We start from the raw sequence: 57,671 nt of genomic DNA, 5'->3' as shown, positions 1-57,671 counted from the left end.
ATTAAACACCGCTTTCGGTTGGCCTACCATTGCCGTTGATACACACATATTTAGAGTAAGCAACCGTACAGGTTTTGCACCAGGTAAAACAGTAGAGGTTGTTGAAGAAAAATTGCTGAAAGTCGTACCCAAAGAATATAAAATAAATTGTCACCACTGGCTAATATTACATGGCCGTTATACCTGTATTGCCAGAAAGCCTAGATGTGGATCCTGTGTTATAGAAGATTTGTGCGAATTTAAAGAAAAAACTTATCCAGAGTAGAAATCAATGCCAAATAAATTTAATTTAGACCAAGATGATATAAACTTGTTTAAAAATAGTATTGGTAACATCACCAAAAAACTAAAACAAGATACTGTCGTTCATAAACCACAAAAACGTTCACAAAAAGTAATAGAAACCCAAAAACAGCAATATGAAAAAATTAATGCTGAATTTTATTTTTCTGATGATTATCAGCCGCTATTGCAAGAAGACCCTATTTGCTATAGCCGAGAAAATGCAGATTCCTACGAAGTAAAAAAATTGCGTCGTGGATTTTATGAACCAGAATTCTTTTTAGACCTACATGGGTTAATTCAACAAGAGGCTAAAAAAGAAATTGCCGCTCTTATCGCAGCATGTTTACGTGAAAGAACGCATTGTGCTTGTATCATGTATGGACATGGGAAAAACATCTTAAAAAAACAAACACCCATGTGGCTAGCTCAGCATCCTCATGTTATCTGTTTTCATCAAGCCCCTAAAGAATTTGGTGGCAACGCAGCACTTCTCATTTTATTTGATATTGAAAACAAACTAATAAATAGCTAGTTTTTGAAAACTTAACCAACCATCTGGGTAATCATAAAAATAATTTTTACTCTTCTTCCGTCAATTTATTTAAGCCTTTGTGACGACATTAGCATGTAGATAAAAACAACAATTAAAATAGTTTTAACTAGAGGTTAATGTTTAAAAATAATTGTTAATAACGCAAAACAAAAAAACCAGCTTAGCGATAACGTCAAGCTGGTAAACATTGGAAGCAATGTGAGCAATGTCATACTTTTTCAGAAGCCTCTAAAGCTCTAACAAAGTACGACAATAATGATAATGATTATCATTAACAAGATCAAGCATTTTTTTATTTTCTAAGCTAGATAAAAATAAATCCTTTATTCACTAATTTCATAATAAGAGGATTCATATTTAACAATATAAAAAATAAGCAGAATATTCCTATTCTGCTTTTATAAAAAATTCTATACAATGGCTAATTTAGGCGAAATAAAACAGAGTATAGTACTCATTATTTTTGATAAATAAATTCAACACCCTCTTCATCGCTTTCGTCCCAGTCATCAAAATCATCGTCATCATCAAAAGTCTCATCCATTGCTTGTTGATGGTAATCATCCCACATAAATTCCACTTTTTCAGGCGATGACTCTTCTTGTTCTGCTTCACGTGGATGCGCATTGATATATTCCATTAAGTCCCAACATAAGGTCTTTATACCTTCTTGATTAATGGCTGAAATAATATAATATTTATCTTTCCAATCAAGTGCCTTAGCTATTTCGGCTGCACGTTTAGCACTCTCTTCAGGACCTAATACATCCATTTTATTAAACACCAACCAACGTGGTTTATTAGCTAATTTTTCACTATATCGTTGAACCTCTTGGATTATCACTTTAGCATTTTCTACCGGATCTGATTCATCTACTGGTGCCATATCGATCAAGTGAACTAAAACACGACAACGTTCAAGATGTTTTAAGAAACGAATACCAAGTCCTGCACCGTCTGATGCCCCCTCTATTAAACCAGGAATATCAGCAACAACAAAACTCTGTTCATTATCCATTCTTACTACACCTAAACTAGGCACTAAAGTAGTAAATGGATAATCGGCAACCTTTGGTTTAGCAGCTGAAACTGAGCGAATAAAAGTTGATTTACCAGCATTAGGTAAGCCCAACATCCCCACATCAGCAAGTAACAATAATTCTAATAATACATCGCGCTTTTCACCTGGAGTACCATCCGTTTTTTGCCTTGGTGCACGATTTACCGATGATTTAAAACGCGCATTTCCAAGCCCATGAAAACCACCCTTGGCAACCAATACTTTTTGTTGGTGATGGGTTAAATCACCAATAATTTCACCTGTATACTTGTCAGTGATTCTTGTTCCAACAGGGACTTTAACAGTAATATCTTTTCCTCTTTTACCAGTACAATCTGAACCTTGTCCATTTTGTCCGCGTTCAGCCCGATAGTTTTTTTCAAACTGGAAATCAACCAATGTATTTAGATTCTCATCAGCAATAAAAAATACATCACCGCCATCACCACCGTCACCACCATCAGGACCGCCTTTTGGAATATACTTTTCCCGACGGAAACCAACGCAGCCATTACCTCCGTCACCTGCCTCGACTCGAATTGAAGCTTCATCTACAAATTTCATTATTCTTCCTCTTTCTTCTGGTTAATCAGCCAGCCTTTTCTTGGATGCCATAAATAATGCCCAATTGTTGCGAACATCGCACCAGCAACGACTGACACTGCGCCAATATAACCTAAAATATTTAAATACTGCATAGCAAATTTTTCTGGCCAAATTACAGCGAACATATCTGAAAAAATTAATGCAAACAATGGGGTTAGTGTTGTAATAGCACTAACTTGTGCAGCTTGCCAACGCTCCATTGCCATAACTAATGCGCCATAAGCAATAATGGTATTTAAGCCGCAAAAGACAATAGCAAACAATTGAGTTGCATCGGCATTAGCTATTTTCGTTGGCGATGCAAATGGCCATAAAAATACAGTGCAAATAAGATAAATTAACCAAAGTAGCTGTTCTGCAGCTAATTTCCGTAATAACACTTTTTGGGCTAATGCATAACATGCCCATGAAATTGAAGCAAGTAAAGCAAGCCAGACACCAATGCCATAAGTAGACATATTAGCAAAAAGAACAGTAATATTTTTATTAAAAAATAGTCCTAGACCAATTAACAATACAGAAATACCAATTATCTGTGTTGGCCTCAATCGCTCTTTAAAAACAAAAGCGCTTGAAATCATAAATATCACAATACCCATTTGGCCAACAACTTGAGAAGTTGTTGCTGAAAGGTACTGAACTGCATTTGCAAATAATGCAAAATTACCAAGTAAACCAAATCCGGCAATCATTAGTAAGATAAAACGTCGACGTTTTTTAAACATCGCTAAGTTAGGAAATTGTTTTTTATAAGCTAGCCATAACGTAATACCAACTGCAGAAATTGCTAGTCGTGACCACGCCAAAGTTAATGGATCAATAACCACTAATGCATATTTCATTGCAATCGGTACTAATCCCCACAAAATTGCGGTTAACATGGCTAACGCAAAACCTAATTTAACATTTTGCTGTTTTATCATAATAAATAATATAAATTCAAGAAATGAAAAAAGCCCCACAATAACTGTGAGGCTTCCATAACTATTAAACCGTTTTTAATTAGCTGTTAGCAATAACGCTAACATAACGACGATTTTTAGGTCCTTTAACTTCGAATTTTACTTGTCCATCAATTAAAGCAAATAATGTATGATCACGACCACAACCTACATTAGTGCCTGGGTGGAATTGAGTTCCACGTTGACGAACTAAAATATTACCAGCAAGAACTTCTTGAGAACCATAACGTTTAACACCTAAACGTTTACTCTGGGAATCACGACCATTACGTGATGAACCACCAGCCTTCTTATGTGCCATTGTTCGATACTCCTATTAAGCGATTGCAGTGATCTTCACATCAGTAAACCACTGACGGTGACCTTGTTGTTTACGATAGTGTTTACGACGACGGAATTTTACAATTTTCACTTTATCGCCACGACCGTGCTCAACAATTTCTGCTTTAACTGTTGCACCTTCAACAAACGGAGCACCAACTTTGATGTCTTCACCATTTGCTACCATTAAAACTTTATCGAAAACAATTTCTGAACCTGTTTCGACTTCAATTTTTTCCAAGCGAACGACTTGACCTTCGCTAACTCGGTGTTGTTTACCACCACTTTGGAAAACTGCGTACATACTTAACTCCGCAATAAAAAGCAGACGATTACTTGATTAAACATATATGTCTGCGAGATTAATCTTATAGGGCGTGAATTTTACGCAAAATTTATCCTTGTTGCAAGCGCTGTTTACTAAAAGATCGCAAAAAGTGACAAAAAAGATCAGATACATACTGTTTTCACGTTACAATAAACATAATTATTATTTATTGTCATAAATATTCATCATAAATAAAAATCTAAGCATCAATAATATGCCAAAAAGAAAAATTCACTACACAGCGTCAATTATTAATCAACTAACATTATTAATGTTTTTTTTGGGGATCACGGTTTTATTAGTACTATCGTTTTCAACTCAGGTAGCCAATGATACAAAAGGTGGGGCATACATGGTTAATCAGCTAGGTTTATTGAGAATGAAAAATTACCAACTACTTAGCATGATTCCCCTCAACAAAAAAGAGTATGACCGTTTAAATATTTTTATTGATATTTCTTCATCACAGCAACATTTAATGATTTTGAAACGCTACGAATTAATAAATGAATTTAATCAATTAAAAACTGACTGGCAAACTCAACTTGTACCTAAAATCCAACAGGCAAAAAAAATTGATGATATAAAAGCAGACATAGACAACTATGTAGTTCATATCAATCATCTAGTACAAAAGATTGATCAAAAAACCGAAAACAAAATTTATTATATTTCTCAGCTACAACAATTATTTATTGTTATCATCATATGCTTTTTGATTATTCAAATTTATTACTTACGTTACTATCTCCTTGCCCCGTGGAAAAAACTTGTTGAAATGGCTGAGGCAATTACTAATCACGATTTTAGCCAACGTTTTAATATTAAATTGAAAAAAAATGAGTTTGATCTATTAGGATATGCTTTCAATAAAATGTCAGCTCAAATTGAATCACAATATTTATTACTAGAAAAGCAGGTTGCAGAAAAAACAGCTAGATTACAACAAACCAATAAAATGATTTCGTTCCAATATCAAGCAACCAAGAAACTATATACTTCAGCACCATTATGTGAACGTTGTTTAAAAATCCTGCGAGAACTAGAAGAATTAGTCCCATTAACACAATTTCAAATACGCTTTTATGAATCAGAGGATCCTAAACATTATCAACAAATCAGTTACAATAATGAACAAAAATTACCTTATTGCCAAAACATCAAATGTAATGCTTGTTTGATCCCATCAAAAACTAATTCCCCAAATGGGGTTCAGCGTTATTGGTATCTTCAAGAAAACGAACAAAAATACGGGATATTATTTGCTTTTCAGCCAACTGAAATAATACTGACTGATGAACAAGAAAACTTAATTATGGGGCTTATTGAGCAAATCACTACCGCAATAAAACTAGATAAACAAATAGAACAACAAAAACAATATTTATTAATGAACGAACGCTCAGCAATGGCTAGAGAACTACATGATTCCATAGCTCAATCATTATCTTGCTTAAAAATACACCTTAGCTGTTTACAAATGCAATCTGACTTAACATCACAAAACAGTATTGAGTTACTCGCAATGATGCGCAAAGAGGTCAATATTACCTACTCTCAACTAAGAGAGCTGATCACTTCATTTCGTTTACGTTTAAGCCAAACAGGGTTTTATACCAATTTAATGGAATTAATTGAAGAATTTAATGAAAAATTACCATTCAATATTCAGTTTGAATACCAATTGCCTCTAAATATTATCAATAGTAAATATACCTTTCATTTACTACAAATTATTCGCGAAGCGCTTAATAATATATATAAACATGCTAAAGCTACACAGGCTATTGTCAGTTTAAAAATGGATGAAGATAACATTATTACTATTCACATAGAAGATAATGGCATTGGTTTACAAAATGATATTAAACAAGATAACCACTATGGGTTGATTATTATGCGAGACAGAGTTGAAATATTAAACGGTAATTTAACAATAAATAGCCTTCCTCACAAAGGAACACAAATTGTGGTAACATTTAAGGCTAATAAAACCATTCCATTTCAGATAATAGAGACAATAAAAAATGGAGCAAATACCTAGTTCAATACTTCTTATTGATGATCACCCTATGTTAAGAAATGGCGTGAAACAACTAATAAATACAGTAAACCATTTTCAAATCGTAGGAGAAACTGGCTCGGGAATAGAGGGCGTTAAATTAGCACTAGAGCTTGATCCTGATATCATTTTACTTGATATCAATATGCAAGATGTTAGTGGATTAGAAATATTACGTTATTTGCGAGAAAAGAACATATCTAGCCGCATCATTATGTTCACCGTATCAGATGCGAAAGAAGATATCATCACAGCACTAAAAACCGGTGCGGATGGCTATTTGCTAAAAGACATGGAACCAGAAGAGTTTCTCATTTCATTAAAAGAAATTTCGATTGGAAAAGTTATTATGGATAATGCGATTTCACATATTATCCTCAATTATTTACGTTATGGAGAAGAGCCAACCACCCCAAAAATCCATGATGTGAGCTTATTGACACCAAGAGAAAATGAAATTTTCAACTTATTAGTTCAAGGCTTATCAAACAAATTGATTGCCAAAGAGCTTGGCATCGTTGAAAGTACCGTAAAAGTACACATTAAAAGTATTTTTAAAAAACTTAATTTTAAATCACGAATGGAAATGACAGTATGGTATTTACAAAGTAAGGAATAAACTTACTCACCAAAAAATAAAAATAAACCTTCATGTATTACCAATAGGAAAACGCCGAATTGTTTACGCATCATGGTTAAAATGATCTGCTAAAAACTTATAAGGCGTTTTCCTCAAAATGGAATATAATTTCTATTACAAAATACTTTCTTTAGTAAATTTTATTTTTTTGCTTTCTTTTTTATGAATTTTTAACTTCGTTAAGTAGTTTTAACGCAATAATAATTAACACAATAGCCCCAATAACTAAACAAATCCAAATTAACCATTTTGGCAAATATGAGTTTGTCGTATTGCTATCTTTAATGGTTTGAGCCAATGCCTTTTTACCAGCTAATTTGATATTTTCACCAAGATAGGCTGCAGGCAAATCTTGTGCTGATAGCGAATCAGACAGAAGTGCTTTTTCACTTAATGCTGCTGATTTAGCTTTAGCCGAACCCCAAGCCAAAATAAATGGTCCATTATTGCCACTATTAAAAATCAAGCTCATACGGCTACGGTAAGCAACTACTTGTGGTGCTTGGTCAAAGCTAGCGTTGTTAGCTTTTATCTTGAGCTGTTTTATTTGTAAATCTGGATCGTTTATTTTAATGTTTGGGCTTTGATCGGTATTTGTAACGCGTCGAATAATGTAATCGTCAAGCTTATGCCAGATTTGATCTTTATCATTGCTTTTATAATAAACGCTAATTGGCAACACCGTTCGTGAGTTTTGCAGTGAGATGGATAATTCTTTAACTGGCTGTGGTGTTGGTAACTGATAAAATGCCTCTTGCTCATCAGAAGACGCAAGCTCAAAATTGATCGGGTAAAGTGCAATTTTTGGGGGGGCCTTTCTAGAAATAAACTTAACTTTTTTAATAGTTGGGATCGTTTGTTGTTCTGATTTTAATTGTAAAATCCAATATTTAGCTTTGTAATTGGTATTTGATGGGATATCAATTACATTGACTTTAAGCGATTGCTCATTATTGTTATCAACCAAAGACATCACTGGCACGTTATTTAGTGCGGTTTGCCAATTGCTTAAATCTTGGCTATAAAGTAGTTTAGCAGTAGCTTGCCAATTTTGACTTTCAGCGGTATCAAAATCGATTGATAAGCGACTAATTGCTTGCTCTAGTTTTATTCCGTTAGGAACTTGTAATAAATAAGTTGCATAGTATTGTTCTTGACTGTTGGTATTATCTAGGGAAATTTGAACATCTTTATTATTGATATTAATATTATATTGTTCAGTACCTTGTTTACTTTGTTTTTCTTGACGGTGTTCTTGGTTTTTATCTAAATCGTAAATAGTAACCTGAAATATTTGATTGACATCATCTCGTTGATAAACATTAACTAATGCATAAGGCACAGGTTGTCCTTTATGATTAAATACACGAATATCATCTAAACGACTTGAAAGCGCTTGTGTATACACATCGCTCGTTAGATCTATGCGGCTATACATATTTGAATCATTGCTAGTTTCAATCATTGCACCATAGGCATATTGGTTGGTTTTGTCTGTTGCTTGACAAAATCCACTGATTAGCATTAAAGCACTTAATATTAATTTTTTCATAATTCATTTATCCATAAAATTTAATAGCACTTAGGCTTTATTTCTATTTTTATACTGAAAACTGAAATTAATCATCTTCTCTAAATTACTCCAAAATTTGCTTATTATTATCTTGTTTTGGTGGTAATGGCGCTAAATAGGCGATTAATAACATTAATAATGCAACACCAATAAAGGCAAATGCTCGCAGTAATCCATCAAGTTCACGAATATCGACAAAAATTAATTTTATAATAACGATCACTTGAATAATTTCACCGCTGTACCATATTTTCCGAAGTGAATAACGATGCCCGATAGTGATTAATATTACCGATGTTAACATCCAAAGCAACGAAGCAGTCATTTGAACAATATTATTGTGCCACAAAGAATAAGCCATCCAAGATATATCAAACGTCTGGCTTAAGTAGCGTAATACTACACTATTTGCCCATAAAAAGGTTAGCGTGATTAATGGCACTAAAACCATATTTGGTAAGGGGATATTAAAATAAGAAGTATTGATAATTTTGTTGCCAATATGTGAATAACTGATGGCAAACTTTAACCAGACCGTTAACATAATTAAGGCAAAAATGGCACTTTCTTCTAGCGGGTTGATAATCGGAATATATTGCCAGTAAATAATTTGTCCACTCATACCAAGTCCAACAATTAAATAATAGCTAATATAAAGCACAATAGGCATTAGACCTATTATCCAATAGGATTTGATTAATGGCAACGAGGTCATTATTTGACGCTTAATTAAGAAGTAGAATAATAAAATAATACTGCTTGCTATGGTTGTAGCAATACTCCATTTTACTACTTCGTATCCCCACGGTAACGAATCAAACCAATGAACCGTTTCACGAATTAACCAGCAAAGAATCATCCAGAATAAACTAATATGTAACACAATAGGAAAAGTGTTGAACATTGTTTCTGCTGCTTTGCTTTCAATAAGATGATTGGCAACATGCAAATAATAATAACAACTAACAAACGCAAGCACCCAAACCAAGTTCCAAACGCCGAAGCTTGATAAATAATAATATCCAATATACGCTCTGAATAATGACAAAGGTATCACTAACCATAGTGCTAATACTGCATAACGGATTATATTCCACTTGATTTTTTGACCAACGCCATACCATAACCAAGTCGATACTGTAAAACCGAATAAAATTGGTGCAACATTAGGTGTGCTTTCATCAAGCATGAGTGGAATACATATTGAAATCCACAATATCCAAGCAATAGAGGCGATGACCATAAATAATATTTTAATCATTTTATCAATATCGTCATTGCGGTCATAACAGTGCCATAAACATCCATTGATAAATAAAATAATACTGGTGATACCTGAAAGTGATATAAATGACGCTGTGGTTAAGTGATCATATTCTAAAGATATACAGGTAGAAATCATCCCCAATACAGTAATGGCAACACCAAGTAATGCTACGCGATAATATTTTTGAGAAAGCATAATCCAACTTAATGCTGTTCCCTCAAATAACCAAAGTGCCGCAGTCAAATTAGCACTAAAGGCAAGCGGAATGGATAAGGTACTAAATGCTATACCAATAGCCAGTCCCAAAAGAGCAATTTTTTTAGCTGTTGTTGGCCACAAGCGTAAAATAATATAGGAACCAACCAGATAAAATAAACCAAAACCTAATGAAGAAAACGCAGGACCAAATTCCCATTGCTGAGTGATCGCATATTGCAGGCCAAATCCTGATAATGGCGTTCCAAATAGCAAAATGAGATCAATCACATTTTGATAAGGTTCTTGATTATCACTACGAATTGATAGCAGCACGGCCAAAATACCATAAATTAGCATATTAGCGATGATGAATATCTGACATTCAATATAAAATTCAGGTAGGAAATTACTCATTCCCCATAGTAGTGATACAACAAAGGTAAATAAAAATCCTAATAAATTAAGTACTCGCCAAGATTGTGAAATACTAATCATCAAAATAGCACTAGAAACCATTAAATAATAACTAAATAACGCAACATGGTTGCCCGAGTCATTAGATAATAAAATCGGTGTTAAATAGCCCCCAACACAAGCAATAATTGCCAAACTCATCGCCCTTTGCACAACGGCAAACACAACACTTGTTGAACAAATCACGAATAAAATAGCAAAAGCCAGTAACATAGGTACTAGTTCATACAGCCTATAAGCGGCAAAAATGGTTAGGTACAAAGTTGCAAATCCACCACCTTGCAAAATTAAGGCATAAATTTTGCGCTTGTCTTTTAATTTCCAACCTATAACCAATAAAGCAATGCCCAAGACTAATGCACCTAATACTCTCAACTCTGGCGAAATAACATCATGTTCAACACTATATTTAAACAAATATGTTAATCCTAAAAACAGTATTGCAATGGCAATTTTGGCAAGAACATTGCCTTTAATAAACCAATTAAAAGCAAGTAACAATAAATTAGGGTTTGTGCTCGTAGTAGTCGATTTTTTATATGCAGAATCAAATGGATCTAATGTTGGTGATGTTAAGGTTTCAGCGTTTGTTATTTCAGGCTCGGTAACCTCATCGGATACTGATTCACTGACACAAGTTTGTGCTTCTTGTTCTGTTACAACTTCTTCATATGACGTATTTGTCTGCGTTAACGTATCGAAATCAACGTTTTTATCGTCGAGTGGATTGTGAGCAAATTGTTCGGATTGAGTGAATAAGACAGGCTCGTTTTGATCATTGAGTTGCAAACAATCGGTGTTTAAATTGTAATTATTAGCAGCACAAGGCATTTGAGGTGGCGTTTCAATTTCGGTTACCGATAGATCAACTAGCTCGGCATCGTCGGATGCTTGAATAACGGCATGGGTTTGATAGTCAAATTGTTGATTGATATTTTCAGTATCACTATCATGTTGTTTGCTATGTATGGTTAACTCATTCAAAGTTTGGTCGGCAGTTTCTTGAACCGTATCAGAATCGGACGAACGACTTTTTTGCTGATAAAGATGCTCTGAAAGCGATAAAACACTTTTTTGTAACTCTGTTAATTGATGCCTCAAAGCAGAAATTTGATTTCCTAAGCTAGAAAAATTAATAAACACTGCTATTAGCATACCAATAATGAGTAAATAAAAAAGAAACTCCATGCTAATTTACCCTTACATTTTCATAAGATATCATTAATTATTTTTTGTTTCTATGCAGTAAATCAGTAATTAACTAATAAATCAATATTTTTTAAATACCCACCAAAGGTAACCACTTTTAAAGCCTCCCCTCCACAAATGTGATTTTCTATGTGAGCGATGTACTTACTATAGCAATAGGGTATTTATAAAGCTGTTCAGTTTTAGGTGATATTTTTTGTAAAAAATATTCAGGATTCTATACCTTTTTAAAATTAAAAAAGTCGAAAAAAGCGATACGTACTCTTAATTGAAATTTAACATAATTAATAAATATTCTAAGATTTAAAAGATAAAAATAAACTTTTTCGCCATCACTCGATTAACTGTATTTCATATAGCCACACCGCGCGCTTTCTTTTATAATATTGGTCTATTTTTCCTTATTTTTGGCTTAAAAAGAGTAATTTTTATGAAAATTTTAGCTGGCTGCTCTGCGTTATCTCCATTTCGTATTAGTAAAATCTTATCTGCTTGTTGTAAGAAATCTATCCCTGTTATCAATATTGAAACCCAATACCTGCATTTTGTTGATTTGGCAGGCGAATTGACGGCTGAACAACAGTTAACGTTAGATAAATTATTACAATACGGTCCAAAAAACGCACAAATCAATGTTAAACAAACGGCTAGCAAGCAACTCTTTTTAGTGGCGCCAAGAGTGGGAACGATTTCGCCTTGGTCATCAAAAGCAACTGATATTGTACATAATTGCGGTTTACCACAGATTCGCCGTATTGAGAGGGGGATTGCTTATTATGTGCAAGTAAGTTCAGAATTAACCGATTGTCAAAAAAACGATTTTATAGCATTAATTCATGATCGCATGATGGAAGCGGTCTTTAGCCATGTTGATCAAGCCGAGCAGTTATTTCATGTTGAATCACCTGCGCCAGTGACAACCATTGATTTATTAGGTCAAGGTCGTGCTGCATTAGATGAGGCTAATCTTAAATTAGGTTTGGCGTTAGCATCTGATGAGATTGATTATTTAGTTGAGAACTTTAAAAAACTAAATCGTAATCCTACTGATATTGAACTTTATATGTTTGCACAAGCCAATTCCGAGCATTGTCGTCACAAGATTTTTAATGCCGATTGGGTTATTGATGGGGTAAAGCAGCCTAAATCACTGTTTAAGATGATCAAAAATACTTTTGAACACACTCCTGATTATGTTTCGTCCGCTTATAAGGATAATGCCGCAGTGATGGACGGTTCAATCGTTGGGCGCTTTTTTGCGGATGATGAGAATAAAACATACTACTATCATCAAGAATATGCAGATATTTTAATGAAAGTTGAAACACATAATCATCCAACAGCTATATCACCTTGGCCGGGTGCGGCAACGGGGAGTGGTGGTGAAATTCGTGATGAAGGGGCAACTGGACGCGGTGCTAAACCTAAAGCGGGCTTAGTTGGGTTTTCAGTTTCTAATTTGCGTATTCCTAATTTTGAACAACCTTGGGAGCAAAATTTTGGTAAGCCAGATCGCATTGTGAGCGCTTTTGATATTATGATGGATGGTCCTTTAGGTGGTGCGGCGTTTAATAATGAATTTGGTCGTCCGGCTTTGTTAGGGTATTTCCGTACTTATGAAGAAAAGGTTAATAGCCATAATGGCGAGGAGCTTCGAGGTTATCATAAACCGATTATGTTAGCTGGTGGTATGGGTAATATTCGCCGTGAACATATCCAAAAAGGTGAGTTTCCAGCTGGCTCTAAACTGATTGTTTTAGGTGGCCCAGCGATGAATATTGGTTTAGGCGGTGGAGCGGCTTCGTCTATGGCATCGGGGCAGTCTGATGCCGATTTGGATTTTGCTTCTGTTCAGCGTGATAATCCTGAAATGGAGCGCCGTTGTCAGGAAGTTATCGATCGCTGTTGGCAACTTGGTGAAGATAATCCTATCTTATTTATTCATGATGTTGGTGCTGGCGGTTTGTCTAATGCAATGCCTGAACTTGTTAGCGATGGTGGGTGTGGTGGTCAGTTTGAGCTTCGTAAAATACTTAGCGATGAACCAGGTATGTCACCACTAGAAGTTTGGTGTAATGAATCACAAGAACGTTATGTGCTTGCGATTCATCCCGATAAATTGGCATTATTTGCTGAACTTTGTCAGCGTGAGCGTGCACCTTATGCGGTGATTGGTCAGGCAACCGCCAATAAGGCGGTTACCTTGCATGATGAGCATTTTAATAATCATCCCATCGATTTGCCATTAGATGTGCTACTTGGTAAAACGCCTAAAATGCAACGTGATGTTAAAACTCACCAAGCACATGGTGATAATTTTTCAACTTCTGAAATTAATTTATATGATGCGGTCAAACGCATTCTACATTTGCCAACCGTTGCCGAAAAGACCTTTTTAATTACCATTGGCGATCGTTCAGTGACGGGGATGGTTGCTCGTGATCAAATGGTCGGGCCTTGGCAAGTACCGGTTGCTGATTGTGCTGTGACTACTGCAAGTTTGGATAGTTATTATGGTGAAGCTATGTCAATTGGTGAACGTGCGCCAGTTGCGTTACTTAATTTTGCCGCATCAGCAAGGCTTGCAGTTGGTGAGGCAATTACTAATATTGCCGCAACCAATATCGGTAATATCAAACGGATTAAGCTTTCAGCTAACTGGATGGCGGCGGCAGGGCATCCGGGCGAAGATGCTGGGCTTTATGAGGCCGTTAAAGCTATTAGTGAAGAGTTATGCCCAACTTTAGGGCTTGCTATTCCTGTTGGTAAAGATTCGATGTCCATGAAAACGACATGGCAACAAGATGGTGAGCAAAAAACCATGACTTCACCATTATCATTGGTAATTTCGGCATTTGCACGTGTTGAAGATGTGCGTAAAACAGTGACACCACAATTGCGTACTGATCAGGATAATACATTATTGTTGGTTGATTTATCGAAAGGTCATCAAGCACTAGGAGCCACCGCACTTGCTCAAGTGTATCGTCATTTAGGCCAAAAAACAGCGGATGTTCATGATCCTAAAGAACTACTTGCTTTTTATAATGCGATTCAGGCTTTAGTAAACCAAAATGCTTTGCTTGCTTATCATGATCGTTCTGATGGTGGGCTGTTTGTGACATTGGCCGAAATGGCTTTTGCTGGACATTGTGGTGTTGATGTAGACATTACCTCGTTAGGTCATGATGTGATTGCTTCGTTATTTAATGAAGAATTAGGCGCGGTTATTCAAGTAGCTAGTAACCGTTTAGATGATGTGATGGCTTGCTTTAAGCAGTTTGGCTTATCCCATACGGTTCATGTGCTTGGTAATGCTAAAACTGGTCAACAAATTATTGTGCGTGATAACTCAGCTACGGTATACCGTGAATCACGCTTAACCTTGAGAACATGGTGGGCGCAAACGACATGGCAAATGCAACGCTTACGTGATAATCCTGAATGTGCAGATCAAGAACATCAAGCTAAACAAAATGAAGATGATCCAGGATTAAATGTGCACTTAACTTTTGATCTGCAAGCCGATATTGCAGCACCTTATATTGCTAAAGGAATAAGACCAAAAGTCGCTGTTTTACGTGAGCAAGGCGTTAATTCACACGTTGAAATGGCGGCAGCATTTGATAGAGCTGGCTTTGAAGCAATCGATGTACATATGACTGATTTACTTTCTGGTCGAATTACGCTTAGTCAATTTAGTACACTGGTTGCTTGTGGTGGCTTCTCTTATGGCGATGTTTTAGGAGCAGGTGAAGGTTGGGCCAAATCTATTTTATTTAATAAAAAAGTGCGTGATGAATTTGAACAATTCTTCCATCGCAAAGATACTTTATCGTTAGGGGTTTGTAACGGTTGTCAGATGATGTCGAATCTTAAAGATTTAATTCCGGGAGCGGATTTGTGGCCTCGTTTTGTTCGCAATTTGTCAGAACGTTTTGAAGCTCGCTTTAGTTTAGTGCAAATTCAATCAAGTCCTTCGTTGCTATTTACTGATATGGCTGGTTCGCATATGCCAATTGCTGTTTCACACGGGGAAGGACGTGTTGAAGTGGGTGATGATGTTCATCTAAGCCGTTTAGAAGCATCAGGATTAATTGCCGTACGTTATATTGACCATTTTGGCAAAGTAACACAGCAATACCCTGCTAATCCAAATGGTTCGCCAAACGGTATTACTGCAGTGACATCTCAAGATGGGCGGGCAACTATTATGATGCCACATCCAGAACGGGTATTTAGAACAGTAACTAATTCATGGCATCCTGATAACTGGGGTGAAGATAGCCCTTGGATGAGAATATTCCGTAATGCTCGTAAGCAGTTAGGTTAAATAAAACAAAGATCGCCGATAATGGTGTCGGCGATATGTTTATTTATTGAGTAGTTTAAGTAGTAACTGAGTGCTTTTGTCTTTCGATAAGTGGCTGCGCTAAAATGTGATCCATTTTTCGTAATAGTGCGTCTGTTTCTTCCCAGTTAATACATGCGTCAGTCACAGATACGCCATATTTAAAGTTTTCTGGTGGTTGCTCGGAAGGCTGATTTCCTTCAAATAAGTTACTTTCAATCATTACGCCAATAATCGAATTATTGCCTTTTTCTATTTGCTCGATAATGGAATAAGCAACAATAGGTTGATTTCGATAATCTTTATTTGAATTTGCATGGCTACAGTCAACCATTAAGTTAGGTAACAATCCTGCCTTTTTCATTTGTGTTTCGCACAATGCGACATTTTCAGCATCATAATTTGGTGTTTTACCGCCACGCAAAATAACATGGCCGTGTGGATTGCCTGTTGTTTGTAAAACGGTTACTTGTCCTTTTTGGTTAATTCCTACAAAACGATGAGGCATAGAGGCTGATTTCATCGCATTAATTGCAACATCTAAACTGCCATCAGTTCCATTTTTAAAACCAACAGGCATTGAAAGCCCCGAGGCCATTTCTCGATGCGTTTGTGATTCAGTAGTTCTTGCCCCGATTGCAGACCAACTAATTAAATCGCCAATGTATTGTGGTGTATTGGGATCTAGTGCTTCAGTTGCAATAGGCAAGCCAATTTGAGTAATATCAAGCAGTAATTTACGGGCTTTTTTTAGTCCATGCTCAATATCAAATGAGCTATCCATGTGAGGATCGTTAATCATACCTTTCCAACCAACAGTGGTTCTTGGTTTTTCAAAATAAACACGCATGACAATAAATAGGTGGTCTTTGACTTCGTCTGATAGTTTTTTTAATTTATGCGCATATTCAATTGCCGCAATAGGATCGTGAATAGAGCAAGGACCGCAAACAATTAGTAAACGGTGATCTCGACGTTCTAAAATATCGACAATAGTTTGTCTTGATGAGGCAATTTGGTTTTCAAGATCATGAGATAACGGATAAAGTTTTTTTATCTCTTCAGGGGTAATTAGCATGTGTTCATCTCTAATTCGAACATTATTTAGTGTATCTTTTAACATTTTTGCTTTCCTTGTTAAAATCATTTTATTATTTTATTATTTTATATGTAAAATATTAATTACATAAACGCATATAATGTAAACACAAAATTACATAATAGTAAATTAAATTTTCAATTATTAACCAGAATTTATTAGGGATGTTTTTGTTTTGTGGTTTTAGTAAATTTATATTTACATTTTAATCGTGTAGAACCTTATGTGTTGATTTAATCTGATAATAATGATTAAGCTAGGTTACCCTAGCTTAATAACAAGAAAGTGATTTATTGATACCTAGTATACTAAGAATTATGATGAATATTAAACGTTAGCAATCGACTCTAATACGATACTTTTATCAATGCCATCCATCACCTCAACATGCCCAATTTTAGTTGGCACAACAAGTCTTAGCTGTCCAGATAGTACTTTTTTGTCTCGTAACATATGTGGCAGATAAGATTCAATTGACATTTTTTTTGGTCTGTTAACAGGTAGTTTAGCACGAATTAATAAGTTCTTAATTCGTTCAATATCAGTTTGATCCAATTTACCAAGTAATTTAGCAGTTTGAGCCGCCATTAACATTCCGACACTGACAGCTTCGCCATGTAGCCAGTTTCCATAGCCTAATTCCGCTTCTATGGCATGACCATAAGTATGACCAAGATTTAAAATTGCGCGCATGTTTTGTTCTGTTTCGTCAGCGGCAACCACTTGTGCTTTGAGTTCACAACAATGGTAAATACAGTAGCTTAATGCATTAACATCTAGGTTTAGTAAATCGTTGATGTGTTCTTCTAACCAATCAAAAAATTTAGTATCTAAAATAATGCCATATTTTATAACTTCGGCAAGTCCAGCCGAAAGCTCTCTTTGAGGTAATGTTTTTAAACAACTGAGATCAATCACTACCGATTGTGGTTGATAAAATGCGCCAATCATATTTTTACCCAGTGGGTGATTAATCGCTGTTTTCCCCCCTACCGAGGAATCAACTTGTGATAGTAGCGTTGTCGGTACTTGAATAAACTTAATTCCACGTTGATAAGCTGAAGCGGCAAATCCTGCAACGTCACCAATCACACCACCACCAAGTGCGATAAGTATACTACTGCGAGTATGAGTGTTTGCCAGTAACGTTGTTAAAATGCTATTCCATGTTTCTATGGTCTTATATTTTTCTCCATCAGGAACAACAACTGAATCGGTTTTTACACCATGCTTTTCAAGCATATCAATTAGTGTCTGTAAATAAAGTGGGGCGATGGTTTCATTGGTAGCAATGAGTACGCGTTGGCCTGCTTGGAGTTTAAAATGTTGAAATTCGCTTAGTAGATTTTCACCAATTGTGATTGGATAACTGCGTTTAGCTAGTGCCACATTTAATATTTTTTGCATATTAATTTCCAGACAAGTCATAGTGGATTTATTGTTGCATGTTAGCGATAAAAAAGTGGCAGTGCAACCTAGAATCATTTAAACTTGTCGATAATTTCGATTTGTGATATTAAATTTTATATGTCTTTATCTATTGTTTTAGCACAAAAAAATTGGCGTGTGGGCGATATTGAAGGGAACGTTCAACAGATTATTGAATTGATAAATAGCCACTCCTTTGATGATCTCATTATTTTTTCAGAACTTGCTTTGTGTGGTTATCCACCTGAAGATTTAATTTTCCGTTCTGATTTTAAAGCTCGTTGCCAAAAAGCATTATCGTTGATTCAACAAGCCAGTCAGCACTGTGCAGTTATTGTTGGACATCCACATTGGCAAGATCAAAATATTTATAATGCCCTTTCACTTTTTTGTGATGGAAAATTGTTAGCTCGCTACCATAAACAGCGATTACCTAATTATGATGTATTTGATGAAAAGCGTTATTTTACAGCTGACAATCAAACTTGCGTAGTTGATTTTAAGGGTAAAAAGATTGGTTTACTAATTTGTGAAGATCTTTGGCAATTTGAGCCAGTTGATAATATCCATAAGGCTCAGGCTGATTTTGTTGTGGCTATTAACGCTTCGCCTTATGATTGCAACAAGCAGAAAAATCGCCGTGATTTAGTTAAACAGCATGTTAAACGAACAGGCTTACCTTTCATTTATGTTAATCAAGTGGGCGGTCAAGATGAGCTGGTGTTTGATGGCGGATCATTTGTTTGTAATGAGCTTGGTGAAATTGTTTGTCAGCTAAAATCATTTGAGGAGCAAGTTTCTTCTTTTGAATATGGTGTAAATCATCAGGCGATAATTGATAATAATGAAAATGATCAATTAGCTTCAGTTTATGATGCATTGGTACTTGCGACTCGTGATTATGTTACTAAAAATGGCTTTCAAGGTGCAGTATTAGGGCTTTCTGGAGGAATTGATTCAGCTTTAACCCTTGCTATTGCAGTTGATGCGCTAGGAAAAGATAAAGTGCAGGCAGTGATGATGCCATTTCGTTATACAGCCGATATTAGTATTGCTGATGCCAAAGAAGAAGCTGAAATATTAGGGGTTGAATTTGATATTATTTCGATTGAGCCAATGTTTGATGCGTTTATGGCATCGTTAAGTCCAATGTTTGTTGGTACGCCAAAAGATACTACTGAAGAAAATCTTCAAGCACGTTGTCGTGGTGTTGTTTTAATGGCACTATCAAATAAACGGCGCAGGCTGGTGCTGACAACGGGTAATAAAAGTGAAATGTCGGTAGGTTATGCAACTCTTTATGGCGATATGGCTGGTGGGTTTGATGTTCTGAAAGATGTGCCTAAAACCATGGTTTTTGCATTGTCAAAATATCGGAATACTCGTTCTTATGTTATTCCTGAAAGAGTGATCACTCGCCCTCCATCAGCAGAGTTGGCTCCAGATCAAAAAGATGAAGACAGTTTACCGCCTTATGATATTTTAGATGGAATTTTGAAAGGTTATGTCGAACTTGATCTTTCCGTTGAACAACTTATTGCGCAAGGTTATGATGAAGCAACTGTAAGGCGTGTTATTAAATTGGTTGATATAAATGAGTATAAACGTCGCCAATCAGCGGTCGGTCCGAAAATAACAGCTCGTAACTTTGGCAAAGGTCGCCGTTATCCTATTACTTCTGCTTTCGGATTTAAAAAATGGTGATCTTGAATTAAAGGTAAATTAAATATGAAAAAGATTGAAGCTATTATTAAACCATTTAAATTAGATGATATTCGAGAGGCACTTGCTGATCAAGGTATTACAGGTATGACAGTTACTGAAGTTAAAGGTTTTGGTCGTCAAAAGGGGCATACTGAACTTTATCGCGGTGCGGAATATATGGTTGATTTTCTGCCGAAGGTGAAAATTGAACTTATTGTGTCTGATGATATTTTAGAAATGTGTATTGAGACTATTATGAAGACAGCACAAACCGGTAAAATTGGTGATGGCAAAATTTTTGTTTATAACGTTGAACAAGTCATTCGTATTCGAACTGGCGAAATGGATGAATCTGCGATTTAGTTTAAATTACTGAATGTCAGGTCGTTCTTGTTTGATCAGCTCAGAAGTCACAATACCTTGAATCGAACAAATAAGAAGGTTCATATTTGGGCTTTTTTCGAGTAATAGCAGTTTTTCGGTGGTATCTGGAGCTGGAATGGTTTTAACACCGACAACAGTTCCGGTATTTTTATGCCAAGTCTGGAGATCGTCATTAATATTACGAATCTTTGGATTTGCGATATACAGTAGGTTATCTTCCATATTTTTCCACTCCACAAAATTTAAAGTTTCTTTGATTTGATCAATATCATTATTGATAATAAACCCCCAGAAATAATATTTTCCCATCTTGCCAAGATCCATTGCACTATCATAATAGCCAGTGATTGTTAGGTTTTTATAAGTCATAGGATGAGCAAAATAGACATAATTCTTGGTTATATCAGAACGATTTTCAACAGAAATATAGGCTTGATTTTGGTCAATAAGTTTTATATTGGTGTATTTTTCTAATTCTTCCTTATTGGAGTAAATATCTTTAAAAAAATTAGGAGTACACAGCGTTAATGAGTCAATTAGCGGTAATTTATCGGCCGATGTGACAAAAGGGTAATATATAAGAAATAAAGCAATAATAACGTTTTTTATCATTTTAATTTGGTTTGACAAAAATTAAGTATCATTCAATTAGTATATTTTGATTGTATAATTATTACGACAGAATAACAATGTAAAAGCTATTTTCTTTTTAAAAATTATCAAGTTTTATTTTTCTTTATCAAAATTCTTTACAAAAATTTATTTGATTTCATATAAATATAATTTATCAAGTAATAATTTGTTTTATGTTTATATATGGAATATAGATCGCATAATTCTGAATTTAATTAGAAATTGTTTGAATATGAAATAACTATAATTTAGATTAATTAGTAAGTTATTTTAGTTAATTAATAAAGTTCAGATGGGAGTTAATTATGTGCTCAACATTTGCAAATCAAATTCTAATAGAACTTTCTGACCTAAAAGATATTTCAATTAAAACATTTTTTGGTGGGTTTAGCGTTAATAGCAAAGGTACAATGTTTGGCTGGATTACCAAAAAAGATTTTTATTTAAGAGGACACTCTGATTATCGCTCATTTTTTATTGATTTAGGTATGAAACCGTTAAGTATAACAACAGGTATGACAACCAAATTACTTGATTACTACAAAGTTGATGAAGAAATTTTTAAGGATAAAGAAAAATTATTAGCTATGGTAAAAATGGTGATTGAATATACTAAAAAAGAAAAACATGAAAAAAGTGAAACTGAATCAAAACGAATAAAAGCATTACCAAATATGACTTTGTCATTGGAAAGGCTATTATGTAGTGTTGGAATCAAAGATGTTGAAACTTTTGAAAAAACAGGATATTTACACACATTTTATAAGATAAAAAAGAAAAAGAAAACAATTTCAATGAATATATTGTTTGTTTTATATAGTTCATTACATCGATTTCATGTAGCTACATTATCTAAAGAAACTAAAAAAGAAATTGAGCTTGAATATCAATGTTTTTTAAAACAGATGAATAAAAATTTACACGAAGAATGATCTTAGCATGTCATTTTAGTTAAAATATATTTGTAACATTACAAAAAGTTATCTAAAAATAATTTGCAACAAAATATTATTAGATAACTTTTCATAATGATTTTAATTTTCTACTTACTATATCTAGTTTGAATATTTTCTACGAGGTGACCGCCTAAATGGTTTTGGACGAGTTAAATCAACCAGTAGCGCAGAAGGGTCATACTGGCTAACAGGAATTGCATGATCAATTGCTTTTTCAATCGCAGGTAAATTTTGCGAATAACGTTCGCAAGCTAGCGAAATTGAGTAACCACCTGCGCCTGCACGTCCTGTACGTCCAATTCGATGTCGATAGTCATCACAATCATCAGGTAGATCATAATTAAATACATGGGTAACATTAGGTATGTGTAATCCTCTTGCTGCGACATCAGTGGCGACTAAAATATCAAGATGACCTTGAGTAAATTGTTCTAAAATTGATAAACGCTTTTTCTGAGCAATATCACCAGTTAATAACCCAACACGATGGCCATCAGCAATAAGATACCGCCAAATCTTTTCGCAAGTTACTTTTGTATTAGCAAACACAATACAACGATCTGGCCATTCTTCTTCAATTAGCGTTTGCAAAAGTGCTAATTTATCTTCATTAGATGGAAAAAATAGCTCTTCTTTGATGCGATGACCAATTTTTTGTTCTGGTTCAACTTCAACATATTGAGGATTGTTCATATGCTCAAAGGCTAATTCACGTACGTTATGTGTTAATGTTGCAGAAAACAACATGGTTAATCTTTTTTGTGGTGGAGTAATATGTCTGAAAACCCAACGTATATCGCGGATAAATCCTAAATCAAACATGCGATCGGCTTCGTCTAATACGACAACTTGAATTGCATCTAAATTAATATAATTTTGTTTTGCATAATCAATCAGCCTTCCTGTCGTTGCAATTAAAATGTCGACACCAGTTGATAGCATTTTTAATTGTTTATCATAGCCATCTCCTCCAAAAGCTAACCCTAATTTCAAACCTGTTTCTTCAGATAAAGCTTCTGCATCATGATAAATTTGTACAACTAATTCGCGTGTTGGTGCAATAATGATTGCTCGCGGTTGGTTTGTCTTATGAGCTGACAATGGTTCATGCTTCAACAAATGATTAAAAGTTGAAGCCAAAAATGCGATAGTTTTGCCTGTTCCTGTTTGCCCTTGTCCAGCTATATCAATCCCTTTGATTGTTAATGGTAATGTTTTTTCTTGAATAGGAGTGCAATAAGAAAACCCTTTTTTCTCAAGAGCTTTTAATACTAAAGGATGAAGAGGAAACTGGTTAAAAGTTGTTTTAGTAAGATATGATTGAATCATTGCGGTTGTGAATATAATTACCAGAATTGTGACATTATAACACACTAAATACCGTCACATCACTAATAATTATACCCTATTATACTAATTACTAGTAGAGTTATACAAAGTAATCTATTATTAAATACAAGTTAAAGTATGTCGGAGAATAAAATGAGTAATAATATCGTTCAATTATCGGAAGATACATTTGAAAAAACAATTAGTGAATCAATAAAACCTGTACTTGTTGATTTTTGGGCTCCATGGTGTGGGCCTTGTAAAATGGTTGCTCCGATTTTAGAAGAAATAGCGCAAGAATATAGTGATAAAATTATTATTGCTAAATTGAACATTGAAGAAAATTCCAATGTAGCGCCTAAATTTGGTATTCGAGGCATTCCGACTTTATTAATTTTTAAAAACGGAAAAGTTGTTGCAACTCAAGTGGGTGCTCTATCTAAGGCTCAACTTAAAAATTTTATTGATCCTCAATTATAATAAATACCTTATATTCAATAAGTATAGTTAAGAGAGTGGTGAGTTATTCATTGCTCTTTTCCTTCTATGTTTGCTTTATTTATTAGTTTAAAGGAGCTAGTTTAATTAAATATAGACATATTAATGTTTTTAGTGTAAATTGCTAGCCTCTTACAAATATTCCTTTCTAAAATTCATTGTTTTTATTGGTAAAGTGATAAAATTCTATATTCAGATCTTCAATTATCATAAAAAGCTTAGTAATCGATTGAATTTATGTGCTGTAAGGAAAGGAGATTTTTATAAGTAAATGAAACAAATAGACAAAAAGAATATTAATTGCAAACATATCAATTTTATCCTCAAGAATTTTTAACATTATGAATTTAACTGAATTAAAAAACACTTCTGTCTCTGAGCTTGTGACGCTTGGTGAAAAACGAATGGGGCTTGAAAATCTTGCCCGACTTAGAAAACAAGACATTATTTTTGCAATCTTAAAACAACATGCCAAAAGTGGTGAAGATATTTTTGGTGATGGCGTACTGGAAATTTTGCAAGATGGATTTGGCTTTTTGCGTTCAGCTGATAGCTCTTATTTAGCTGGTCCTGATGATATTTATGTATCACCAAGTCAGATTCGACGATTTAATTTAAGGACTGGTGATACCATTGCAGGTAAAATCCGTCCGCCAAAAGAAGGTGAACGATATTTTGCTTTGTTAAAAGTAAATGAAGTAAATCACGATAAACCAGAAGATGCCCGCAATAAAATTCTTTTCGAAAACTTAACTCCACTTCATCCAAATTCTCGTTTACGAATGGAACGAGGTAACGGTTCTACCGAAGATATCACCGCAAGAGTTCTTGATTTAGCATCACCAATTGGTAAAGGTCAACGTGGCTTGATTGTTGCACCACCAAAAGCGGGTAAAACAATGCTTTTACAAAATATTGCACAAAGCTTAGCGGTTAATCATCCTGAATGCGAGTTAGTTGTATTAATGATTGATGAGCGTCCCGAAGAAGTGACCGAAATGCAGCGTCTAGTTAAAGGTGAAGTTGTTGCTTCGACATTCGATGAACCAGCAGCAAGACATGTTCAAGTTGCTGAAATGGTTATTGAACGTGCAAAACGTTTGGTTGAACATAAAAAAGATGTGATTATTTTATTAGATTCGATCACCCGTTTGGCTCGTGCATACAATACAGTTGTTCCTTCATCAGGTAAAGTGTTGACTGGTGGTGTGGATGCGAATGCATTACATCGTCCGAAACGTTTTTTTGGTGCAGCACGTAATGTGGAAGAAGGTGGTAGTTTAACAATTATTGCAACAGCATTGATTGATACTGGCTCTAAAATGGATGAAGTTATCTATGAAGAGTTTAAAGGTACAGGTAATATGGAAGTCCATTTATCGCGTAAAATTGCTGAACGTCGTGTGTTTCCTGCTATTGACTTTAATCGTTCAGGTACACGTAAAGAAGATCTAATGACTTCGCCTGATGAACTACAAAAAATGTGGATTTTACGCAAAATTCTTAACCCAATGGGTGAGACTGATGCAATGGAGTTCTTGATCGATAAACTTGCCATGACTAAAACTAATGATGAGTTTTTCGAAATGATGAAACGTTCATGATTTATTCAGTTGATAGTAAATATCATTAAAGTCATGAAAAAGAGCCGTATTGTATTCTGATACGGCTTTTTTATGGCAAAATATAGCGTAATTTATAAAACTTAATTAAGTTTTAGGTGTTGTTAAAACCTTATGGTTAAGGTTATAGAGGTTTAATAAAGGAGCCAAATCATGTCAAAACAACAAATCGGTGTTATTGGAATGGCAGTTATGGGGCGAAATCTTGCGCTCAATATTGAAAGTCGAGGATTTTCTGTTGCTATTTATAATCGCTCTAAAGATAAAACAGAACAAGTCATGGCTGAACATTCTGATAAGAAATTGGTTCCTTATTATACAATTGAAGATTTTGTCAATTCTTTAGAAAAACCACGCCGTATCCTGATTATGGTGCAAGCAGGAAAAGGTACTGATGCAGTAATTGATGAGTTGCGTCCACTTTTAGATAAAGGTGATATTATTATCGATGGCGGGAATGCCTATTTTGAAGATACAATTCGTCGAAACAAAACATTGTTAGCAGAAGGATTTAACTTTATTGGTACTGGTGTTTCAGGTGGCGAAGAGGGAGCGCTAAAAGGTCCATCAATTATGCCTGGTGGGCAAAAAGAGGCTTATGAATTAGTTGCACCAATATTAGAGAAGATTGCAGCTAAGGCTAATGGTGAGCCTTGTGTTGCTTATATAGGTCCAAATGGCGCTGGTCATTATGTAAAAATGGCTCATAACGGCATTGAGTATGGCGATATGCAACTGATAGCTGAAAGCTATTCGGTATTAAAACATGCTGTTGGTTTAACTAATGATGAACTTGCTGAGGTGTTTACCGATTGGAATAAAGGCGAGTTAGACAGTTATTTAATCGAAATTACCGCTGATATCTTTAAGCATAAAGACGAAAATGGTAATTATTTAATTGATGTGATTTTAGATGCGGCAGGCAATAAAGGTACAGGTAAATGGACCAGCCAAAGTGCTTTAGATTTGGGTGAGCCTTTATCTTTAATCACTGAGTCTGTATTTGCTCGTTATCTATCAGCAATTAAAGATCAGCGAGTTGCGGCGGCAAAAGTGTTAAAAGGTCCTCAAAAAGCGCCTTATAGTGGTGATAAGCAGGAGCTCATAGAAAAAGTCCGTAAAGCACTGTATATGGGTAAAATTATCTCTTATGCACAAGGTTTTGCACAGCTAAAAGCTGCTTCTCATAAATATCAATGGAATTTAAATTATGGTGAAATAGCTAAGATTTTTAGAGCAGGGTGTATTATTCGTGCACAGTTTCTTCAAAAAATTACTGATGCTTATGCCGATAATAATGAGATTGATAATTTATTGTTAGCGCCTTATTTTAATCAAACAGTTGAGGCTTACCAACAATCATTACGTGATGTGGTATCTTTAGCGGTACAACAAGGTATTGCTGTTCCAACACTTTCAGCAGCGATTGCTTATTATGATAGTTATCGATCAGCGGTATTACCAGCTAATTTGATTCAAGCTCAGAGAGATTATTTTGGTGCTCATACCTATGAGCGTATTGATAAAGAGGGCGTGTTCCATACAGATTGGTTAAATATTGAATCATAGATTATTCAATTAATAACTTTATAGATAGACAAAAGTGCAAGCAAGCTTTGCTCCTTTGTTTATCTATTGTCTTAGTAAATTTATTTATTCTTTCTCTTTTCATACCTTAATATGCCATAAATACATATCATTATTAACTTTAAATTTGTCAAGTTATTTTATTTATTAAAAAACCTAGAAAAGCACAATATATAGTGTATAATTCGCGATTATTTACTATATATAGTATTTTCTAAGCGGTTTAGAAATTCAGGTTTATATCATAAAATTTAAAAATCAAATGAATATTTTTATTGATATAAAACCTATGTTAATTATTAATGAGTATTAAGGAATATATATGCCTGTAGTAATAAAACGAGATGGTTGTCAAACTGCATTTAATGAGGCTAGAATCAAAGATGCCATTGTTAAAGCTGCTGTGGCTGCAAATGTCCATGATCCAGATTATTGCGCAGCGGTTGCTCGTGTTGTTACTAATCAAATGAGTGGACGTGAAAGTGTTGATATCAACGAAATTCAAAATGCAGTTGAAAATCAGTTAATGTCAGGCCCTTATAAAAAATTAGCGAGAACTTATATTGAGTATCGCCATGATCGTGATCGTGCTCGAGAAGAACGTAGCCGTCTAAATCAGGATATTCGAGGACTAATTGAGCAAAGTAATGTCGCCATTTTAAATGAAAATGCTAACAAAGATAGCAAGGTGATTCCAACTCAACGTGATTTACTTGCGGGTATTGTAGCAAGACATTATGCGAAGCAGTATTTATTACCTAAAGATATTTCTCGTGCTCATGATTGTGGTGAGATCCATTATCATGACTTAGATTATGCGCCATTTTTTCCGATGTTTAACTGTATGTTAATTGATTTAGACGGAATGCTAACTAACGGTTTTAAAATGGGCAATGCTGAAATTGAACCTCCAAAATCAATTGCTACAGCAACTGCGGTAACTGCACAAATTATAGCGCAAGTGGCTAGCCATATTTATGGTGGCACGACTATTAATCGTATCGATGAGGTTTTAGCAAAGTTTGTTACTATTAGTTATAACAAACACAAACAAGTGGCTGAAGAATGGAATATTCCGAATCCAGAAGCTTATGCTAAAAGTCGTACTCAAAAAGAGTGTTATGATGCATTTCAATCTCTTGAATATGAAGTAAACACTTTACACACAGCTAATGGACAAACTCCGTTCGTTACTTTTGGTTTTGGTTTAGGGACTAGTTGGGAATCACGCTTAATTCAAGAGTCTATTTTAAAAGTTCGTATCAAAGGATTAGGTAAAAATCATAAAACAGCAGTTTTTCCAAAACTTGTTTTTGCCATTAAAGATGGTATTAACCATAAACAGGGCGATATTAATTATGATATTAAAAAACTTGCACTTGAGTGTGCAAGTAAACGGATGTACCCAGATATTTTAAATTACGATAAAGTTGTTGAAGTGACGGGTTCATTTAAAACGCCAATGGGTTGTCGAAGCTTTTTAGGTGTTTATGAAGAGGATGGACAACTAATTCACGATGGTCGTAATAATTTAGGTGTAATTAGTCTAAATTTGCCTCGTATAGCCATTGAAGCTAAAGGCGATGAAACACGATTTTGGGCGATTTTAGATAAACGATTAGAACTTTGTAAAAAAGCATTGATGACGCGTATTGCTAGACTTGATGGCGTAAAAGCACGAGTGGCACCAATTTTATATATGGAAGGTGCTTGTGGTGTAAGGCTTAACGAAGATGACAATGTTTCTGAAATTTTCAAAAACGGGCGAGCTTCAATTTCTTTAGGTTATATTGGTCTTCATGAAACATTAAATGCACTTTACGGAAATCAAACACATCCATTTGATAGTGATAAATTACGCGAAAAAGGTGTGGCAATTGTTGAGCGTTTACGTAATGCAGTAGATCAATGGAAAAGCGAAACTGGTTATGGGTTTAGTTTATATAGCACACCAAGCGAAAATTTATGTGATCGATTTTGCCGACTTGATACGGCTGAATTTGGTGTAATTCCAGGTGTTACTGATAAAGGTTATTACACTAACAGTTTCCATCTTGATGTTGAGAAAAAGGTTAATCCGTACGAAAAAATTGAATTTGAAAAACCTTATCCTCAAGTTGCCAATGGTGGTTTCATCTGTTATGGTGAATATCCAAATATGATTAATAATATCAAAGCATTAGAAGATGTTTGGGATTATAGTTATTCACGCGTTCCTTATTATGGGACTAATACGCCAATAGATGAATGTTATGAATGTGGTTATACTGGTGAATTTTCTTGTACCAGTAAAGGCTTTGTTTGTCCAAGTTGTGGAAATCATGATTCTTCAAAAGTATCCGTTACTCGTCGTGTTTGTGGATATTTAGGTAGTCCTGATGCTCGCCCATTCAATTCAGGTAAACAAGAAGAAGTAAAACGTCGAGTTAAACATTTAAATAATGGTCAAATTGGTTAATAATCAATAAATATTTATGAATTATCATCGTTATTATTCTGTCGATGTTGTTAATGGGGAAGGAACTCGCTGTGTTCTTTTTGTTGCCGGGTGTGTACATCAGTGCCTAGGTTGCTATAACAAAAGTACATGGGGAGTAAATTCTGGTTTACCATTTACACAAGCACTTGAAGATCAAATCATTAAAGATTTACAAGATACTGAAATAAAACGTCAAGGATTATCGCTTTCTGGTGGTGATCCTTTGCATCCTCAAAACGTTGCAACTATATTAAAACTGGTTCAACGTGTTAAATCTGAGTGTGATAATAAAGATATCTGGCTTTGGACTGGGTATAAGCTTGATGAGTTAACAACTGAACAACAAGGGGTTATTCCTTATATTGATGTGTTAATTGATGGAAAATTTGTACAAGAACTTGCTGATCCTCGTCTATTGTGGCGAGGAAGCAGCAATCAAATTATCCATCGTTTTAAATAAGAATTATGAGCTAACTACTGGGATTTATGTAAATTTAGAAGATAAGAAATAGCTTCTCGGTAGTTAATTTCAAGATTTTCGCTACTTGATGAAGTGATATGCAAATCAGTAATTTTGCCATTATGAATTCCATAAACCCAACCATGTAAATTAACTTTTTGACCTCGTTGCCATGCAGATTGAATAATTGTAGAGTGTCCAAGATTGTATACTTGTTCAATTACATTAAGTTCACATAAAACATCCAAACGGATATCGGGAGGAAATTCCCCTAGAAGTGAGCTGTTTCGAAACCAAAGATCACGAATATGCAGTAACCAGTTATTAATTAGCCCTAAATCAGGATTTTCAACCGCATCACGAATTCCACCACAACCTAAATGACCACAAACAATGATATCTTCAATTTTAAGTACATCCACTGCATATTGAACGACAGATAAACAGTTTAAATCAGTGTGTATTACAAGATTACCGACATTACGATGCACAAATAACTCACCTGGCTTTAACTTAATGAGTTTTTCTGCTGACACACGACTGTCTGAACAGCCGATCCATAAAAATTTAGGATTTTGTTCAACTGCAAGTTGTTTAAAAAATTCAGGATCTTCTTGCTCTATTTTTTCTGACCATTCGTGGTTAAAACGGATCAGATCGTTTACATCAAACATAATTAATATTTCCCAATATATTTCATTATTATTTTTTTATTTTAAGTTATTCAATATGCTGAATCTTACTTTTCATTATTAATTTACGCCACAAAGGAGTTGTTAATAGTTTGGCTTTAACAATTTTACTATAAAGTTTGAAGCGTAATGGTATTGTACGTTGATAATAACATTTATTAGGTTTTGGATGGCCACTATTTAATATTTTACTTAAAATTTCAGCGCTATCTAAAGCATAGCTAATACCTTCTAACGAACTTGCACTAATAAAACCAGCTGCTTCACCAATTAAAAAAATATTTTCATTACCAGTATAAAAATCACGTAGCCGATTTGGATAGACCACTAAACATTTTTCTGTTTTGAGAGGTTTACCAAAAATAAACCCTTGTTTAGTTAAATTTTCTTTTAATTGTTCAAAATTTTGATTCGCTACCTTTTTAGGGAAAGCACCGCCAAAGATAAAATAACCATTTTTTGAAATACTCCACGAGTAGCAATTTGTTAATTCATTGTCGAATATACAAGAATTAAATGGCGTTGGATGTTGCTCTTTAAACCATTGTTGTATCGCTACATATTGTCTTATCGTATGTTGAGGATATCGCATTCGTCTAACCAGAGAATTGGCACCGTCAGCACCGACCACATATTGAGCAGTGGCGTTGTGTTCATTTTTATTTTCATCAAGATAAGTGATCTGATAACCATCAATAATGCGTCTTACTTCTTTACAGAGTGTATTATGAAGGACGGTTACATTTGATGGTATTAGTGATTTTAGCCACAGATCAAATTTGTGCCTATCAAAACTCACATAACTTCGCTGATAGTTGCGAATAAGTTTGGTTTGTAAGTCATAAGTTCTGACATTAAAAATTTGAGGATCAGTTAAAATATCAGCCGGTAAGTTTATATTTTGCCTAGCAAAGGCTTTTTGTGCATCATCTGCTAATAGTCCCCCACAAGGTTTATGAAATCCGCCATTTCCCGTTTTATGTTTTGTATCTAATGCAATGACTTTGAAAGAAGAGCTAAGTAAACGAGCTAGTGTACTGCCAGCAGGGCCAAGACCTATGATTGCAATATCGTAATCCATGTTATTGTATTGTTGATTTATTACTTTAAAAAAGTGTTCTATGTTAGCAAATTATATCAAGTGTGGCTATTAGAGATGTCAGCTTACCTATGAATACCAATTTGTAAAGATAATTTATGAATGTATGAGTAACAAAACAACGAGTTGTTTTATATTTATGATTAAAATAATCGCCTAAAAACTCACAAGCTATTTATTTGAAATCAAATTATGATGTCTAATCGTATACAATAGTTAATAAGTTTTTATTATCTACCTTTCCATCGATTATGCCACATATTCATTAAAATAAGCACCACTTTTTATTATGTTTATATCATGATAGTCATTTTATTCTCTTTTTAGATGAAGTTCAGTAAATCGCTACCAAATTTTGATAAAATAAAACGGCATAGATTCCTGAATAATTTTTACAAACATCTTAGGTAAAAACAAAACTATTTTAGATAAAATACGTTATAAATTTTAAGAAGATTTTTTAATTAGGAAATGTAAATAACTGGATTCCTATACATTAAGGCTATTAACGATGAACCAATTACTTAAGAGATAATAAAAAAGCCCACTCAACTGAATAGGCTTCTTTATTAAAAATTGGTCGGCGAGAGAGGATTCGAACCTCCGACCCACTGGTCCCAAACCAGTTGCGCTACCAAGCTGCGCTACTCGCCGTTAGATTTACTGCTATATAAAATGGGGTGGCTAATGGGATTCGAACCCACGACAACTGGAATCACAATCCAGGGCTCTACCAACTGAGCTATAGCCACCACAGAAGCAGGACAAAATATTACGCATAAAAAATGATATTGTCCAGCATAATTTTAAAAAAAAGACCGATTGATTACATAAAAAGCGTTAAAGGTATAAAATTTGATAATTTAAAATATACTAAATTATGATCAGATTTTATCAATGAGCTTTTATACGACTTGTTGTTTTCTTTTTTGCCTCCATATTAATAATGCTAAATGGTAAAACTATTTTTCAAATAATAAAGATTTTGTTTTAGTTTTTTGTTCAAGATTGGATAGTGTTTTTTGTAAAGCAAACTGATAATAGTATTTCTTTTTCAGATCATGTTGAAAATATAGAGTAAAGCATGAAATTAACCTCAACTTCCTTACATAGTTAAATAGTAAATTAAACAATCAGCAATAGTATAAAATATGTAATATTTTAGTAAAACTACCTGACTTTTTTTTATTATTGCAATAATGTAAAGACCTAAAATTAGATTATGGTGGCGATTATGATAAATATTTTATTAATTGATGATGATGTTGAATTATCACAAATGCTTAGCGAATATTTGACTAATGAAGGTTTTAATATCAAAAGCGTTTATTTGGGTAAAGATGGCATTAATGAAGCATTATCAGGAAAATATCGTGCTGCAATTTTAGATGTAATGTTACCTGATATTAATGGAATTGATGTTCTTAAAAGTATACGTCAACAATGTAATATGCCTGTTATTATGCTAACAGCTAAAGGCGATAATATCGATCGCGTTTTAGGTTTAGAATTAGGTGCTGACGATTATATCCCTAAACCATGTTATCCTCGTGAATTATTAGCAAGATTACGTGCAGTTCTTCGTCGATTTGATGAACGTTCAGTGGAAACCGTTGATGATAAAAAATACCATTTTAACGGTTTAACATTAGATCTGCCACAGCGATTATCCACTTGGAATGGACAAGTTATTGACTTAACATCAACTGAGTTTAATTTGTTAGTATTACTTGTAAAACATAGCGAACGCGTGGTAACAAAAGAAGAATTATCCGAAATAGGACTTGGCCGAGCACGAGAGCTTTACGATCGTAGTGTTGATGTGCATATTAGCAATATTCGTCAAAAACTATACCAAGTTGCACAAAATGATGTAACGATAGAAACAATTAGAGCTGTTGGCTACCGTATTCGTTAATGACTTAATAGGCTTGATATGAATCGTCGATTATTTTGGAAAATACTCATTATATTTGGGATTATTTTTTATCTTACTTTCCAATTAACTTGGATTGCGTTTTCTATTTATGTAGGAAATAAAAATCAAAGATTCCTTAATCATATGCCGACAAAAGTTGATATGATTGCTCAGTTATTACATGTGGCAGGCGAAGATGAAACACTTAATTTTGTAGCGCATTTACCTGAACGAGAAAGATCTTTATTATCAATAAAATTAGTTTCTCCTGTTAATGAGCAAGTCAATATTTTGAACGATGAATTAGAAACCCCAACATATGCTTACCAGCGTATGGCAGCAGCACCTGACGGAACACTTTATTCTGTTTCATTTAAAGAAGATAAGGAAGATCACGATACAAAAGCGTTATTTAATATGCCAATGACAATTGTATTACTTGGGATATGTGTTGGCCTTGTTTTTAGCCTTTTTTTAGCTTGGAACTTAACCAGACCAATGAGACTATTAAGACAAGGTTTTTTTAGAGTATCTCAAGGTGATCTTTCTGTTAGATTGTTCAATAAATTAAAACCTCGCCGCGATGAATTAAGTGAACTTGGTAAAGATTTTGATATGATGGTTGAACAGCTAAATATTTTGCTCTCTGATCGTCAATCTCTTCTTCATGACGTTTCTCATGAACTTAGAACTCCACTAGCCCGTTTGCAGTTAGCAATTGGGCTTGCTCAACAAAATAAGCAAAATATTGATACGGCTTTAGCTAGAATTGAATTAGAATCAGAACGATTAGATCAGCTAATTGGTGAGATTCTAAATTATTCTCGTGCAGAAATGAATAATCGTACCGATGAGTATTTTGATTTAAAAGACTTAATTAGCGTGGTGATTAATGATGCTAACTATGAAGCTAATCATCAGTTAATTGATGTACATTTTAATCTATCACCAATCACGCATTCTATTGTTAAAGGGAATTCAGAGCAAATTCGGCGTGCAGTTGAAAACATTATTCGTAATGCCATTCGTTTTTCAATATCTGGACAAGCTGTAGAGGTTTCGTTAAAAGAAACTGGTAAATATTTACAAATTGAAGTTAAAGATCGTGGTCCTGGTGTTGAAGAGAGTAAATTATCCAGTATCTTTGAACCATTTGTCCGTATTCAGTCTCCTCAATTAGGCAAAGGTTACGGACTAGGACTTGCGATAGCAAGAAAGACCGTTATTATGCATAACGGTACTATTGAAGCAACTAATCGTGATGGTGGAGGGCTTATTGTAACAATATGTTTACCTTATTGGAGAAAACTTTAATAAGAGTTAGTAACAGTCACTATTAACAGTTAATACATACTCTTTAACTAAGCTTTCTAGTTTAATTTTATCGTGACCAGCGAACGTTAATGTTTTCATTATAGCATTTGGATCACTTTCTAATATGGCTTTATATTGTGCAATATATTGGCTAGCAATAGGCTTGTATGACCAGTGCCATTCTTCAAGCTGGTACCCGCCTTTTCTACCACCATTAAATGCTTGGCAAAAACCATATTTTGGTAGATTCTCTTGAAGCCATTTATAAAGAATAATTCCTTTTTTATCATTCCTAAAATATTCCGAAGAAACGCTAGTAATGTCGACATCGCTACCCCAATGATGTCTTGATGTGCCAGGCATTGAGGAATATTTTAAAATTTCTTCGGCAATTTTTTGAGGATCATTTAATTTAGCCGATAATGCATCCCATTTTCGTTGCCAAATTCCATTTTGATAAGTGTAATTACGTGTTGCACTTACCACTATAAAAGGAATATTTGGATGAGTACTTCTAAAGTCTTTAAAAGCCTTTATTAACTGCTCAGTTGCTTCTTTTTGTAGGTACATTCCTTTTTTATTAACAAGTAATTCAGTCGAGTCTAATGCAACAAAATCACTGTCCTTTTTTTCATCAAATTGTCCAATTAGTTTATTTAATGGAATTGTTTGCGCCATAGTAAAACTCGAATAAAAAAGCAATGTTACTGTCTGAATTAAAATAAAAAATATATTTAATTTTATTGGTTTTCTTTTCATCTTAAATATTATATTGATTCTTTAATAGCAAGATATGGTAAAAACCAGTATAATCTTTTTCCTAAAAATTGAAATAGCCATAATGTGTAAAAACGAGGCCTTATGTCAACACTATGTACATCCAATATGTCTGCTTGTTCAGACTTTCCAAACACAACGAACCTAATAACAATGAATTCAAGTAACGAAAAAATAAATTTACTCAATTTTACACGCAAACAATTAAGAGAATTTTTTATTTCACTAGGCGAAAAACCATTTAGAGCCGATCAAGTGATGAAATGGATTTATCACTTTGGAATAGATGATTTCGATCAAATGACTGATATCAACAAAAAATTACGAGAACAATTAAAAACTTTAGCAGAAATTAAAGCTCCCCAAATTGCTATAGAACAACGTTCATCTGACGGTACAATAAAATGGGCACTTGATGTCGGCAATAACCAGATGATCGAGTCTGTTTATATACCAGAGCGAGATCGGGCAACGCTGTGTGTTTCGTCACAAGTAGGTTGTGCATTAGAGTGTAAATTTTGCTCAACAGCACAGCAAGGATTTAATCGGAATTTAACGGTTTCTGAAATTATTGGCCAAATATGGCGTGCATCAAATGCGATTGGTGTAACGGGTAAACTAGCTGATAGACCTATTACCAATGTAGTTATGATGGGAATGGGCGAACCATTACTTAATTTGTCTAATGTTGCTCCCGCTATGGAAATTATGTTAGATGATTTTGGCTATGGTTTATCTAAAAGACGAGTAACACTTTCTACATCTGGTGTTGTTCCTGCTTTGGATAAATTGGCAGGTATGATTGATGTTGCATTAGCTATCTCACTTCATGCGCCAAATGATAAGATTCGTAGTGAAATTATGCCAATAAATCAAAAATATAATATGGCAATGTTACGTGATTCTATTTTACGTTATCTGTCTACTTCAAATGCAAATCATGGTAAGGTAACGATTGAATATGTACTACTTAATCAAATTAACGATGGCGTTGAGCATGCGCACGAGCTGGCAAAATTTCTTAAAGATGTACCTAGTAAAATTAATTTAATTCCTTGGAATCCATTCCCTGGAGCAGCGTATGCTCGCTGCTCTAATACACGCATTGACCGTTTTATGAAAACACTGATGGCATACGGTTTTACGGTAATTGTTCGTAAGACACGTGGTGATGATATTGATGCAGCATGTGGACAATTGGCTGGCGAGGTTGTTGACCGTACCAAAAGAACACTTTATAAAAAACAAAATCTAGTTCAGCAAACAATATAAAGATAACTCTTTATAAAGGAAGAATAGATGCAAAAATCGTTAATTATATCTAGCTGTTTTTTGATGGTAATACTATCGGGCTGTCAAATGAAAAACAGCAATGAGTTTGATCCAGAAAAGGCAGCTTTAGCTAGAATGCGACTTGGATTAGGTTATCTTGCTAAAGCTAATGGATCAGCAGAAAATATCAAAGCAGCACATTATAACCTGAAATTAGCGGCACAATATTCCCCAAATAACCCTCAAGTTATGTTAGCTATGGCAATGTTTGATCAACATGTTGGTGAATATAACGAAGCCGAAATAATTTACAAACGTATTACGCAAATGCAACCAGGTAATGGATTATATCATGTGCATTATGGTTCTTTTTTATGTGGTCGGGATCGTTATCAAGAAGCAAAACAGCAATTTCAGCAAAGCCTTGATTTAGATCGCCACCGTTGGAAAGCCGATGCTTATGAGCAATATGGCTATTGTGCTATCCAAAATAAAGATAAAAAAACAGCTGACTTAATGTTTAACCTACTTTTTCAATATGATGCAAACCGTCGAGATAGCGTCAAACAAACAGCTGAACTATATCAAAGTAAAGGCGATATTAAAGTCGCAAATTATTTATTTTCAGTAACAAAACAATAAATCATAACGAATTATTATTTAATAATAATTAAATTAATATAATGTAAAGCAAGAGTATATGTCATGAGTTTTTGGGCTATTTTGTTGTTAGCACTGGCTATGTCAACCGATGCCTTTGCTGTCGCTGTATGTCGTGGAGTTACGCTTAAATCAACCCGATTTTTAGGGGCACTCAAAGTCGGTATTTTATTTGGTGTTGTCGAAGCTATTACGCCATTACTGGGTTGGTTAATTGGCTATATTGCATTGCAATATATCCAACAATGGGACCATTGGGTTGTTTTTGCTGTCATGTTATTTTTGGGTATTAACATGATTTACAGTAGTTTTAAAAATTCTGATGAAGATTGCCAAGATGATAAAGGAGCCTCATCAAAAAAATCTTCTTTAATATTAATTTTTACAGCAATATCAACCAGTATTGATGCATTTGCTGTTGGGATTGGACTGGCATTAGCAAGCGTCAATATCTTTTTTGCTGCAACAATGATTGGGATAGCAACCTGTTTAATGGTTACTATTGGGCTATTGCTAGGCAATAAATTGGGATGTTTAATTGGAAAGCGAGCAGAATTTTTAGGTGGCTTGGTACTTATTCTGATTGGTGTAATTACACTTTATCAACACCTATCCAATTAACCTTTTCTGACTTTCATCTAGCATAATACCCCTTGATTTTTTAAAGGGGGGAATTATCATAATAATATACTCTAACTTTGAGATACCCAACGGGTAACATTGGAACCAATTTTGGTAATTTTCCATAAACCGTTACCGCCTAAAGGTAACAGTTTATGAAAAGCACTTCTATTTGCCCCTTTTTAAATTTTACAAAATGTCATATCAAAACTATGTGTATCTTGATTATAAACTGCTTTGAATGTGCCTTTATCATGAGGATTTTGTAAAATATGATTTACGATAAATGGTCTAATATTTGTTTTAATATAACCAGGTAATCCTCTGGCACCACGAATTAAATCATAATGGTCATGACAAAATGCACTTATACAAGAATCAGATATCTCTACAGAGAAACCACGTGGTTGATATGCTCGATTCAGTTTATCAATTTCACGCCAAATAATCCGTTCAATAACGTCCATCGGAAGACGTTTGAAATGGAGAATATTTTCTCTCCCATTAAAACGATTAAGCAGCTCAGAACGATAAGTATTATTGAGTTCATTTGTCGCCAATTCGCATGCAGCTTCATTTGAAAGGTTCGGATCTAAATAGTAAGGTTGTCCAATATTTGAAGTCATAATAATCATAATATCTGAAAAATCGACTGTTCGACCAACATTATCGGTTAACCTACCATCTGATAAAATCTGTAAGAAGATATTAAATACATCAGGATGTGCCTTTTCTATCTCATCAAATAGATAGATACCAACGGGTTTTGCTCTAACTGAGTTAGTTAATATGCCACCAGCTTCAAATCCTTCATATCCTGGTGGTGCACCAATCAATTTAGCGACAGCGTGTTTTTCCATGTATTCAGACATATCAAAACGAACTAATGACTTTTCATCACCATAGACATACTTCGCTAATGCTTTAGCCATTTCTGTTTTACCCACCCCTGACGGACCTAAAAATAAGTAGGACATCGCAGGGCCTGGTTCTTCTAGTGCATCGACTTTAGCAACTTTTACTGAATTGGCAACATGTTTAACAATACTATCTTGACCAAAGATTCGTGATAATAAATTTGCTTCCAAATTAATCAAATTTTCAACTTCATTTTCATCAAGTTTATTTGCAGGAATTCCCGAAACTTTACTAAATTCCGTAATCACCTCTTGACGATTAAGCCTCAAATCTTTATTGGCTAGCATCACCAATTTTTGATGTTGGTTGTTATTCTGAGCAATTTCTGTATCAATTTGTCTAATCTTTTCTTTTAATTTAGCCACTGCAGGGGTATCAAATCCACCAGCAGTAAATTGAGCAAATGTTTTTATAGTATTTGGCTGTGCATTATTGTTATTATCCTCTTCTTCTTGCAGTTGAGTGATTTCATCTTGCAATTGGAAACGTAATGTTTCAGCATCACGTTGATATTGATAAGTTTTATTAATTTCCGACTTTAATTCTTGCCAATCTTTTTGCCATTGCTCAAGTTGTTGTTGCAAATCTTGCCGTTCCGATTCATTCGTACTTTTTGCAACCTTATCCATTAATTCAACAATTTTAGGATGCTGTTTATGCGTAAGCTGCCGGTAACTAGCTAGTGCACGATCAAGTAATGAAATTGCTCTTTGAGGTTGTGCTCCCCCCAAACCTAAACTATCACGATATTTACTGGTTAAGTTAATAGCTTCATCAATGGCATCTTCATTAATTTGAATTTTATGATGCTCAGAAAGGTCTTTTGCCACCACTGAGACAATCGCTTTCAAATCATCTCCCACCGGTTCTTTAACATCGTAAAGAGTATAAAGTTCTGGCATTTTAGTACTGGCTTTTAATACACTACTGAGCTTATCATCTCGCACTTCCAAAATAACTTGAAAATTATTTGATCTATCGGAGTTATTTAACGCGTTGATAAAATGAGCATTACCTGTATTATGTGCTCCCTCTAAAAAATTAGCCGTATCGGTAATAATTAGCACAGATTCAGGCGTTTGCCTTAACTTTTTTAAGATACTTTGAAACTCATTATTAATTTTAGCGCTGTCACCACTGGAAAATAGTGCATCACAATTCAACCAAAATAGTTTTTTTACAATCAAATCAAATGGCGTATCAGGGCTACTTTTAATAGCTTGTAAACCAAGGGTAAGCATTGAAACTCCTACCCCAGCAGGTCCTGTTAATAAAAGTGAGTTTGATGATTTTCGAATAAGAATAGACGATATTCGTTCTAAATCATGCTCCCTACCAACTAAAGTAAAATTAGGATACTGCGCTAAATATTCACGCCCTCTAACTAATAACATTATGTATTCCTTTATTACAGTTTAAAAGGGGACGTTGTGCCACTAGTGTTTTCGTTTTTGGTTTCAGATTTTTCTGATAAAACATCACCTGTCACCGCAATAAATTCACGCGTATCATTTTGAACGTCTTTAGACATTTTTTCAATTTCATCTAAATTCGCACGCATTGTTTCTAGTGCTGAGCGAGTAATTTCTGTCGCCTCTCTTTGGGTATCGCCAAATTCTGCTAAGTTTTGTAACATAGCTTCTAAATCATTATTAATTTCATCACGGCCTGTTGCAATTCGAATTGCTTCATTTTTTGCAATATCGTTTGTGACTCGTGTCATTTCGGCTAAAGTATTACTTGCCATTGATTGCGCTTCATTAATTGCAGCAGAATTAACCGCTGTTACCACAACACTAAGTTGAGAGGCTACAGATGCAATACCTCGTGAATGCATTGCTCTTGCACTTTCAACTTGTTTTTTGGTCGCTGCTTGCATATTGCGAATTTTGATGGCTTCAGTTGTTAATTCACCATAAGTTTGCATGGTATCAACTGTTGCAGTTGACACTGTATCAATATGTTCATCTAAATTACGTCTTGCTTCATCAAGCTTCATTGACTCTAATAGATTATCGCCAACATCTTTATTTTCAAGCTCCTCTCTACGTTCCCGATGTACTTTTTCAACTTTTTTAGTAGCTTCATTCATAATGGCATAAATTTGTATCATATTGCCATTATTGTCACTAAGCCCTTCAATTTGTTTAACCATTTTTTCCAGATGATTACGAATCGCACCAAAACGTTCTTTACCTTGATTAACAAATTTTAATGCGGATTCAACCATATCGGCTTGACGCAATGTATGCTGTTCTGAAGTTAAATTCAGTAACTCTTTTAATTTTTCAACATCCATTGATTCGGTACGTTGCTCGTGACGAGTTGTAATTTCTATCTGAATATCATTTAATTCTTTATGCTTATTTTGTATTTGCTCACTTAGCTTGGTTATTTTTTCTTCATTAATATCAATTTTTTCTTTTGATGCAGCTTTAATTTGTCCAAGACCAAAGAATTTTTTATCCTGCTGCAATAACACTATTTCTTTTTGTAAATCAGATATTTGTTTTTCTATATTGGTAATTTCACCCTGCACATTGATTTTTTGCACCGCCTTTTCTTCATCCCACTCTTGATCGGCTTTGATTTGAGCTAAAGCATTACGAGTTTCACCATTTTGGCGTAAGTTATACAAGGCATCGGTAAGTTCGGTAAGAGGTTTAATTTTTTCAATAAAGTCATTAAGATCATTATTAAAATCCGCATAAACTCTTTGTAACTCAGCAAATACTTCGGTATCGGTCATTTCGATACGTTGCTTAGACATCTCTTCTGAGATAGATTGCAAATATTCTTTAAAGGTATCAAATTCTTGAATTTTAGCTCGATCAGCCTCTTTATTATCAGTAAATTCTAAAATATGAGTGACTTCTTCTACTTTTTGTTCAAGTGAAAGGCTATCTGAAAAAATAACTTTAAAAAAAGTATTATCTTTAATGTTATCTAGAGGGCTTTCTGTTTTAGTTGTTTTTTGTCGTTGTCTAGCCGTGTAATCATTTTGTTCTATACTAGCCACTTTTTTTCTTGAAGATACACTCATTATTTCTTTCCTTATTATTTCTATCTTTACTTATTACTTATCTATTTTTTTTTAACACTATTTTCAATAAAAGGGATAAAGTTTGTAAAACTAATTTACTCTTACCACAAGATAAGTTACGTTTTTTTATCATTTTATTATCTATTTAATATTTTATTTTGACAAGTAAAAACAGCAATTAATACTAGAAAATAACAAATAAATACAAAATAAAAGAAAGGAGTTTATAAAAAAACCACTCGCATAACGAGTGGTCAGATTGATGACAAACCTCGATATAATTCGGGGTTTATTTTTTTATTTAAACCATAAAAAAATGCAATGATCTCCACTTAATCTGGCATTTGAGTTATTTTATAACACAAAAAAGAGAGTCAGAAATGAATCAAACCGCCAAAATCATTAAACCTAAATTAGGACTTTTAGAATTAGCTAAGCAACTCGGTAACGTTCAACAAGCTTGCAAAATCATGGGATACAGTCGAGATAGCTATTATCGCTTTAAAAAATTGTATGAGCAAGAGGGTGAGCTTGCGTTTCAAGAAATCAGTTGTAAAAAGCCTATCTTTGACAGCGAAGAAGTACCACTTTTACGCATTCTTACCGACCGAGGTACGGAATATAATGGTCATAAGGAGAGCCATACTTACGAACTTTATCTTAATCTAGAAGATATTGAACACACCAAGACCAAAGCCTACAACCCACAAACTAACGGTATTTGTGAGCGATTCCATAAGACGATGAAAACAGAATGTTATGATATTTTATTTCGACGTAAGATTTACACGCAATTGAGTGAAATACAAAACGATATTGAGCAATGGCTTGAGTTTTACAATCGAGAAAGAGCACACTCTGGAAAATATTGTTATGGGAAGACATCATGGCAAACATGGAATGATGCAAAGGGGTTGGTTAAGGAAAAGCAGTTGGAGAATTTATTTTGCTCATCGGACACGCAATTTGTTAAAATGAAAGTCGATGAGTAATACGCACATGTCAGATTAAGTTTGAGCTAATACACTTGAAATAAAAATACTGTTTGGTGAAAAGAATGTTTAAAAAAAGCATTATATTAATAATATGCATAACAATTTGTAATATCTGCTATGCGGAGCTACCTTGCTTAAATAAGACAGAGATTAAAAATTATTCTTTTAATATCCACTCTAAACCTTATCATTTTACTACTTATCGCTGTGATGATGAGAATGGTGAATTTTTAAAACCTACTATATTAGAAGTTAAATCGGATGATATGGATTACCAATTTAAAAATTTAATTGGATTGTTTGAGGAAGTTGATATTAAATTTGTCAATTGGATGAATAAACCCACTTTTTTTTACTCTGGTACAAGGACTCATAATACTGAAGCTTATATTCCAATAACTATCCGAGATAGTAATTTAACTGCTGATTGTGTATATGTCAGAAGGCGGTTAATAAACTTGATGAAGACACAATATTCATATTGTATAAAAAGACAAACATTAAATAGTGGTGATAGTTTATATAAATTTTTGATCTCTTTTTCGCCTGAATCAATAAATTCTTATGCCTATTTTCCCCATACTGATGAAAGTCTATCGTATAAAGATTTTGATGTGCTTGTTGCCAAAATGGGAGATATTAATTTTTATCAACGTTACCAATCCATCGAAGATTATGATTTAGATAAATATACAGTAATAATGGCCAATAAAGATAAGCAATATCATTTCAACAATGTTGAAGTGTTTCAAAGAATGGTGAGCTCAAATAGTCTCCAGTTCCCATATATGATTGGTTTAGATATTCTTGATTCTAGTGGTCATTTCACCTTTTATGATATGAAAAAACTTTCAGCACTGTTGGATAAATCAACAAAAAAACGAGATATTCATTCTTATATTCAATTAGCAAAAGTCCAACTTTATGAACAACCCGATTTTCAGTACCCAACTGATAACTATTTAAAAAGAAATAATTTTGTCAAAATTCTTGATATAGAGAGGGACGAAAATAAAATAGGAGAAATTGAAGATAAAAATAAGGAACTTTTGTGGTTTAAAGTCAGCTATCATAGTAAAAAGAATGGTGAAATAATCAACTGGATACCATGGAATTCGTTTAGAGACTGGTAAAAATAATAAAAATTATCACTAAAAAATGGCTAAAATGATTAGTAAGGATGTACAAAACAATGAAATATTTTTTAATTTTAATATTCTTTTTACCAAATTTTGTAGTTGCCAACTATTCTTACGGTATTCAAATTAAAACTAATGGAAAATATAAAGAAGAATATCATTATGATTATGATACTAATAGAGTTGTATATATAAATAATATAACTAATACCCCTAAATTATTAGATGAAACGTCTTTTGAAAACAAAGATAACAATGAAAATCAAGTTGAACCAGATAAGATTCCATTAGATAAAAACTTACAATCATTGAATAAAACAAAGTTAAAAAGTGAATTTAAATTTGGATGTATTCCTAATAAGTCTGAAAAGAAGTCTAAAAATGTTGAATTTTTACAACACAGAACCACTAAAGACTATTTTTTTAAAGTCCTTTTATCCATAAAAGGCTGTGCGTATAAAATGGTTGGTATTAATGTTTACCGAAAAAGAGATGGTAGTTTATTGCAAACAATTGATGATTTTGATGGTTATGCATTTATGTCAATCGATACAATAAAACAAGGTTATCATCTATATAATGATTATTTGTTTGGATCTAAAGAAGATGATCAAAGCATTAATACCGATGATTATAACTTTGATGGTGATAATAATGAATTTTATATCTCACAAACAACCGATGATATCGTGGACATCCCAATTATTGATCGTTATTACGCTTTCAATAAGAAAAAAGGGAAGTTTATTTATCTAAATTTAGAAGGCCGTTATATAACCTTTGATGAAAATAAAAAACAAGCTATTAGGCGAAAATTTTGTTCTATCAAAGATAATGGTGCTGTTATTGTGACAGAAACACACCAATATGATGTCAATAAAAATCACTTCACTTTAATTAATTCGCTATGTCAGTATAAAAAATCTGATGATAAATCAAATGATGAGTTTTCTCGTCAATGTACACAAAAAGAAGAAAATTATTGCAATAACGAAAATGAACTTGATAAGGACGAGCTTGAGTTGTAATTATGGCTGTAAAATAGTCAATATATTTACTGTCAATAAATAAAACGCTCTGTTTTACTAAGCAGAGCGTTTGTTTTGTTAGAAAGAAAACCGTTAAGAATTAGAACTCCATTAGTTCCTTTTCTTTATCAGCAAGCACTGTATCTAATTTTTTAATTGCGGCATCGGTCGCTTTTTGGATTAAATCTTGTGCTTTACGTTCATCATCTTCAGAGATTTCTTTATCTTTTAGTAACGCTTTGATTTGGTCGTTGGCATCACGGCGGATATTACGGATAGATACACGACCTTGTTCCGCTTCGTTACGAACAATTTTAGTTAAATCACGACGGCGTTCTTCTGTTAGTGGTGGTAATGGTACGCGAATAACAGTACCTGCTGATGCTGGGTTTAACCCTAAATCAGATGTTAAAATTGCTTTTTCAATAGCTGGAGTTAATGATTTATCAAATACAGTGATAGCTAGCGTTCTTGCATCTTCAGCAACGATGTTGGCTAGTTGACGCAGCGGCGTTGGGCTGCCGTAATATTCAACCATAATTCCATCTAATAAACTTGGTGATGCACGACCTGTTCGAACTTTAGAAATATGATTTTGAAACGCATCAATGCTTTTTTCCATGCGCGTTTGCGCTTCTTTTTGAATCTCGTTTAACATAATAAAAGCCTTATTTAAAATAAAGATAATTAACTGGTTACTGTTGCTTTGTTATTAATTAATGTCCCTTCTTGTTCACCTAAAATAACGCGACGCAATGCACCAGGTTTATTCATATTAAAGACACAAATGGGTAGATTATGATCTCTTGCTAATGTGAATGCAGCTAAATCCATCACTTTAAGTTCATCATCAAGGACTTTGTCATAACTTAATGTTTTATAAAGTGTTGCTGTTGGATCTTTAACGGGATCGGCCGAATAAACACCATCAACTTTAGTGGCTTTTAAAACAACATCTGCTTCAATTTCAATGCCACGTAAACATGCTGCTGAATCGGTGGTAAAAAATGGATTGCCTGTTCCAGCCGACAAAATAACCACTCTACCATGACGAAGCAAGCTAATTGCTTCGGTCCATCGATAATCATCACATACACCGTTTAACGGAATGGCTGACATTAAACGGGCATTAACCTCAATTCGGTGTAACGCATCTCGCATCGCAAGACCATTCATTACAGTTGCTAGCATTCCCATATGATCGCCAACAACGCGGTTCATTCCCGCTTTAGCAAGCCCTGCCCCCCGAAATAGATTACCGCCCCCAATAACAACAGCGACTTGAACATTCATTTCAATTAGCTCTTTGATTTCTTGCGCCATGCGATCTAGAACGGTTGCATCAATACCAAAACCTTCGTCGCCTTGTAGTGCTTCGCCACTGAGTTTAAGAAGAATACGTTTATAGAAAGGGGTCACCATACTGAAGTCTCACTATTTCGTTGTTTTATCACTCAATAAGCTAAAAAATTAGCCTATAGTAATTTTAAAATATTTTGTAGATAAACAAAACCGCCTTAACGGCGGTTTTTTTGAAACGATTAAGATTGTTTCGATATTGCAGCAACTTCTGCAGCAAAGTCAACTTCAACTTTTTCAATACCTTCACCCACTTCAAAACGGATGAATGAAGCAACTGCTGCGCTTTTTTCTTTTAATAAGTCACCAACTGTTTTTGATGGTTCCATTACAAATGGTTGACCTGTTAAAGAAACTTCGCCAGTGAATTTACGCATACGACCTTCAACCATTTTTTCAGCGATTTCGCGTGGTTTACCAGATTGTATTGCAATATCGATTTGGATGTTACGCTCGTGTTCAACCACATCAGCAGGAACATCACTTGGATCAACATATTCTGGTTTGCTTGCAGCAATGTGCATTGCGATATGTTTAACTAGTTCATCGTCAGCACCGTTTGCTGCAACTAATACACCAATACGAGCACCGTGTTGGTAACTACCAACTATGTCACCAGCAATTTCAGCAACACGACGAATACCAATGTTTTCACCGATTTTAGCAACTAATGCTGTGCGTTCTTCTTCAAATTTTGCTTGTAGTGCTGCAACATCAGTAATACGATCTGCTAATGCTGCCTCTGCAACTTTGTCACTAAATGCTAAGAAACCAGCATCTTTTGCAACGAAGTCTGTTTCACAGTTAACTTCTAAAATAACACCGAATTTTTTATCCGCAGAAATTTTAGAAATAATCACACCTTCAGCAGCAACACGACCTGCTTTTTTAGCTGCTTTTGCTTGACCTGATTTACGCATGTTGTCAATTGCAAGTTCAATGTCGCCATTAGCTTCAACTAATGCTTTTTTACATTCCATCATACCTGCGCCAGTTCTTTCGCGCAGTTCTTTTACCATAGAAGCGGTAACTTCAGCCATTTTTTAATCCTCTATTTAACCATTGTGATGATTTTCATCAGAATGGGTCGATATATTTATGCATCGACCCTGAAAATATTTGAGCTTATTATTCAGCTGCTGGAGCTTCTTCAACAAAGCTTGCTTCAGAGACTGGAGATTGATTTTGCTCACGACCCGCACGAACGGCTTGAGCAACCGCATTTGCATATAATTGAATTGCACGGATTGCGTCATCATTACCTGGAACGATGTAATCAATACCATCTGGATCTGAGTTAGTATCAACAACAGCAACGACTGGAATACCTAAGTTGTTAGCTTCTTTGATAGCGATATGTTCGTGGTCTGCACCAATAACAAAAATCATATCGGGTAAGCCACCCATATTTTTAATTCCACCCAAGCTATTTTCTAATTTAGCCATTTCACGAGCACGCATTAGTGCTTCTTTTTTGGTTAATTTGTCAAAAGTACCATCACTAGCTTGTGTTTCTAAATCTTTTAGACGTTTGATTGATTGACGTACTGTTTTCCAGTTAGTCAACATACCACCTAACCAACGGTGATTAACGTAGTATTGCCCACAGCTTTCAGCCGCTTGTTTGATTGCTTCACCAGCTGCACGCTTTGTACCAACAAATAAAATTTTACCTTTACGAGCGGCAACCTTGTTTAATTCAGCTAATGCTTCGTTGAACATTGGTACTGTTTTTTCAAGATTGATGATGTGAACTTTGTTACGAGCTCCAAAAATAAATGGTTTCATTTTTGGGTTCCAATAACGAGTTTGGTGTCCAAAGTGTACACCCGCTTGTAACATATCGCGCATTGATACTGTAGTAGTCATGATTTCCTCATTTTGACGTTGGGGTTATGCCTCCACATATCCGCTTTATCCGACCTAATTGCATTAAGCAAAAGGCACCCCGGAAAAGTGTAATGATATGTGTGTGTTATAACGTTAATTAATCATTAAAAGTAATGCTGTTATTCACGATTATTTTTGTAAAAAAATAATGCGAAATGTAGCGTGCATTTTATACCATAAATTGTATAAGATTGCTAGTTTTTTATCTTTGCTGTTGGTGGTTTTGTGCAGTTTGTTTTTTTATCAGTTCGTGCTTAGGTTACAATTGGCAATGAGCGCGCTATAGAAATTACAGCATTTTCTCAAATTACTGTAAACAACGCGAGGAATTTCTAAAAATTAGGACTATACAAAATAGGAAATCTGATCAGATTTTGTTTTACGAATAAAAGCACAGTAGTTATCATTGGCATAGAGAAGACGCTGATCTGCCCCCGTTAAATAGTTACCGCCTTTTTCTAAATCGCTTATCCAACCAAAAATTTGGGGTTGATATTGTGATGGCATTGTTCTGCTCCTTAATTTAAATTTTATTGTTTTTAGTCACAATTAATGGCACATCTTCACGGTTATTGTAAAGTAGGCGGCGTTATCCTTTCCCGCCCTGAGCTATTAAAACTTATTGTTTTACATGATGCCGTTGTTTAATTTCAGCTAACTCTTGTTGCGATGTGGCATTAAACGCTTCAACCATCCATTCGGGCCAGCCTTGACCTTTAATAATTTTTTCTTTAAATTGGGTTTCTTGTTCCCATTTGTATTTGCCGTCGTTTAGACCCGCTAATTTGTTAGCACACATAAAGTTATTGACCCATCCCCAAACCAAATAACTACCTATGCCGCCACGTAATGGGTCTAATAATATATGGTCGATTGTTTTATGGGTATGAGGTTTGCACACCATTAATATGGTGGTGTTGAGTGAATATCGTGAAAAATTATGCACCACCACCCCTTGTAAATGTGCCCAGTCATATTCTTTTATGCGTTTTTTATTAGGGTGCAAAAAGGTTAGCGGATTACGTAACACTTTAAAATTAAAAAAATAGCTTTCATTGATATACACTTTACCCGTTTTGCGGTTAAAAATAATGGGGCTACCTCGGCGTGTAAAAAGGTTTTGATAACATTCTGGAATCATTAAATATAAAACGAGAATAAAACAGATTAAAATAACAACCAAAACATAAAAAACAAATTCAGTTTCAGATGTTATTTTAAATATCATAAGTCCATATGATAAACCAGGTATCACAAAAAACATTGAAATTGACAGAAATAAACTTATACATAAATAAAAAATCTGATCAGAGTTTGTTTTACGAATAAAAGCACAGTAGTTATCATTAGCATAGAGAAGACGCTGATCCGCCCCCGTTAAATAGTTACCGCCTTTTTCTAAATCGCTTATCCAACCAAAAATTTGGGGTTGATATTGTGATGGCATTGTTCTGTTCCTTATTTTAAATTTTATTGTTTTTAGTCACGATTAATGGCACGTCTTCACGGTTATTGTATTGAATAATAATTTGATATTTTACAATATTAAACACACCTATCGTGCCAGCGATCCATTTATTGATAATGAGCCCATTTTGAACAGGCTGGTCGCTGTTGGTTATTGTTTTATCAGTAATATGATTAGCCGATGTGGTTAAAATAAATTCGTCTGGCTCGTCAGTTTTGTTATAATCAGGCTCAGGCAACCCTGTCATGACATTACGGTTGCAATCATATTTATCAAAATAGGCTTTTTTATCCGTCTCCGCCCTGAGCCATTGAACCTTATTGTTTTACATGATGCCGTTGTTTAATTTCAGCTAACTCTTGTTGCGATGTGGCATTAAACGCTTCAACCATCCATTCGGGCCAGCCTTGACCTTTAATAATTTTTTCTTTAAATTGGGTTTCTTGTTCCCATTTGTATTTGCCGTCGTTTAGACCCGCTAATTTGTTAGCACACATAAAGTTATTGACCCATCCCCAAACCAAATAACTACCTATGCCGCCACGTAATGGGTCTAATAATATATGGTCGATTGTTTTATGGGTATGAGGTTTGCACACCATTAATATGGTGGTATTGAGTGAAGAGCGTGAAAAGTTATGTACCACTACCCCTTGTAAATGTGCCCAGTCATATTCTTTTATGCGTTTTTTATTAGGATGCAAAAAGGTTAGCGGATTACGTAACACTTTAAAATTAAAAAAATAGCTTTCATTGATATACACTTTACCCGTTTTACGGTTAAAAATAATGGGGCTTCCTCTGCGAGTGAACAAATTATGATAGATTTCGGGAATAACAAGATAAATAGCAACACAGCAAATAGTAAATGCTGATATACCTAATATGGTTATTTTTGATTCATTTTCAATATTAAATACAAAAATTAATAGTATCCATAAAATGATTGCTGGAATTAAAAAAATTAACACAATTAAATACATAAATAAATAAAAAATCTGATCAGATTTTGTTTTACGAATAAAAGCACAGTAGTTATCATTAGCATAGAGAAGACGCTGATCCGCCCCCGTTAAATAGTTACCGCCTTTTTCTAAATCGCTTATCCAACCAAAAATTTGGGGTTGATATTGTGATGGCATTGTTCTGCTCCTTATTTTAAATTTTATTGTTTTGAGTCACGATTAATGGCACGTCTTCACGGTTATTGTATTGAATAATAATTTGATATTTTACAATATTAAACACACCTATCGTGCCAGCGATCCATTTATTGATAATAAGCCCATTTTGAACAGGCTGGTCGCTGTTGGTTGTTATTTTATCAGTAAGATGATTAGCCGATGTGGTTAAAGTAAATTCGTCTGGCTCGTCAATTTTACTATAATCGGGTATTGGGAGCCTAGTCAGTATGCCAATATTACGATCATACTTATCAAAATAGGCTTTTTTATCCGTCCAAATAAGATTTAGGTCGCCATAGTTTTTGCTGATGGCTAATAACGCTATTTGTTGCGAGGTGATACGGTATTTTAGATCGATATATTTTTCGGGCAGTGGGTCTGGCTCGCTTTTTAGATTTGGGTAATCATTAATAAATAAGCGAATCATGGCGATTGCAGTTTCATTTTGATTGTATTTGGCAAAATCGGGAATATCCAAATAAAAATAGATATGCCGTTGAAATGGATTTGGGGCATCGGGATCAGGTACTCCTGTTGTTGGTGGTGCATGATATAGTGGTTTTAAACGAATAAAGGTTTGAATATTATAGACCATAATTGCATAGTCATTAAGCGCTAAGCCAAAACCTGCGTGAGTGCTGTATTCATCTTCGTGATAGGCTTGATAGCCTAAATAGGCCAATTCTTGTTGCTTACCAAAGCAGCAACGGTTTAACCAGTGTTGAATAGCAGTATATTTATCGTACTTTTTACTAAACATAATCGCAATTGAACCACCAATCATTAAAATAGCCCCTACAATCACAGTTATCCATGAACCAACTAATGCTATAATTGCACCAAAACCTAATGCAATAGAACCACCGACCCTCATTATGAGATAACTTTTATTCTCCATATTCATCATATCAAACGAGCTTTTTAACTCGCCAATCGCTTCTAATACCGTGATTGCCGCTGTTGCTCCGGCAACGGTTTTAGAAATTATGGAATTGAACCTAAGCTTAGCTTCTATTTTTGTTACATCTTTACCTGCTTTAATCGCTTCAGCCATTTGCATATTGAGTTTGATATTTTTATATTGGCTACTTAGATCGATACCGGTTAGTACCAGTGACACCAGATCTTTAAGCATTTGCCCTTTTAGTTCGGTTTCACCGTTACCTTCTTTCACTTCATCCCATTCTTTAAGCATATCGCTAATGTTTATTAGGGTAAGGGTGCCTAATATACCGCTCACCGCAAGATTGATACCAAAAGTTATTTTCCCCGTTTTGACGTTTTGATTAGCGGTTTGTAAGTCTATCTCATTATAGATACGTTCTAATTCATGTTGCGCTATGTCTATTATGCCTCCTGCTTTTGATATTTTTTCGTTTATTTTAGCTTTAGCTCGCTCTAGGGCTTTTTTACTGGTTTTGCTTAATTTATCAGTGATTGATGCTTTGCCTTGATTCACCTTTTCTATATTTTCAAGTAGTGATTTTTGTTTATGAATTAATTTAAAATAGTCTTTATATTTTTGCTCCATAAACTGTTTTAAGCTGTATGGGCTTAATGTGCCATTAGTGCCATTGATAAAGTCAACAAACAAGGCTTTACTGGCTTTATCAGGAAAGCACAGGGTAAATTTCGCTTTTTGCATTTTTCCCGAGCCTGTTTTAATGGGCTTTTCATCAATATCAAAACTTTCTAAAAAGGCAAGCTCGTGCGGGTGATAAATGCCACGATTGTAAAAACCGCGATGCATTTGGGTTAATAAATTTTGAATTTTTACGATATTTTCTGGTCTAATTTGCACGTTTATTTCAACGGGTAGTGCCCCTAGTTTGGCAAGTTCATCAAATGCATTAAGCCGCATCCAGTGCGATTTTATCGGTTTAAGTAGGGTGTCTTTAGCCAGTATTGCCTGTTTTTTTAGTGCCGTGCGGTTAAGTAAACTTTCACTATATTTGGTTGATGCGTGAGTTTGTTGTGTTGAATTAGCAAGGTTTGATAATTCTTTATTGACTGCTTCAAGGTTTTTATTTAATTCTTTATGCTTCGTTTCATAAGCCTTTTTTTCTCGTCTGAGTTTTTCTTGTGCTACCGGATCACTCACTGGAATTTGTTTTTTTTGTTGTTCAAGCTCATCAATTTTTTGTTTATTTTGTTCAATTTTAGCTTCTAGTTCGGCTTTGTTTTTTTCTAACGCATTTTTTTTATCTTTTAGATCTTTATCACCCTTTTTTTCTGCAATTGCTGTAGATACTGTACCAATAAACTCCGTTGCTTTTGATAACCAATCGTTTGCTGTTATCAATTCGTTAGTTTTTAAGTCTACATAGACCTTTTCGTCACGATCTATTCCTTTAGAGTTGTTATATTCGGTGATGTAATAGATACTTTCAGGATTACTGAGCAGCTCATCCCATAGGGCACTGTCTTGATCGAGTTTGATTTCGGAATGAGTGGTATCGACTAAAATAGATCCAATTTCTGATGCGTGCGCCAATCGCGTCGTTTCGGTGCTAAAATCAAATTCACGTTGCCAAAAATGATTGGTGTTAACGCTTTTGGGTTTGGTTTTGCTAAATTGCGAGACCATGCCTTGTTTACCAAATAACCAACGCAAATAGGTAAAGTAGTCCTGCGACCACTCTTTATGATAATCAACTACTTCTTTATAGGCTGTTTCTAATTTTCCTTTAAAGGTATCAACTTTACCTTGATCTACACAGCTATCAAAATCATTCAGTACTTTGGTTTTATCTTCGCTCAATTTGCCGATTTTTTGGTGCATTCTCGCAGATGTTGGAATACCATTATAGCCGATGGTGTCATTGCCCGAATTTTTTACTTTTTTTATTTCTTCTTTTACGCGAGCGATTTCACGATCAAACGAAGTTACAATCGAAGTTCGGTACTGTTCCATTAGCTGTAAAATTATCCGCTTTTTAAACATAACTGGTTGATAATAATCAAATTGTTTTTTCAATGCAGGATTAATAGTGTGTAACATATTTTCTGCTCGTTGTTCATAGACTTTCGTTGCTTTATCTAAATTGTCAAAACTATCGATTAATTCTTCTGCTAACTTCACTTTTTTTGCATTTAACGGTATTTCGTTAAACATATGCAGGTGCGATATCCGTTGGGTGTTGAGCTCTTCGGCAATACCTAAGGTGTCTTCTAGCACAACACCACAGGATATTGGTCTATTCCCCCGAAATATAGAACTAGCGTAATTTGCAAATTTTTGCCTTTGGCTTTTTAAGCTGGTAAAGTGATGTGCCGATTTAAAATTTTCCAGACCTTGCTCACCAAAACGAAACTCGAGCACTTTACTTTTATCATTATTATCACGTTTATGACTATAACCAAAAATATCCGTAAACGGAACCGCTCGTTTGCCCGTTGCTTCAGACGGTGAGTCTTTGAGTTTTTGTATATCAATTTTGGTAAAACGCGATAACACATTGCTGTTCTTTTCTTTTAGGTAATCGTCAATGGTTTTTTTGGGCCAAGGTTGTGAAGCATAAGCCACCCAGGCTTGAGTATAATCTAATCGAAGATGAATAAACGATGCAGGGATGGTATGACAAGCACCTGTACATGCTTTTGATATTGGTCTTGGTTGGGTATTGGTCAGTTCATGGAAGTTTTTTAAACGTAGCGCGCCATCAATGCATTCATACGAATGGAATATTCGGCTCTCAATATCATCACCTTGTTGTTGCATCACATAGACATAACCGTTACGCAAAGTGCGAAGTACATAGTCATAATATTTTAATGCTTCATCTGGCATGCGTTGTTTAAAATCTAATGTTTTAGTATAATTCGCCAGTTCTTGATAAGTCTGGTTAACCTGTTTAATTTTATTGAATTTTGTTTTTATCACGGCTTGACGCAGTAAAAAGACCGGTAATCCTGATCGTTCACAGGCAAGGCAAAAACCTGCTGCTTCATCTTTATTTTCTATTGCAATATTTGCTGTTTTTTTCATGTTGCGCTCTTTAATACTTGTCTTATTTGTTATTCGTTAATAGAAAGTGATTGGCTTTCAAGGTTAATATTGGCGTCAATGACGTGTTTTGATAATGTACTCGGCTCTTCTTGTGCTTTGGCTATTTGCTCAAGTACTTTAGGGTGTTTAGTAAAAGCAGTTTGGTATCTTAAGCCATTTAATCCCCAAAATAAGATATCGGTAGCCTCAGTTAAACCTAATTGATAAGCCTGCTCAACCAGTTGCGTTGATTGCAAAATAACTTGATGATTGAGCAGTAAATTTTTTTGCTCATCAAATTGCATTCGATTATTTGCCCATACATTAACAAGCGTTCGAATCATTTTGAAATGTTTTAAGCGCTGGCAATAATGGAGGCTCCAACGGTCTGGCGTTTCCAGTTCACTATCGGCCGTGAAACGAATAAACTGCCCAGCATGAATGGACGGATAATAATAGTTTTCAATTTGGGCAAATTGCGATTTTAACCATGCGGTGTCTTGGTTGGTAGCCACTTCCTGCAAAAATTGCATGCGAAACGGTTCAAAAAAAGGATAATAAGGCTGTTGCAATATTTTAGCGATGTTATTACCTATAGTTATCAGCTGTTTTGCTAATAACGACGGTTTAAGGGGGCTAACAATATAAGCGCAAATATAACGCTTTGACCAAAAACTTTCGATTTTAGCTTGCTTACCGACTTCATCAAGGAGCGGACTGTCTAAAAATTCATTGGGTTCTGCCAGTTTAATCAGTGTTGGGCATATGCTTGGATCATAATCTAAATCGGTGCGTAATACCTGAGTGAGTTTCTGTTCACCAAATAGTTTGTCTTCACCAAATAGATTCAATAATGAGTCGTGTGATAATGGGTTTATTGAATTAAGCGCCACTAAATTATCGACTAGTAAATAGCGATATTTGTTAAAGTTATTTTGATTATTTAATTCAGTAATCATTATTAATCCTTTTCTGCACAGCGTTTTACATTCAGTTCACTTGAATTTAATCTAATTGTTTTAGATTGGGTTGCCGGTCCCATCTTTTGCATCACATTACACTTAACATAAACATTATCCTGCGTGCCCAGTTCAATGCCTTCGCTGCTGATTTTGATATAAGAGCCACCGCAGATTAACGTTAGTTCATCGCTCGCTGTGATAGTTACCTCACCATCCACGCTATCCACTTTGATATCTTGTTTGGCCGCCATATTGAGGTTGGCGTTTTGGGCTTGCAGGTCAATATCGCCTTGGTTGGCAAATAGTTTCATGCCCGATTTTTGGGCGAATAACCCCACCGCCTCACCCGATGAGAGCGTGACGTTTTTTAAGCCGTTGATGTCGGTTTGGTTTTCACTGGTTAAGGTGAGGCTGTTAGCCGTCGATAGTTGGATATTTTCAGGGCTAGTTAGGGCGATGCCTTCTTGCGCATAGGCCAGTAAGCCACTTTGGGTTAGCTGCGTTAAGTTGGCCTTGAGCTGTTCTTGGCTGTCGGTGTCGGCGCGGTGCGCTTCGGACTGGGTAGCGGCATTTTGTAGCGCTTTGGCAATGGAGAGGGCATTTTCAAGTTGGGTGATTGCCGCTTGCATATCGAGCTGTTTGCCTTGCGCTTTGGGCTGGGTTTGGGTAGTTAAGTATAAGCCTCTATTGGCGGCAATCGCCCCCCCAGTCATCGGTGCGTAGTTCAAAACCTTCACCGCGGGGGTGTTTTTTTTCGTTAACTAAGTGACCAATATTAAGTTGCGTTTTGCCGTATTCGGTGGCCAGTTTGATATGCTCTTGCCCACGTTTATCATCCATGCGCAGTTTATTGTTGGCCGGGGTGCGAATGACATTGCGGTGTTTGTTGATGGTGGTGATAGGGTCAGGGTGGGCACTGTCGTGCATGGCATGGGCAATATAGGGCCTATCGGGGTTGCCGTTCATAAAGGCGATGGCCACTTCGGTGCCGTCAATTAAGGGAAAGTGAAAGCCTGGATCGGCTACACTAATTCATACAACTTTTTTAAGGGGTAAGGTAAACTTATCACAACTAAAAAAGGAACAAATATGAATAAGATTAAACGCAAAAGACGAACATTCACAGATGATTTTAAACACCAAATGGTCAGTCTTTATCAACATGGTAAATCACGTAGTGAAATCGTTGCCGAATATGATTTGACACCATCAGCTTTGGACCGTTGGATAACGCAATCAAGCCAAAGTGGCTCATTTAAAACAAAAGATAATCGCA

Annotated in this window: 49 protein-coding genes and 2 tRNA genes (1 of these 51 running past the window's edge); 22 read left to right on the top strand and 29 right to left on the bottom strand. The window is 34.8% G+C overall.

What is annotated here, in order from left to right:
- Window positions 1–265, top strand: the end of a protein-coding gene (nth, locus tag A9G35_RS08095) for an endonuclease III (RefSeq protein ID WP_065606541.1). 374 nt of this gene lie to the left of the window's left edge; 265 of the gene's 639 nt are visible here — the last part of the coding sequence; its start codon lies off the left edge, out of view; it ends in the stop codon at window positions 263–265.
- A 6-nt stretch (window positions 266–271) separates the two neighbouring features.
- The gene (gene smrB / locus A9G35_RS08090) at window positions 272–817 is read left to right on the top strand and encodes an endonuclease SmrB (RefSeq protein WP_065636427.1); all 546 of its coding nucleotides are present in this window, start codon (window positions 272–274) and stop codon (window positions 815–817) included.
- A gap of 478 nt (window positions 818–1,295) precedes the next feature.
- Here smrB and cgtA read toward each other — a convergent pair whose 3' ends face one another.
- The 4 genes from cgtA to rplU all read right to left on the bottom strand — a co-directional run bounded on the left by cgtA (window position 1,296) and on the right by rplU (window position 4,091).
- Window positions 1,296–2,462 carry an Obg family GTPase CgtA gene (cgtA, locus tag A9G35_RS08085; protein WP_065636426.1) on the bottom strand — a complete coding sequence of 389 codons (1,167 nt, stop codon included), beginning with the start codon at window positions 2,460–2,462 and terminating at the stop codon, window positions 1,296–1,298.
- Window positions 2,462–3,427, bottom strand: a complete 966-nt coding sequence (locus A9G35_RS08080; protein WP_065636453.1) for a DMT family transporter — start codon at window positions 3,425–3,427, stop codon at window positions 2,462–2,464. The genes cgtA and A9G35_RS08080 overlap by 1 nt, the downstream gene beginning before the upstream one ends.
- 79 nt (window positions 3,428–3,506) lie before the next feature.
- Window positions 3,507–3,767 carry a 50S ribosomal protein L27 gene (gene rpmA / locus A9G35_RS08075; protein ID WP_025314437.1) on the bottom strand — a complete coding sequence of 87 codons (261 nt, stop codon included), beginning with the start codon at window positions 3,765–3,767 and terminating at the stop codon, window positions 3,507–3,509.
- A gap of 15 nt (window positions 3,768–3,782) precedes the next feature.
- Window positions 3,783–4,091, bottom strand: a complete 309-nt coding sequence (gene rplU, locus A9G35_RS08070; RefSeq protein WP_065636425.1) for a 50S ribosomal protein L21 — start codon at window positions 4,089–4,091, stop codon at window positions 3,783–3,785.
- A gap of 238 nt (window positions 4,092–4,329) precedes the next feature.
- Here rplU and narX point away from each other — a divergent pair, with 238 nt between their 5' ends.
- Both narX and narL read left to right on the top strand, forming a co-directional pair.
- Complete coding sequence (narX, locus tag A9G35_RS08065) at window positions 4,330–6,159, top strand: nitrate/nitrite two-component system sensor histidine kinase NarX (RefSeq protein WP_065636424.1); 1,830 nt, start codon at window positions 4,330–4,332, stop codon at window positions 6,157–6,159.
- Window positions 6,143–6,796, top strand: coding sequence for a two-component system response regulator NarL (gene narL / locus A9G35_RS08060; RefSeq protein ID WP_065636423.1), 654 nt, complete (start codon window positions 6,143–6,145; stop codon window positions 6,794–6,796). Before narX ends, narL begins: the two co-directional genes overlap by 17 nt.
- A gap of 181 nt (window positions 6,797–6,977) precedes the next feature.
- Here narL and A9G35_RS08055 read toward each other — a convergent pair whose 3' ends face one another.
- Window positions 6,978–8,369 (bottom strand): DUF3999 family protein, encoded by a 1,392-nt coding sequence (locus A9G35_RS08055; protein ID WP_065636422.1) that lies wholly within the window; start codon window positions 8,367–8,369, stop codon window positions 6,978–6,980.
- Window positions 8,370–8,454: 85 nt separating this feature from the next.
- A complete protein-coding gene (locus tag A9G35_RS08050; protein WP_065636421.1) occupies window positions 8,455–11,517 on the bottom strand; it encodes a DUF2339 domain-containing protein in 3,063 nt (1,020 codons plus the stop codon).
- 451 nt (window positions 11,518–11,968) lie between these two features.
- Between A9G35_RS08050 and purL the strand changes: the two genes are divergently transcribed.
- A complete protein-coding gene (purL, locus tag A9G35_RS08045) occupies window positions 11,969–15,871 on the top strand; it encodes a phosphoribosylformylglycinamidine synthase (protein ID WP_065636420.1) in 3,903 nt (1,300 codons plus the stop codon).
- 55 nt (window positions 15,872–15,926) lie between these two features.
- Here purL and A9G35_RS08040 read toward each other — a convergent pair whose 3' ends face one another.
- Window positions 15,927–17,012 (bottom strand): 3-deoxy-7-phosphoheptulonate synthase, encoded by a 1,086-nt coding sequence (locus A9G35_RS08040; RefSeq protein WP_065636419.1) that lies wholly within the window; start codon window positions 17,010–17,012, stop codon window positions 15,927–15,929.
- Between the two features lie 303 nt (window positions 17,013–17,315).
- Entirely contained in the window at window positions 17,316–18,395 is a 1,080-nt protein-coding gene (gene aroB / locus A9G35_RS08035; protein WP_065636418.1) for a 3-dehydroquinate synthase, read from the bottom strand.
- Between the two features lie 120 nt (window positions 18,396–18,515).
- Here aroB and A9G35_RS08030 point away from each other — a divergent pair, with 120 nt between their 5' ends.
- Window positions 18,516–20,120 (top strand): NAD+ synthase, encoded by a 1,605-nt coding sequence (locus A9G35_RS08030; protein ID WP_065636417.1) that lies wholly within the window; start codon window positions 18,516–18,518, stop codon window positions 20,118–20,120.
- Window positions 20,121–20,144: 24 nt separating this feature from the next.
- Window positions 20,145–20,483 (top strand): nitrogen regulatory protein P-II, encoded by a 339-nt coding sequence (gene glnB / locus A9G35_RS08025; RefSeq protein WP_034910467.1) that lies wholly within the window; start codon window positions 20,145–20,147, stop codon window positions 20,481–20,483.
- A 6-nt stretch (window positions 20,484–20,489) separates the two neighbouring features.
- Here the strand turns inward: glnB and A9G35_RS08020 are convergent, their stop codons facing one another.
- The gene (locus A9G35_RS08020) at window positions 20,490–21,116 is read right to left on the bottom strand and encodes a hypothetical protein (protein ID WP_141673831.1); all 627 of its coding nucleotides are present in this window, start codon (window positions 21,114–21,116) and stop codon (window positions 20,490–20,492) included.
- A gap of 326 nt (window positions 21,117–21,442) precedes the next feature.
- Here A9G35_RS08020 and A9G35_RS08015 point away from each other — a divergent pair, with 326 nt between their 5' ends.
- Window positions 21,443–22,069 (top strand): TfoX/Sxy family protein, encoded by a 627-nt coding sequence (locus A9G35_RS08015; protein WP_065636415.1) that lies wholly within the window; start codon window positions 21,443–21,445, stop codon window positions 22,067–22,069.
- Window positions 22,070–22,192: 123 nt separating this feature from the next.
- On the opposite strand, the gene rhlB is transcribed toward A9G35_RS08015, so the two are convergent.
- Window positions 22,193–23,422, bottom strand: a complete 1,230-nt coding sequence (rhlB, locus tag A9G35_RS08010; protein ID WP_065636414.1) for an ATP-dependent RNA helicase RhlB — start codon at window positions 23,420–23,422, stop codon at window positions 22,193–22,195.
- Between the two features lie 153 nt (window positions 23,423–23,575).
- On the opposite strand from rhlB, the gene trxA reads away from it, so the two are divergent.
- The 5 genes from trxA to nrdG all read left to right on the top strand — a co-directional run bounded on the left by trxA (window position 23,576) and on the right by nrdG (window position 30,068).
- Window positions 23,576–23,902 carry a thioredoxin TrxA gene (trxA, locus tag A9G35_RS08005; protein WP_065636413.1) on the top strand — a complete coding sequence of 109 codons (327 nt, stop codon included), beginning with the start codon at window positions 23,576–23,578 and terminating at the stop codon, window positions 23,900–23,902.
- Window positions 23,903–24,261: 359 nt separating this feature from the next.
- Window positions 24,262–25,524: a transcription termination factor Rho gene (gene rho, locus A9G35_RS08000; protein ID WP_065636412.1), complete on the top strand. Its 1,263-nt coding sequence runs from the start codon at window positions 24,262–24,264 to the stop codon at window positions 25,522–25,524.
- 171 nt (window positions 25,525–25,695) lie between these two features.
- Window positions 25,696–27,111, top strand: a complete 1,416-nt coding sequence (gene gndA / locus A9G35_RS07995) for an NADP-dependent phosphogluconate dehydrogenase (RefSeq protein WP_034910475.1) — start codon at window positions 25,696–25,698, stop codon at window positions 27,109–27,111.
- Window positions 27,112–27,451: 340 nt separating this feature from the next.
- The gene (gene nrdD, locus A9G35_RS07990) at window positions 27,452–29,587 is read left to right on the top strand and encodes an anaerobic ribonucleoside-triphosphate reductase (RefSeq protein ID WP_065636411.1); all 2,136 of its coding nucleotides are present in this window, start codon (window positions 27,452–27,454) and stop codon (window positions 29,585–29,587) included.
- Between the two features lie 16 nt (window positions 29,588–29,603).
- Window positions 29,604–30,068, top strand: coding sequence for an anaerobic ribonucleoside-triphosphate reductase-activating protein (nrdG, locus tag A9G35_RS07985; protein ID WP_065636410.1), 465 nt, complete (start codon window positions 29,604–29,606; stop codon window positions 30,066–30,068).
- Between the two features lie 14 nt (window positions 30,069–30,082).
- Here nrdG and can read toward each other — a convergent pair whose 3' ends face one another.
- The 4 genes from can to A9G35_RS07965 form a co-directional block, all read right to left on the bottom strand.
- Window positions 30,083–30,742: a carbonate dehydratase gene (gene can, locus A9G35_RS07980; RefSeq protein ID WP_065561563.1), complete on the bottom strand. Its 660-nt coding sequence runs from the start codon at window positions 30,740–30,742 to the stop codon at window positions 30,083–30,085.
- Between the two features lie 46 nt (window positions 30,743–30,788).
- Complete coding sequence (locus A9G35_RS07975) at window positions 30,789–31,841, bottom strand: FAD-binding protein (protein ID WP_065636409.1); 1,053 nt, start codon at window positions 31,839–31,841, stop codon at window positions 30,789–30,791.
- 595 nt (window positions 31,842–32,436) lie between these two features.
- Window positions 32,437–32,513: transfer RNA gene (locus A9G35_RS07970), tRNA-Pro, on the bottom strand.
- Between the two features lie 22 nt (window positions 32,514–32,535).
- Window positions 32,536–32,611 (bottom strand) — tRNA-His (locus tag A9G35_RS07965).
- 485 nt (window positions 32,612–33,096) lie between these two features.
- Here A9G35_RS07965 and A9G35_RS07960 point away from each other — a divergent pair.
- Window positions 33,097–33,777 (top strand): response regulator transcription factor, encoded by a 681-nt coding sequence (locus A9G35_RS07960; protein WP_065636452.1) that lies wholly within the window; start codon window positions 33,097–33,099, stop codon window positions 33,775–33,777.
- 18 nt (window positions 33,778–33,795) lie between these two features.
- The gene (locus tag A9G35_RS07955) at window positions 33,796–35,091 is read left to right on the top strand and encodes an ATP-binding protein (protein ID WP_065636408.1); all 1,296 of its coding nucleotides are present in this window, start codon (window positions 33,796–33,798) and stop codon (window positions 35,089–35,091) included.
- 6 nt (window positions 35,092–35,097) lie between these two features.
- Here A9G35_RS07955 and A9G35_RS07950 read toward each other — a convergent pair whose 3' ends face one another.
- A complete protein-coding gene (locus A9G35_RS07950) occupies window positions 35,098–35,769 on the bottom strand; it encodes a M15 family metallopeptidase (RefSeq protein ID WP_176701409.1) in 672 nt (223 codons plus the stop codon).
- 252 nt (window positions 35,770–36,021) lie between these two features.
- Here A9G35_RS07950 and A9G35_RS07945 point away from each other — a divergent pair, with 252 nt between their 5' ends.
- From A9G35_RS07945 to A9G35_RS07935, 3 genes are all read left to right on the top strand, one after another.
- On the top strand, window positions 36,022–37,140 hold the full coding sequence (locus A9G35_RS07945) for a bifunctional tRNA (adenosine(37)-C2)-methyltransferase TrmG/ribosomal RNA large subunit methyltransferase RlmN (RefSeq protein ID WP_218057233.1): 1,119 nt from the start codon (window positions 36,022–36,024) through the stop codon (window positions 37,138–37,140).
- Between the two features lie 27 nt (window positions 37,141–37,167).
- The gene (locus A9G35_RS07940) at window positions 37,168–37,782 is read left to right on the top strand and encodes a tetratricopeptide repeat protein (RefSeq protein WP_065636405.1); all 615 of its coding nucleotides are present in this window, start codon (window positions 37,168–37,170) and stop codon (window positions 37,780–37,782) included.
- 63 nt (window positions 37,783–37,845) lie between these two features.
- Window positions 37,846–38,421 (top strand): manganese efflux pump MntP, encoded by a 576-nt coding sequence (locus A9G35_RS07935; RefSeq protein WP_065636404.1) that lies wholly within the window; start codon window positions 37,846–37,848, stop codon window positions 38,419–38,421.
- Between the two features lie 182 nt (window positions 38,422–38,603).
- Here the strand turns inward: A9G35_RS07935 and A9G35_RS07930 are convergent, their stop codons facing one another.
- Together A9G35_RS07930 and A9G35_RS07925 are read right to left on the bottom strand one after the other, a co-directional pair.
- On the bottom strand, window positions 38,604–40,733 hold the full coding sequence (locus A9G35_RS07930) for an AAA family ATPase (protein WP_065636403.1): 2,130 nt from the start codon (window positions 40,731–40,733) through the stop codon (window positions 38,604–38,606).
- 14 nt (window positions 40,734–40,747) lie between these two features.
- A complete protein-coding gene (locus A9G35_RS07925) occupies window positions 40,748–42,382 on the bottom strand; it encodes a hypothetical protein (RefSeq protein ID WP_065636402.1) in 1,635 nt (544 codons plus the stop codon).
- 380 nt (window positions 42,383–42,762) lie between these two features.
- Between A9G35_RS07925 and A9G35_RS07920 the strand changes: the two genes are divergently transcribed.
- The 3 genes from A9G35_RS07920 (at window position 42,763) to A9G35_RS07910 (ending at window position 45,544) form a co-directional block, all read left to right on the top strand.
- Window positions 42,763–43,374 carry an integrase core domain-containing protein gene (locus tag A9G35_RS07920; RefSeq protein WP_065636401.1) on the top strand — a complete coding sequence of 204 codons (612 nt, stop codon included), beginning with the start codon at window positions 42,763–42,765 and terminating at the stop codon, window positions 43,372–43,374.
- Between the two features lie 65 nt (window positions 43,375–43,439).
- Window positions 43,440–44,510 carry a hypothetical protein gene (locus A9G35_RS07915; protein WP_065636400.1) on the top strand — a complete coding sequence of 357 codons (1,071 nt, stop codon included), beginning with the start codon at window positions 43,440–43,442 and terminating at the stop codon, window positions 44,508–44,510.
- Between the two features lie 59 nt (window positions 44,511–44,569).
- On the top strand, window positions 44,570–45,544 hold the full coding sequence (locus A9G35_RS07910; protein WP_065636399.1) for a hypothetical protein: 975 nt from the start codon (window positions 44,570–44,572) through the stop codon (window positions 45,542–45,544).
- A 100-nt stretch (window positions 45,545–45,644) separates the two neighbouring features.
- Here A9G35_RS07910 and frr read toward each other — a convergent pair whose 3' ends face one another.
- The 12 genes from frr to A9G35_RS07855 form a co-directional block, all read right to left on the bottom strand.
- The gene (gene frr, locus A9G35_RS07905) at window positions 45,645–46,202 is read right to left on the bottom strand and encodes a ribosome recycling factor (RefSeq protein WP_065636398.1); all 558 of its coding nucleotides are present in this window, start codon (window positions 46,200–46,202) and stop codon (window positions 45,645–45,647) included.
- A 29-nt stretch (window positions 46,203–46,231) separates the two neighbouring features.
- Complete coding sequence (pyrH, locus tag A9G35_RS07900) at window positions 46,232–46,966, bottom strand: UMP kinase (protein ID WP_065587088.1); 735 nt, start codon at window positions 46,964–46,966, stop codon at window positions 46,232–46,234.
- Window positions 46,967–47,085: 119 nt separating this feature from the next.
- Complete coding sequence (gene tsf / locus A9G35_RS07895) at window positions 47,086–47,943, bottom strand: translation elongation factor Ts (RefSeq protein WP_065636397.1); 858 nt, start codon at window positions 47,941–47,943, stop codon at window positions 47,086–47,088.
- A gap of 88 nt (window positions 47,944–48,031) precedes the next feature.
- Window positions 48,032–48,772: a 30S ribosomal protein S2 gene (gene rpsB, locus A9G35_RS07890; RefSeq protein ID WP_065636396.1), complete on the bottom strand. Its 741-nt coding sequence runs from the start codon at window positions 48,770–48,772 to the stop codon at window positions 48,032–48,034.
- Window positions 48,773–49,138: 366 nt separating this feature from the next.
- Window positions 49,139–49,300 carry a hypothetical protein gene (locus tag A9G35_RS13525; RefSeq protein WP_176701408.1) on the bottom strand — a complete coding sequence of 54 codons (162 nt, stop codon included), beginning with the start codon at window positions 49,298–49,300 and terminating at the stop codon, window positions 49,139–49,141.
- Window positions 49,301–49,412: 112 nt separating this feature from the next.
- Window positions 49,413–50,240, bottom strand: coding sequence for a DUF6708 domain-containing protein (locus A9G35_RS07885; RefSeq protein WP_065636395.1), 828 nt, complete (start codon window positions 50,238–50,240; stop codon window positions 49,413–49,415).
- 16 nt (window positions 50,241–50,256) lie between these two features.
- Window positions 50,257–50,508: a hypothetical protein gene (locus tag A9G35_RS07880; protein WP_065636394.1), complete on the bottom strand. Its 252-nt coding sequence runs from the start codon at window positions 50,506–50,508 to the stop codon at window positions 50,257–50,259.
- A 70-nt stretch (window positions 50,509–50,578) separates the two neighbouring features.
- Window positions 50,579–51,403, bottom strand: a complete 825-nt coding sequence (locus A9G35_RS07875) for a DUF6708 domain-containing protein (protein WP_065636393.1) — start codon at window positions 51,401–51,403, stop codon at window positions 50,579–50,581.
- A gap of 16 nt (window positions 51,404–51,419) precedes the next feature.
- Complete coding sequence (locus A9G35_RS07870; protein WP_065636392.1) at window positions 51,420–55,433, bottom strand: toxin VasX; 4,014 nt, start codon at window positions 55,431–55,433, stop codon at window positions 51,420–51,422.
- A 29-nt stretch (window positions 55,434–55,462) separates the two neighbouring features.
- Window positions 55,463–56,392, bottom strand: a complete 930-nt coding sequence (locus tag A9G35_RS07865; protein WP_065636391.1) for a hypothetical protein — start codon at window positions 56,390–56,392, stop codon at window positions 55,463–55,465.
- A gap of 2 nt (window positions 56,393–56,394) precedes the next feature.
- On the bottom strand, window positions 56,395–57,123 hold the full coding sequence (locus A9G35_RS07860) for a DUF2345 domain-containing protein (protein WP_141673830.1): 729 nt from the start codon (window positions 57,121–57,123) through the stop codon (window positions 56,395–56,397).
- Window positions 57,080–57,361, bottom strand: a complete 282-nt coding sequence (locus tag A9G35_RS07855) for a type VI secretion system Vgr family protein (RefSeq protein ID WP_065636389.1) — start codon at window positions 57,359–57,361, stop codon at window positions 57,080–57,082. The genes A9G35_RS07860 and A9G35_RS07855 overlap by 44 nt, the downstream gene beginning before the upstream one ends.
- A 123-nt stretch (window positions 57,362–57,484) precedes the next feature.
- Between A9G35_RS07855 and A9G35_RS07850 the strand changes: the two genes are divergently transcribed.
- Window positions 57,485–57,671 (top strand): transposase (locus A9G35_RS07850; protein WP_141673791.1); only part of this gene is annotated, 187 nt, incomplete at its 3' end.

Source organism: Gilliamella sp. Choc5-1 (genome assembly GCF_001690595.1).
Classification (GTDB): domain Bacteria; phylum Pseudomonadota; class Gammaproteobacteria; order Enterobacterales; family Orbaceae; genus Gilliamella; species Gilliamella apicola_M.
Note: the sequence above shows the minus strand (reverse complement) of the source record. Positions and strands in the feature narration are given on the sequence as shown.

Bases quoted from the DNA above. Each gene is read 5' to 3' on its own strand.
- smrB (WP_065636427.1), top strand. From the start codon at position 272: ATGCCAAATAAATTTAATTTAGACCAAGATGATATAAACTTGTTTAAA.
- cgtA (WP_065636426.1), bottom strand. From the start codon at position 2,462: ATGAAATTTGTAGATGAAGCTTCAATTCGAGTCGAGGCAGGTGACGGA.
- A9G35_RS08080 (WP_065636453.1), bottom strand. From the start codon at position 3,427: ATGATAAAACAGCAAAATGTTAAATTAGGTTTTGCGTTAGCCATGTTA.
- rpmA (WP_025314437.1), bottom strand. From the start codon at position 3,767: ATGGCACATAAGAAGGCTGGTGGTTCATCACGTAATGGTCGTGATTCC.
- rplU (WP_065636425.1), bottom strand. From the start codon at position 4,091: ATGTACGCAGTTTTCCAAAGTGGTGGTAAACAACACCGAGTTAGCGAA.
- narX (WP_065636424.1), top strand. From the start codon at position 4,330: ATGCCAAAAAGAAAAATTCACTACACAGCGTCAATTATTAATCAACTA.
- narL (WP_065636423.1), top strand. From the start codon at position 6,143: ATGGAGCAAATACCTAGTTCAATACTTCTTATTGATGATCACCCTATG.
- A9G35_RS08055 (WP_065636422.1), bottom strand. From the start codon at position 8,369: ATGAAAAAATTAATATTAAGTGCTTTAATGCTAATCAGTGGATTTTGT.
- A9G35_RS08050 (WP_065636421.1), bottom strand. From the start codon at position 11,517: ATGGAGTTTCTTTTTTATTTACTCATTATTGGTATGCTAATAGCAGTG.
- purL (WP_065636420.1), top strand. From the start codon at position 11,969: ATGAAAATTTTAGCTGGCTGCTCTGCGTTATCTCCATTTCGTATTAGT.
- A9G35_RS08040 (WP_065636419.1), bottom strand. From the start codon at position 17,012: ATGTTAAAAGATACACTAAATAATGTTCGAATTAGAGATGAACACATG.
- aroB (WP_065636418.1), bottom strand. From the start codon at position 18,395: ATGCAAAAAATATTAAATGTGGCACTAGCTAAACGCAGTTATCCAATC.
- A9G35_RS08030 (WP_065636417.1), top strand. From the start codon at position 18,516: ATGTCTTTATCTATTGTTTTAGCACAAAAAAATTGGCGTGTGGGCGAT.
- glnB (WP_034910467.1), top strand. From the start codon at position 20,145: ATGAAAAAGATTGAAGCTATTATTAAACCATTTAAATTAGATGATATT.
- A9G35_RS08020 (WP_141673831.1), bottom strand. From the start codon at position 21,116: ATGATAAAAAACGTTATTATTGCTTTATTTCTTATATATTACCCTTTT.
- A9G35_RS08015 (WP_065636415.1), top strand. From the start codon at position 21,443: ATGTGCTCAACATTTGCAAATCAAATTCTAATAGAACTTTCTGACCTA.
- rhlB (WP_065636414.1), bottom strand. From the start codon at position 23,422: ATGATTCAATCATATCTTACTAAAACAACTTTTAACCAGTTTCCTCTT.
- trxA (WP_065636413.1), top strand. From the start codon at position 23,576: ATGAGTAATAATATCGTTCAATTATCGGAAGATACATTTGAAAAAACA.
- rho (WP_065636412.1), top strand. From the start codon at position 24,262: ATGAATTTAACTGAATTAAAAAACACTTCTGTCTCTGAGCTTGTGACG.
- gndA (WP_034910475.1), top strand. From the start codon at position 25,696: ATGTCAAAACAACAAATCGGTGTTATTGGAATGGCAGTTATGGGGCGA.
- nrdD (WP_065636411.1), top strand. From the start codon at position 27,452: ATGCCTGTAGTAATAAAACGAGATGGTTGTCAAACTGCATTTAATGAG.
- nrdG (WP_065636410.1), top strand. From the start codon at position 29,604: ATGAATTATCATCGTTATTATTCTGTCGATGTTGTTAATGGGGAAGGA.
- can (WP_065561563.1), bottom strand. From the start codon at position 30,742: ATGTTTGATGTAAACGATCTGATCCGTTTTAACCACGAATGGTCAGAA.
- A9G35_RS07975 (WP_065636409.1), bottom strand. From the start codon at position 31,841: ATGGATTACGATATTGCAATCATAGGTCTTGGCCCTGCTGGCAGTACA.
- A9G35_RS07955 (WP_065636408.1), top strand. From the start codon at position 33,796: ATGAATCGTCGATTATTTTGGAAAATACTCATTATATTTGGGATTATT.
- A9G35_RS07950 (WP_176701409.1), bottom strand. From the start codon at position 35,769: ATGGCGCAAACAATTCCATTAAATAAACTAATTGGACAATTTGATGAA.
- A9G35_RS07945 (WP_218057233.1), top strand. From the start codon at position 36,022: ATGAATTCAAGTAACGAAAAAATAAATTTACTCAATTTTACACGCAAA.
- A9G35_RS07940 (WP_065636405.1), top strand. From the start codon at position 37,168: ATGCAAAAATCGTTAATTATATCTAGCTGTTTTTTGATGGTAATACTA.
- A9G35_RS07935 (WP_065636404.1), top strand. From the start codon at position 37,846: ATGAGTTTTTGGGCTATTTTGTTGTTAGCACTGGCTATGTCAACCGAT.
- A9G35_RS07930 (WP_065636403.1), bottom strand. From the start codon at position 40,733: ATGTTATTAGTTAGAGGGCGTGAATATTTAGCGCAGTATCCTAATTTT.
- A9G35_RS07925 (WP_065636402.1), bottom strand. From the start codon at position 42,382: ATGAGTGTATCTTCAAGAAAAAAAGTGGCTAGTATAGAACAAAATGAT.
- A9G35_RS07920 (WP_065636401.1), top strand. From the start codon at position 42,763: ATGAATCAAACCGCCAAAATCATTAAACCTAAATTAGGACTTTTAGAA.
- A9G35_RS07915 (WP_065636400.1), top strand. From the start codon at position 43,440: ATGTTTAAAAAAAGCATTATATTAATAATATGCATAACAATTTGTAAT.
- A9G35_RS07910 (WP_065636399.1), top strand. From the start codon at position 44,570: ATGAAATATTTTTTAATTTTAATATTCTTTTTACCAAATTTTGTAGTT.
- frr (WP_065636398.1), bottom strand. From the start codon at position 46,202: ATGTTAAACGAGATTCAAAAAGAAGCGCAAACGCGCATGGAAAAAAGC.
- pyrH (WP_065587088.1), bottom strand. From the start codon at position 46,966: ATGGTGACCCCTTTCTATAAACGTATTCTTCTTAAACTCAGTGGCGAA.
- tsf (WP_065636397.1), bottom strand. From the start codon at position 47,943: ATGGCTGAAGTTACCGCTTCTATGGTAAAAGAACTGCGCGAAAGAACT.
- rpsB (WP_065636396.1), bottom strand. From the start codon at position 48,772: ATGACTACTACAGTATCAATGCGCGATATGTTACAAGCGGGTGTACAC.
- A9G35_RS13525 (WP_176701408.1), bottom strand. From the start codon at position 49,300: ATGCCATCACAATATCAACCCCAAATTTTTGGTTGGATAAGCGATTTA.
- A9G35_RS07885 (WP_065636395.1), bottom strand. From the start codon at position 50,240: ATGCCATCACAATATCAACCCCAAATTTTTGGTTGGATAAGCGATTTA.
- A9G35_RS07880 (WP_065636394.1), bottom strand. From the start codon at position 50,508: ATGACAGGGTTGCCTGAGCCTGATTATAACAAAACTGACGAGCCAGAC.
- A9G35_RS07875 (WP_065636393.1), bottom strand. From the start codon at position 51,403: ATGCCATCACAATATCAACCCCAAATTTTTGGTTGGATAAGCGATTTA.
- A9G35_RS07870 (WP_065636392.1), bottom strand. From the start codon at position 55,433: ATGAAAAAAACAGCAAATATTGCAATAGAAAATAAAGATGAAGCAGCA.
- A9G35_RS07865 (WP_065636391.1), bottom strand. From the start codon at position 56,392: ATGATTACTGAATTAAATAATCAAAATAACTTTAACAAATATCGCTAT.
- A9G35_RS07855 (WP_065636389.1), bottom strand. From the start codon at position 57,361: ATGAACGGCAACCCCGATAGGCCCTATATTGCCCATGCCATGCACGAC.